The sequence below is a fragment of the Streptomyces smyrnaeus genome (assembly GCF_017676345.1).
Lineage (GTDB): Bacteria > Actinomycetota > Actinomycetes > Streptomycetales > Streptomycetaceae > Streptomyces > Streptomyces smyrnaeus.
The window spans coordinates 55,931-111,476 of sequence record NZ_JAFFZM010000001.1; the positions used below are offsets into that span (position 1 = coordinate 55,931).

Sequence of the window (55,546 nt, forward strand, 5' to 3'; positions counted from 1 at the left end):
GGCTGAAGGCCAGGAACACCAAGAAGATCAGGATGCCCAGGGTGACGACCAGGTAGCTCCAGCCGAACGACGTGGTGACCCAGTTCAGGGAAGCGGCCGTGACCCGGTTGAGGTTCTCGGTGAAGAGGGCCGCCCAGGCGACGAAGACCGCGGCGACCCCGATCGATGTCCAGAAGACGGAACCGAGCTCACCTGTCCTCAGGGGGCGTTGAAGCTGTCTGGACATGAAACTCCTCGCGTCGGGCGCCCACAGGCCGCACTGGCATACAAGACGGCTCACACAGGGCCGCTGGTATGCAAGAGACCGTAAGTGACGTCGCAGTCGTGACGTCAAGGGTCGTGCAGCGATTTATGTGTCCACCTTGCTGCCGCTCCAGAAAATGCCCAGTTCAGGGCGGCCACGCAAAGCTTTCGGCGCTCAACTCCTCGTACTCGTAGGTCGAAATCGAGGGATCGACCTTGACCGCAGCGATAGGTATACCTACGGTCTCTGCCATGCAAGAGAGTGATGCTGATCCCTCTGCTGAGCGGATCGGACTTCGTAAGCTCGTGACGTACCGAGACACCGTGGTGACCGAGGCGGGGCGGGCTCCGGATCGGCCCGCGCAACGTGCCAGCGTGGCCGCGGTCCTGCGCAATCCATGGATCGACGCTGCGCCGCTCGCCGATCTCGCCCCGGAGCAGAGCCGGATCGGGCCCGTGCTGGCGAAGCTCCTCTCCGCCCGGCTCGCGCAGACGCTCGGCGGGGTGGACCGGATCGAGGCCTTCGGAAAGGCCGCGGTCGTCGGCACCGCCGGCGAGCTCGAACACGCCGGGGCGCTCATCCACACGCCGTTCTTCGGCAATCTGGTCCGCGAGCTGCTCAACGGCGAGTCGATCATCTGCTTCGCCGACACCCGGGCCGAGGCCGGCGAATCACTGGTCGTCCCCCTCTGGCACAAGACACATGCCCCGACGCGCAGCCACTACCAGACCATCAGCGCACGAGTCCCCGACGCGCCCCGGGCCGACGAGATCGTCGTCATCGCCGCCGCATCCACCGGCCCTCGCCCGCACCCCCGCATCGGGGACCGCAGGACGGACCCGGTCGTCACCACCCGCACTCTGGAGGAATCCCTGTCATGAACGTCCGCAAGATGGTCACCGTCGTCGAGGAGATCCGGGCCGAAGGCGGTCGACCGGTCAGCCCGCCGGCCACCGTCGCCGTCGTGGCCGCCGTGATCGAGAACCCGTGGGCCGGTCAGGGCTTCGTCGAAGATCTCGCCCCGGGGATCGAGGCGAACGCCTCGGACATCGGCGCACTGCTCGCGCCCGCAGTGCTCGATGCGTTGGGAGCCCCCGCCGAGGCATACGGCAAGGCCGCCGTCGTCGGCCTCAACGGCGAGATCGAGCACGGGTCGGCACTGATCCACACCCTCAAGTTCGGTGACCACTTCCGCAAGGCTGCCAATGCCGGCACGCTCCTGCCCGCCGTCGAGAAGCGGGGCCCGGCCGGCGTCGTGTTCGACATCCCGCTCAAGCACATCACCGATGCGACGATCCGCTCCCACCACCAGTCGGTGGAGGTCCGGGTCGCCGACGCTCCGCACCCGGACGAAATCATCATCGGGCTGGCCGCCGCCGCCCAGGGGCGGCCCCAGCAGCGACTGGCGGCCCTCTCGACCGAGCAGTAGTGGGGATGAGCAAGCCCACTCTCGTGCTGCTGCACGGCGTCGGGCTCGACCGTACGATGTGGGAGCCCACCGCCGAACTGGTGGCCGACCGCTTCACCCTCGTGACGCCCGACCTGCCCGGACACGGGAGGAACGACCCCGCTCCGGCAGGCATCACCCTTCGGGACCTGGCGCTCGGCGTCGCAGCCGAGATCCCTGAGGGGTCCCATCTGGTCGGCTTCTCCCTGGGTGCCCTCGTGGCCCAGTATCTGGCCCTTCACCGCCCGGACCGCGTCGCGACTCTGACCTCGGTCAGCTCGGTGTGCCGTCGTACACCGGCGGAGCGGGCGGAGGTCCTCAAGCGCCTCGACGCGGCGCGAGCCGACTTCCGGGCAGCGACGGCCGCGTCACTGCGGCGGTGGTACGCGGGCACCGACGTCTCAGCAGAGTGGGTGAGCCGCACCGAGGCGACCCTGCTCGCCAACGACGTGGGGTCCTTCCGCGCGTGCTATCGGGTGTTCGCGACCGCTGACGCCGACATCGGTCCCGCTCTGCACCGCATCACCACCCCCGCCGTGGCGGTCACCGGCGAGAACGACCCTGGGTCGACGCCCGAGATGACCCGGCGGCTCGCTGCGGCACTTCCGAACTGCAGATCCGTCGTCGTTCCCGAGGCGCGCCACATGCTCCCTGTCCAACGCCCCGAGGCCCTCGTCGACTGCTTCACCACGCTCATCAGGGACAACACTCATGGCTGATCTCAAGAAGCTGCAGCACTTCATCGGCGGCGCGCACGTCGAGCCGGCCTCCGGGGAGTACTTCGAGAGCACGAACCCGGCAACACGCCGGCCGCTCTACCGGGCGGCGAGAGGCAACGCCGCAGATGTCGAGCGAGCCGTGGCCGCAGCGAAAGAGACGTTCGAAGACCCGCGCTGGCGCGATCTCAGCCAGACCCGACGCGGGCACCTCCTGCGCCGGCTGGGAGATCTCATCGCACAGAACGCAGCGGACCTCGCGCGTATGGAGACGAGGGACAACGGCAAGCTGCTGCGCGAGATGAACGGGCAGTTGGCCGCCCTGCCCGAGTACTACCACTACTACGCAGGCCTGGCCGACAAGATCCACGGCGATGTCGTTCCGACCTCCGACCGGAGCGTTCTCAACTACACCTGCCGCGAGCCGCTCGGCGTGGTGGGCGCCATCACCCCGTGGAACTCTCCGATGACACTGACCAGCAGCAAGCTGGCGCCCGCGCTCTGCGCCGGGAACACCGTGGTGGTCAAGCCCTCGGAGCACACCTCGGCCGCGCTGCTCCGGCTCGCCGAACTCGCGCTGGAGGCAGGATTTCCGCCCGGCGCGGTCAACGTCGTCACCGGCTTCGGGGCGGAGGCCGGGCAGGCCCTCGTCGATCACCGTCACCTCGCGAAGATCTCGTTCACCGGCAGCACCACCACCGGATCCCGTATCGCCGCCGCCGCAGCCGGCCGGTTCATCGGGTCGACCCTCGAATTGGGCGGCAAATCGCCCAACATCGTCTTCGAGGATGCGAACATCCCCAACGCGGCCATGGGGGTCGTCGCCGGCATCTTCGCCGCCGCGGGCCAGACCTGCATCGCCGGCAGCCGAGTGTTTGCACACCGGTCCGTCTACGACGAACTACTCCAGCGCGTGTCCGAGCGGGCCGAGCGCATCCGCATGGGCGATCCGATGGAAGAGAGCACCGAGCTCGGCCCCCTGGCCTTCGAGGACCAGCGGGACAAGGTCGCCGGGTACGTCGATCTGGGGCGCAGCGAGGGAGCCCGCGTGCTCACGGGTGGCCGCCCCTCGGACGGCGGCCTCGGCGGCTACTTCTACGAGCCCACGATCTTGGTCGACGTGGACAACAGCATGCGGGTTGTGCGGGAGGAGATCTTCGGCCCGGTTCTCACGGTGATGCCGTTCGAGACCGAGGAGGAAGTCATCCGCCTCGCGAACGACACCGAGTACGGCCTCGCGGCGGGGGTGTGGACCTCCGACCTGGCCCGGGCCCACCGCATGGCCGCACGCCTGGAGGCGGGAACCGTGTGGGTCAACACCTACCGGGCCATGTCGCCGATGTCCCCGCGCCAGGGCTTCAAGGCCAGTGGCGCCGGTGTCGAGCACGGCACCGAGACGATCAAGGAGTACACGCGGCTCAAGAGCGTCTGGATCAACACCAGCGAAGAGCCCGTGGCCGACCCCTTCGTCATGCGGGGCTGACATGCCGCAGATCGACATCACCCTCGCCGAGGGACGCACTCCGGGCCAGCTCCGAGAGCTGATGCACGAGGTCCATGCCGCCGTTCTCCGCACCGTCGACACCAGGCCGGAGTACATCCGTGTCGTGGTCCGCGAGGTGCCGCGGACCCACTGGGCCACCGGCGATGTGTCTGTTGCCGAGATGGATGCCACGAGCCGGACCTCCCCCACCACCGACCGGCACGACAGCAGCGCCGCCGACGGGCAGCGCCCCCACCCCGCACACCAGGAGCAGCAGCCGTGAAATTCTCCCTGTTCGCGCACATGGAACGCTGGGACGAGAGCGTGACGCCCTCCCAGCAGTTCGACAACCTCACCGAACTCACACAGATCGCCGAAGCGGGCGGCTTCAAAACGGTGTGGATCGGTGAGCACCACTCGATGGAGTTCGTCAGCTCCCCCAGCCCCATGCCGCAGCTCGCCCATCTGGCCGCGCGCACTTCGACGATCCGGCTCGGCGCCGGCACCATCGTCGCGCCCTTCTGGCACCCGGTCCGGGCTGCCGGTGAGACCGCGCTGCTGGATGTGATCAGCGGTGGCCGGGCCGAGATCGGGCTGGCGCGCGGTGCCCACCAGTTCGAGTTCGACCGGTTGGCGGGCGGACTGCCGGCAGCCGACGGGGGGAAGCATCTGCGCGAGTTGGTGCCGGCGGTGCGCGCCCTCTGGCAAGGCGACTACGCCCACAACGGGGACATCTGGCAGTTCCCCACGTCCACCAGTGTGCCCAAGCCGGTGCAACAGCCGACTCCCCCGATGTGGATCGCCGCACGTGACCCCGACTCGCACGACTTCGCCGTCGCCAACGGGTGCAACGTGATGGTCACTCCCCTGATGAAGGGCATCGAGGAGGTCGAGAACCTCGTGAACAAGTTCGAGACCGCGGTGGGCAACCACCCGGAGGTGCCCAGGCCCGAGCTCATGGTGCTGCGGCACACTCATGTGCACAGCCCTGAGGACCCCGACGGCTGGCGCCCGGCGGCCGAGGCGATCCAGCGCTACTACCGCACCTTCGACGCGTGGTTCGGCAACAAGCAGACTCCCGACAACGGCTTCCTGGACCCGAGCCCGGTCGAGAAGTTCGAGGGGCGCCCGGAGTTCGAGCTGGAATCCCTGCACCGAACCGCGATGATCGGCACTCCTGACGAGGTCGTCGAGCGGCTGCGCCGCTATGCGGAGTTGGGCATCGACGAGTACAGCTTCTGGATCGACAACAGCCTGCCGCACGAGGAGAAGCGCAGGTCACTGGAGATGTTCACCAAGGAAGTCGTGCCGGCCTTCCAGTGACCGGCACGTGACGCGCCGAACGCCCGTCTCGTCCTGGCCGCCCCGGCCGCTCACGCCGTCGGCCGCTCTATACGGCCGGCCGCTCTTGCGTCGTACGCGTACGCGCGGCCGGGGCGCATCCCCTCGTACGGGTACGCATGGCCGGGGTGGCCGGATCGGCCCGGGGACGGCGGCCCTCCGTCCCCGTAGAGCGAAGATTCCCGGTGGCGTCAGAGCAGACGGGCACAAGGACACACGGACACACGGACACACGGAGACTGAGCCTTCGGTATCTCCCACTCTCTTCCCATTTGCACTGTTGGTCCTCACGCCTATGGAGCCCTCGCAAGCTCTTTTTTCCGCGTTCGAGGGTTGGCTTGAAACCGCCGGCCCGCTATCGTTCACGCACTTCACTCAATCGTTCAGCTGAACGAATAGCGCGGAGGACGGTTGCTCATGACCGAGGCCCACCGCCCAGGACGGCGGTCACTGCTCGCCGGTGCCGCATGCCTCGGCGCTTCCTGGCTGGTGTCCGGGTGTACGGGCGCGGCGTCCATCACCGCCCTGCCCGCGGCGGCGCCGAAGGGCGCTCCGGACCGGGGTGGCACCCTCCGGATAGCCCGCCCGCCCGCGTCGGACGCCGAGACCCTCGACCCCGCCGGCCCCCTGTCGGCATACGAGTATCTGGGCGCCCTGTACAACCGTCTCGTCCGTGTCGGCACCGACGGCGGCCTCGTCCCCGACCTCGCCGAGGCGTGGGAAGCGGATTCCAAGGCCCGCACCTGGACATTCCGGCTCCGCAAGGGCGTCACCTTCCACAACGGCCACACATTCACCTCGGCCGATGCGGCGTACACCTTGCGTCACATCCTCGACAAGGCGACAGCGTCCCCGCAGGCGGGCGTTCTCGCCCCGCTCATCGACCCGAAGACGCTGCGCACTCCCGACGCCCACACGCTCGTCGTCCCGCTGAAGTCGCCGCACGCCGAGTTCCCCAGCCTGCTGACGCACTACAACTGCTACGTCATCCCGGACGGGAGCGGGAGATCCATCGGCCGCACCGGCATCGGCACCGGCCCCTTCAGGCTGGACTCGTTCGCGCCCGCGGGCCCCGGCAGCGTCACCGCCTACCAGGATCACTGGGCCGGGCGTCCCGTTCTCGACGCCATCTCCTTCGCTTCGGTCGCCGACATGTCGGCCCGGGCGAACGCACTGCTGGCCGGCCAGGTCGACCTGCTCTCGCAGACCAACCTCGACTTCGCGACGGCCCGTGTGGTCGAGGCCTCGGACCGCGCCACCATCGCCCGTGTGAAGAACTCCCAGTGGTACGTGCTGCCGATGCTCACCACGGAGAAGCCCTTCACGGACGTACGCGTACGCAAGGCGATGAAACTCGCCTACGACCCCGAGCACGTGGTCAAGGTCGCTCTTCAGGGTGCCGGCACCGCCGGCTGGGACAACCCGGTGCCGCCGGACGACCCACTGCACATCCGCTCACACCCCGAGCACGACCCCGACCGGGCCCGCCATCTGCTGAAGAAGGCGGGTCACGAGGGGCTGACCGTCGACCTTCACACCTCCTCCTACGACCCGCTGTTCACCCCCATGGCGCTGGCCTACCAGGACTCGGCGCGGCGGGCCGGGATCCGGGTCCGGGTGAAGACGGCCGCTGCGGACTCGTACTACACGCAAATCTGGATGAAGAAGCCGCTGATGGCGACCTACTGGTACACGGGCCGGCCCATCGACCAGCTCTTCACCCAGATCTTCCGCAGCGGCTCGTCGTACAACGAGACCGCCTGGTCCGACAAGGACTTCGACGCGCTCCTCGACCGAGCCCGCGCCGAGACCGACGACAAGCGGCGCCGCGAACTGTACGGCGAGGGGCAGACCATGGTGATCGAGAGGGGTGGGGCGATCACCCCGATGTTCGCCGACCGGCTCGTCGGAGTCTCCCGCAAGGTACGCGGATACGCCGAGCACGGGTTCGAGTTCGACTACCTCGCCATCGGCCTGAAGGGAGCCTGAGGATGCTCTCGTTCATCGCCCGCCGCACCATATCGGCCCTCGGCACCCTGCTGCTGGCCTCGGTCCTGGTCTTCCTCGCCGTCCAGGCCCTGCCCGGCGACGTGGCCACCAAGATTCTCGGCAAGGACGCCACGCCGGACGCCGTGGCCGGGCTGCGAGAGCAGATGGGCCTCGACCGGCCCGCCTGGGAGCGCTACCTCGACTGGGTCGAGTCGGCCCTGCACGGGGACTTCGGCACCTCCCTGGTCTCCGGGAAGCCCGTCGCCACCGAGGCGGCCGCCCACCTCGGCAACTCCGCGCTGATCGCCCTGGTCACGGTCCTGTTCGCGGTGACCGGGGCGCTGGTGCTGGGCGTGCTCGCCGGTCTGTACCGCGACCGCTGGGCCGACCACCTGATCTCGACCGTCAGCCTCGTCGGCATGAGCATCCCCGAGTTCGTGGTCGCCACCGTGCTGGTGCTGTGCTTCTCCATCGCGCTGCCGTGGTTCCCCGCCGTCGTCCTGTACGGCCCCGACGCGAGCGTCGGTCAACTGCTGCCTGCCGTGTGGCTTCCCGCGCTCGCGCTGGCGACCGTCATGGCCGCCTACATCGTCCGCATGGCCCGAACGTCGGTCATCGATGTGATGGCGAGCGAGTACGTCACCACGGCCAGGCTCAAGGGCCTGTCCACCTGGCGGGTCGTCACCCGGCACGCCCTGCCCGGCGCGCTGCTGCCCACCTTGCATGTGATCGCCCTGAACGTGGCCTGGCTCGTGGGCGGGGTCGCCGTCGTCGAGAACGTCTTCAACTATCCGGGCATCGGCAAACTGCTGCTCACCTCGGTGCAGAACCGCGACCTGCCCGTCATTCAGGCCGTCGCGCTGATCAGTGCCGTCGTCTACGTCGTGTGCAACCTCGCCGCCGACCTCGGCTCCATGGCCTTGAACCCGAAGCTCCGTACGCGCGGGAGGACCCGATGACCGCCCTCGACCCCGCCCCGACCCCCGCACCGGCAACCGCGCCCGCGCCCGCGTCCGCAGGGGGGCGCACCATCCGTACCTGGCGCACCCTGCGCTCCTCCCGTACCGCAGTCATCGGCCTCGCCGTCGTGGGCGTCCATGTGCTGCTGGCGCTGCTCGCCCCGCTGCTGACGCCGCACGACCCGGTCGCCAACAGCCCCTCGCACGCGCTTCTCGGCCCCGGTCCGGAGCACTGGGCCGGTACGGATCAGTACGGCAGGGACGTCCTCGCCCGGGTGCTGTACGGCGGCCGGTACGCGCTCGGTGTGTCCGCCGTCTCCACCGTCCTGGGGGTCGCCCTCGGTACGGTGATCGGCTGTGCGGCGGCGCTGCGCGGAGGCTGGTTCGACGACATCCTGAGCCGGGTGCTGGACGCGGTGCTCTCGATACCGGCGATCCTCGCGCTGCTGGTCGTCGTCACCGTGCTGGGCACCGGATACCCGGTCATCATCTGCGCCGTCGCCGTGGTGTTCGTACCGCAGGTCGTGCGGGTGGTGCGGGGTGCGGCGCTCGCCGTCGTACCCGCCGACTACGTGACCGCGGCCCGCGCCCGGGGCGAGAGCACCTGGGCGATCCTGCGGCGGGAGGTCCTGCCCAACATCGTCGACGTGGTGTGCGTGGAATTCGCCATGCGGGCCTCCTGGGTCGTCCTGCTGATCTCCTCGCTGTCCTTCCTCGGCTTCGGCGCCGCCCCGCCGACCCCCGACTGGGGGCTCATGGTCGCCGAGAACCGCACCGCCATCACCGTCGTCCCGATGGCGAGCCTCGCGCCTATCATCGCCCTGGCCACGCTCGTGGTCGGGATCAACCTCGCGTCCGACGGCCTGTCCAAGGCCTGGGGCGTGGACCGGATCCGGGAGGGCTCCTGATGACCGCCCTCGTGTCCGTCAGCTCGCTCTCCGTCTCCTACCGCTCGGGCGGCCAGGACGTGCCGGTCGTGCGGGAGGTGTCCTTCGAACTCCCCGAGGGGCGCACGCTCGCCCTCGTCGGCGAGTCCGGCAGCGGCAAGTCGACTGTCGCGGCCACCCTGCTCGGCCACCTGCGACACGGCTCGCGTCTGGACGGCGGGGAAGTCCGGGTGGACGGCCACGACGTCTTCGCCCTCTCCCCCGGCAGGTTGCGGCGGCTGCGCGGCGGAACCGTTGCGATGGTCGCCCAGAACGCCGGCCACTCGCTGACCCCGTCCATGCGCGTCGGGCGGCAGATCGCGGAGGCGGGCGGTGGTGTCCCGGTGCTCGACCTGCTGGAGCAGGTCAGGCTGCCCAGACCCGCCGAGCTGGCGCGCCGCTATCCGCACGAGCTGTCCGGCGGACAGCAGCAGCGGGTCTCCATCGCGATGGCCCTCGCGGCCCGCCCCCGGGTCCTTGTGCTCGACGAGCCCACGACCGGTCTCGACGTCGTCACCCAGCGCGGCATCCTCGACCTCGTCGCCGACCTGCGCGACGAACTCGGGCTGGCCGCCCTGCTGGTGAGCCACGACCTGGGCGTCGTCGCGCGCATGGCCGACGAGGTGAGCGTGCTGCGGCTGGGCCGGACGGTGGAGTCGGCACCCACCCGAAAGCTCTTCTCCCGCCCCGAACACGCCTATACGAAACGGCTGCTGGCCAGCGTGCCGCGGCTGGCGGACGACGGCCTCGCCCTGGTGGGCGAGGCCGGCGAGCGGGAGATCCGTGCCAGAGCCGTGGTGCCTCCCCAGGCACCGGTGGCCGTCTCCGCCGACGACGTCACCGTCGACCACGGCTCGGTCCGCGCCGTGCACGGTGTCTCCTTCGAGCTCCGGTGCGGCGAGATCGTCGCCCTCGTCGGGGAGTCGGGCAGCGGTAAGTCCACCCTCGCGTGGGCACTCGCCGGCCTGCGCGCACCCTCCGGCGGCACGATGACCCATCAGTCGGGCGATCTGACCCGCCTCGCGCGCAAACGTCCGCCGGGCCTGCGGCGCCGGGTGCAGCTGGTGTTCCAGAACGCCGACACCTCCCTCAACCCGCGCCGCTCGGTGGGCGACGCGATTCGCCGCCCCCTGCGGCTGTTCGGCACGGCGCCGAACCGGGAAGCGGCCACCGCACGGGCCCGCGAACTGGTGCGGGACGTCCAACTCGATCCGGCGCTCGCCGACCGGCTGCCCGCTCAGCTCTCCGGCGGCCAGCGGCAGCGGATCGGCATCGCACGGGCACTGGCCGGCGAGCCGGACGTGTTGATCGCCGACGAGATCACCACGGCACTGGATGTCTCGGTACAGGCCGAAGTACTGCGGCTGCTCGACGACCTGCGCAGGGAACGGCAATTGGCCTGCCTGTTCATCAGCCACGACCTGGCCGTCGTACGGGGCCTTGCCGACCGTGTCCTGGTCCTGCGCCACGGTGTGGTGGTGGAGGAGGGCCCCACCCAGGCCGTCTTCACCGACCCCGGCCACCCCTACACCCGCGAGCTGATGGCCGCGGCCCTCGAACCCGATCCCGACGCACGGCCACCCGTGGACGACGTGCCCGATTGGGAGGAGACAGCAGACGCCGACGGCGTCTGGACCGACCACGGCCACGGCCACCGCGTCCGCCGCTGGCGCCCCGCAAGCACCCCCCTCGTCGAAGGAGTTCCGTGAAGTACCGCGAGCGGTTCGAACGCCAGGTCGTGCGTGAGGACGTCTGGATCCCCACCCCGGACGGAAAGGTCCGGCTGCACGCGCGCATCTGGCGTCCGGCCGACGCGACGAGCGACCCCGTGCCCGCGCTGCTGGAGTACCTCCCGTACCGCAAGAGTGACTGGACAGCCCCCCGGGACGCCCAGCGCCACCCCTGGTACGCGGGTCACGGCTACGCCTCCGTCCGGGTCGACATCCGGGGCCACGGCGACAGCGAGGGCGTACCGGGCGACGAGTACGACGCCCAGGAACTCGCGGACGGCGTCGACGTCGTCAACTGGCTGGCGGCACAGCCCTGGTGCACCGGCAAGGTCGGTATGTTCGGCATATCCTGGGGCGGGTTCAACGCGCTCCAGATCGCCGCCATGGCCCCCGCCCCCCTCAAGGCGATCGTGACGGTGTGCTCCACCGACGACCGCTACGACAACGATGTGCACTACACCGGCGGCGCCGTCCTCGGGATCGACATGCTCGCCTGGGCCGGCACCATGCTCGCCTTCGCCGCCCGCCCACCGGACCCGGCACAGGTCGGCACCGACCGGTGGCTGCCGATGTGGCGCGAACGCCTCGAAGGGCTCGAACCCTTTCTGCACACCTGGCTGGCCCATCAGCAGCGGGACGACTACTGGCGGCACGGCAGCGTGTGCGAGGACTACAAAGCCGTCGACGCGGCGGTCCTGGCGGTCGGCGGCTGGAACGACCCCTACCGCGACACGGTGCTGCGGCTCGTCGAGCACCTTCCGCACGAGCGTGTCCGGGGGCTGATCGGTCCCTGGTCCCACCAGTATCCGGACCGCGGACTGCCTCCCGGCCCCGCCATCGGCTTCCTCCAGGAGACCCTGCGCTGGTGGGACCAGCACCTCAAGGGCCGCGACACCGGTGTGATGGCCGAGCCGTTGCTGCGGGCCTGGATCAACGACCCTGTGCCACCCGCCACGTCCTACGACGTCATGCCGGGCCGCTGGATCGGCGAGACGGCCTGGCCCTCCCTAAGGGTGAGCCGGCAGGAACGCGCCCTGGGCGCCGGCGAGGCACCCCTGGTGGTCGACTCCCCCCAGCACACCGGTGTCGACGCCGGCCGCTTCTTCCCCTTCGGCAACGCGAGCGACCTGCCGCCCGACCAGCGGGAGGAGGACGGCCGCGCGGTCTGCTTCGACTCCGGGCCCCTGGACGGGCACGTCGAGATCCTCGGCCGACCACGCGTCAGGCTCCGGCTGGACAGCTCCACCCCGCGCGGCCATGTGATCGCCCGCCTCTGCGACGTGGCCCCCGACGGCTCCTCCACCCTCGTCGCCCGAGGCGTGCTCAACCTCCTCAGCCGGCATGGCCGGGACCGGTCCGTCGAGTGGGTCCCCGGTACCTACGAGGACGTCGAGTTCGAACTCGGTGCCACCGGTTACACCTTTCCGCCCGGGCATCGCGTCCGCGTCGCCGTCTCCAACACGTACTGGCCGTGGGTTTGGCCGCACGGCGAGCGCGGACAGCTGACCGTGATCCCCGCGCACAGCGCCCTCCTGCTGCCCGTGAGGGCGCCTGGGGGCCCTGGAGAAGAGGAGCCGGTCCGCTTCGAGGAGCCCGAACAGGCACCGCCGCTCCCGGTGACGTACGACCTCCCGGACCGGCCGCGACCCGAACGGCTCGTCACCCACGATGTCGCCGCAGGCGAGTGGACCCTCGATGTCGACCCCCGCTACGGCGGCTCCCGCACCTTTCCGGACGGGCTGCGTTACGAGGAGAACGCCCGGGAGACGTACCGTATCCGCAGCGACGATCCACTGTCCGCCTCGGCCGTCTCCGCATGGACGATCCGGCTGACCCGCGGCGAGGAATGGGACGCCGAGATCGTCGCGCGGACGGAACTGAAGGCCACGACAGCGGAGTTCGTGATGGACAGCCACCTCCAGGCACGGGCGAACGGCCAGACCGTGGCCGAGCGCACCTGGCACCGCACCACCCCGAGGACGTCCGGATGACCGGCGGGAGAAGCCCGCGCCGCGCCGTCGCCGCCGCCGACCGCACCCGGCAGCCCACCGAGGTGCGCCGTCGCCTCATCGTCGAGGCGGCCGTGCCGCTGATCGCCGAGCGGGGTTCCTCCTCGGTCGGCGTGCGGGACGTCGCCGGTGCGGCCGGGGTGTCCGTGGGTACGGTCACCTACCACTTCGGCAGCGTCCAGGAGATCCTCTCCGAGGCGATGGTGCTGCAGATCGAGCGGTACTACGCGGCCCTCAGCGAGACCGCGGACCGGGCGACCAGCGCGGCCGGGGCGCTGCGCCTCCTCGTCGACGCGCTGTTCACCGAGGACACCGACCGGCACTGGCGGATGTGGTTCGAATACTGGAACGCGGGCGAGCACCACCTCGATCCGGCGTTCGCCGGTGGCCAGGACCGGCGCTACGAGAGCTGGCACCGGCAGATCCGCGCGCTGGCCGAACGCGGCGTCGCGGACGGCGAGTTCACCTGCGCCGACCTGGACGGCTTCACCACCCGCTTCGCAGCCCTCGCCGACGGGCTGGCCCTGCAGCGGCTCCGCCAGGCCCCGCCGCTGACCACTCAGGACGCCCGCCGCCATCTGCACCGCTTCATCGAGACGGAACTGGGCCCAGGTCCCCACGGTGTGGGCCTCGGCCCCGCCGAGTGACAGCGAGGACATACCCGGCCCGGACCGGGCGTCGAGTTGCCCCTGAGCTGCTGAGCGCGGCTGCCCTCTTCTCTGACGCGGGCCAGGTGCTGGGCTGCGGCACCGTGGTGGTCCCGCACACCACCACCGGCCGCACAGTCGGTGCCCCCGGCCCACCGGCTCGCCGTCAGGCCGGCACCCGCGAGGAGCGGCTGACCTGCCCCGGCCCGGACCGCCCGCAACGTCGCAGCGGACAAGCAGTTTCGATATGACCGGCCTTCACCGGCGTCCGCGCACTTTGCCGCTTTCGAGCTCCGCGAACATCACGTAGATCATGTGAAGATTCCGAGTGGGGCAACTATGCGATCCCCGCCCAAAGGGATTCTTACCCGGAGCTAGGACACGGCAATTGGTGTGCAGCATTGCCTGACTGCCCGTCATCGAGTCGCCAGGTGAAGCATGAAACTGTTCAAACGTGGCATGTCACCCAACTCCCCGACCCGCCCTGCCACACACGGTCACACCCACGCCGACGCAGGTGTGGCGTATGCGGGTGCGGTGAATCCGGCCCCGGCGGCCCCGGCCCTGCAGGAGCTCACCGGGGAATGGATCATCGACCCCGCCCACAGCCGGATCGGTTTCTCGGTACGCCACGCCATGGTGACGACGGTGCGCGGGTCCTTCACCGAGTACCGGAGCCGCCTCTACTTCGACGGCTACGATCCGTCCCGCTGCCGGGCCGAGGTCGTCATTTCCACAGCCAGCGTCGATACGGGAGTGGAGCAGCGCGACGCACATCTGGTAGGCCGTGATTTCTTCGCCTCGGCCGACTACCCCCAAATGCAGTTCGTCAGCACCGGCGTGCAGTTCGTCGGTGACGACGTCTACCGCATGGCGGGAAACCTCACCATCAAGGACGTGACCAGACCCGTCGTGCTGGAGATGACCTATATAGGTCACGTGATGGACCCCTTCGGCTACCAGCGTGTCGGCTTCGACGGTACGACCACCATCGATCGCTCCGACTGGGGCCTCACGTACAACAGCCGACTGGCCGAGGGCGGCTCGATGGTCAGCGAGAAGGTGCGCCTGCAGTTCGACATAGCCGCGATCCGGAACGCCCCTGCCGGCTAAGGGGCGAGCGTCTTGCACAGGTCCTCGTAGGGGCCCTCCAGTGCCAGGAGTTCGCGCTGGGTCTCTCCGCCGCTCTCCGTGATCCGGACGGCCATGAAGCCACGCGAGACGAGCCACCTGTTGTGTGCGGGCCGGTCGTCGGTGTGCAGGCCGACGCCCCAGTCACCGCCGCTGAGGACGCGTGTGGTGGTGCCGGGGTCGGGGTAGGAGAGGGTGCCGGTACCGGACAGATCACGGCGGACGGTCTTCCCCGTGTCCTTGTTCGTCACCTCCATGATCAGCGGGCCGCTGATGATGGCGTAGACGGGGTCGCCGGCACTGTTCTTCCAGGTCTTTTGCACCATGTCGACGACGGGGAACTCCGCGTGTGTCGGGAACGGGCACACCTCGCCCCGCGGGTAGTTCACTTCGGGTTGCTTGGGGCGGGTGACGAACGGCCCCTGCCAGTCGTCCGAGTGGGGCACCCGCTCGCCCGCCGCGGCCGCCGCCCCGCTGGAGGGCTGGGCCGACGGGCGGAGGGGGTGTGCCGTGGTCGGTGCGTCTCCCCCGGCCTCGGCCCCTGCCCGTCCGGGGGATGCCTGGGCACCGGCTGACGCGCACAGCAGGGCCGTGAGCGTGCAGACAGTCACGGCTACGGCCCTTCGCCGTCTGTCGCCCGCGGCTTCGGCTCCGCGCCCCGGCGTCTGACCGGTGGTTGCTGTACTCGAAGTTCTGGTCGCCCGCATCCGTGTGCTCCTCCCGCTCGCCGGTTCCCGGCCTTCCCGATTCCGGCGCTTCCGGTGCCGGTGCCGGTTCCGGCTGCTCGACTGCTCGACTGCTCGACTGCTGCCCCATGGTGTGCAGCGTCTTCCCTGGCCGGTAGACGATTCGGCCCTGCCCGAAGCGATGGGACAGCTCATCGACTTCCGGCCCGCTGCCGCACCGTCTTCCGCGTACGTCGCGTGACGGACGGGCCCGCTCCGGGAAAGGATGAGGTCGGCAGCCATGTGGCGGGCAGCGACCGAAGGGGCCGGGTATGCGTATTCACTTCGCCGCCTCGGATCTGGCCCGTGTCCGGGTGGCCGAGGCGCCCAGCCCGCTGGCCACGACGACGTTCAGCGCCTTCCGTCTCCGGTACGGCCGCAGCAGCAGTCCGGCGCTCGACATCTGGCGCCGCACCACGAACGCCGCCCGGCGCACGGCGGGGGAAGCGGCCGTGTCGGAGGACGGCGGGCCACCGCTGGGTGGGCTCGTCGCCACCGGGCCGTCGCATCCAGTTCCCCGACTGCTCCGCCCCCACCAGGCACTTCCCACCCTCGACGAGGAGATCGAGCGGTTGCTGTCCACGCCACGGTCCGAGTTGCGCGCGGACCTGGGGTACGTCGCCGCGCACCGCCCGCTGCCGCGGTGGGTTCGCGCGCTCGCCGAGGGGGACCCGGCCGCGCTGCGCCGACTCGCCCAGGCGGTGCGGGACCACTACAGGGCGGCCGTTGGTCCGTATTGGCGAGGGCTGCACGCTGCGCTGCGCGCGGAACAGGCCGAGCGCGTCCGCCAGTGGCAGGAGGGCGGTGTCGAGCGAGTTCTGGCCACCATGCATCCGCGGATGCACTGGTGTCCCCCGGCACTGGAGCTGCCGGACGTGGACGGCCCGGACTACCACCTGGGCGGCCGGGGTCTGCTGCTCGCCCCTGCGGCCTTCACCAGCTACATTCCCTGCGATCCGGACGATGTGCAACCCACCCTGCACTACGAGGTGGTCGCCCACCCGGGCCCCGGGGTGCCTGACGGTACGTACGGGACGCTGGCCGCGTTGCTCGGGCACAGCCGTGCGGCAGTGCTGGAGGTCGTCGCGGAGGGCGTCTCGACGGGCCGGCTGGCCCGGCGTACGGGGCTGTCGCCTGCTTCGGCCAGCGAGCACGCCACAGTGCTGCGCCGGGCCGGGCTCGTCACGACCCGACGCTGGGGCCGCACCGCGCACCACACCCTCACTCCCCTCGGCGCCCAGCTGCTGCTGTCCGCGCTGCGAGGCACTGCCGGGGATCTGTGCAGAACCCTGTCCCCATAGCCGCTCCGTTCAGCCCCTCCGTCGGCGTGCGGTGCCGACAGAGGGGCCACCGGCGGATCGGCTGCGCGGGGTCACTTCCCCACGCCCTCCGCCAGGCCCCGGATGAAGTGCCGCTGGCCCAGCAGAAAGACGATGATCATGGGGAGCGCGGCGATGGTCAGTCCGGCGAAGAGGATGGGCCAGTCGGAGTTGAGCCTGCCCGCCATGTCGGCGAGGCCGACCGGCAGCGTCTTGAGCCGGTCATCCGTGACGAAGACCAGTGCGAAGGCGTACTCGTTCCAGCAGAAGAGCGTCTGGAGCATGGCGGCGGACACCAGGATCGGCCGGGACATGGGGACGACCACCTGCCAGAAGGTCTGCCATCGGCTCGCCCCGTCCAGGTGGGCCGCCTCCTCCACCTCGGAGGGAAGACTCAGCAGATAGGCGCGGATGAGGAAGGTCGTGAACGGCACCTTGAACGCCGTGTAGAGGACGATGAGCGCCCAGTAGGTGTCATAGATGTGCAGCGCCTGCAGGAGTTGCGCCAGTGGCACCAGTGCGACCGTCGGCGAGAGCATCATTCCGCCGAGCACCAGCAGCAGTGCCGGGCGGGCCAGGGGGATGTCGAGGCGGGTCAGGCCGTATGCGGCCCAGGCGCTGATGAGGACCACCGCCAGCACGCTCGCGCTGGTCACCAGCGCGCTGTTGAGCAGATAGCGCAGCGTGCCCTGGTTCCAGGCGTCCGCGTAGTTGTCCCAGCGGGGGTGGGCGGGCAGCGACCAAGGGGCGGTGAACAGCTCACCGTTGCTCTTCAGCCCGGACAGTGCCATCCAGCACAGGGGGTAGAGCACCGCGACGGCCAGGGCGGCGAGTCCGCAGTAGGCGAGAACCCTCGGCAGTACGCCCGTCCGTCCTCGGACGGCGGCGCCACCCGTGCGCCGCCAGGGGTCTCTCGCCGGTGGCAGCGCCCGCGCCGCGGAGGGGCGGCCTTTCGGGTTCATGGTGAGGGTCATGCCTCCACCGCCTTTCGCCGTGAGTAGTACAGCTGTGCCGCACCGGCGGCGAAGGTCAGTACGAACATCACCGTGCCGATCGCCGCCGCATAGCCCATGTCGTCGCCGGTGAAGGCGCTGGCGTAGAGCCACGTCCCCAGCACCTGGCTGGAGTTGGAGGGGCCACCGCCGGTCATCACCATCACCTCGTTGAAGACCAGGAAGGCCCCGGAGACGGTGAGGATCACCAGCAGGGTGGTCATCTGCCGCACCATCGGAACGGTGACCGTGAAGAACGTACGGACGCGGCCCGCGCCGTCGACGTACGCCGCCTCGTACAGCTCGCGCGGTATCCGCTGCACGGCGACGGTGAGCAGCATCGTGGTGTAGCCGAAGGACTGCCACTGGCTCATCCCGATGACGCCCCAGATGGCGGTGTCGGGCTGCCCGAGCCAGTCGCGCTGCCAGCTGTCCAGGCCCACGCCGCCCAGCAGGCTGTTCACCAGTCCGGCGTCCCGCTGGTAGAGGAACTGGAAGAGGAGGCCGGCGACCGTCATCGAGACGGCGGCCGGCACCACGTAGAGGGTGCGCAGCAGTCCGCCGAGCCGCCTGCCGACCAGCTCCTCCAGGAGCGCGGCGAGCACCAGCGCGGCACCCACCTGGACGGTGACCGAGGTGACGGCGAACAGGAGGTTGTTGACCAGTGCCTTCCAGAAGACCGGGTCGGAGAACGCCTGCCGGTAGTTGTCCAGACCGACGTACCGGGTGCCCGGCTGGAAGACGCTGAACTTGAGCAGGCTGAGGCGGACGTTCTCCACGACGGGGTAGTAGACGAAGACGGTGATGAGCGCGAGGGCGGGGGCGGCCCAGAGCGCGTGCCGGACACGGCGGGCGGTGCGGGACCCGGCCGTCGGAACACCGTGGAGTGTGGTCATCTCGCCCCTCCCTGGCCCGGGTGGCGGTCTCGGCGAAGCCCCGGCGTGGCGGCCTCGTGGTGGGAGGACTCGCCGCGGGACGAGAAGCGGAAGGCCTGGTCGGCCGCCTTCCGGACGCGGCGCACGGCCTCCTGGGGGCTCGTCCGGCCACCGAGCACGGAATCGGCGGCGGCGAGCGTGGGATTGACGACCTTGTTGTCTGTGCGGGTGTCGAGCCACACCGACATCCGGCGCGAGTCGATGAGCCGCTGGGCGGCGCCGAGCCCCTTCACCCGGCCGGCCCGGGAGGTGTCCTGCACGGCGCTGAGCCAGCCCAGTTCCCGTACCATCTCCCGGGCTTGCGGGCGCGCGGTCAAAAACTTCAGGAAGTCGACGGCGAGGGCCTTGTCCGGTGAGTTGTTGGACACCATCAGTCCGTCCGTACCGCCGGCGAGGGCGCGGGGATCGCCCTGCCCATCCGGGGCGGGCGGCATGGGGAAGAAGTCCCAGTCCCGCTCGAAGGAGGCGGGAGCTCCGCCTTTCTCGGTGAGGAAGGGGAACTCGACCGTCTCCAGATACTGCATGGCCGCCTTCCCGTACACCAGCTTGGTCTGCGCGTTCTCGTGGCTGGCGCCGGAACCGCCGGGGGCGAAGCACCGCTCCTTCAGTCGGCGCAGGTCGGTGAAGGCGCGTACATAGCCGGGGTGCGTGAAGCCTCCGCCCTTCCGCACCGCGTAGTCCTTCGCGAGGGTGTCCGGCGGCACGTGCATCGCGTTCAGCTGGGTGAGCAGATGGCCGACGGGCCAGCCGTACTGATTGCCGAAGGTGATGGGGGTCCAGCCGGCCTTCTGGATGCGGTCGCAGGCCGAGAGCAGCTGCGCGAAGGTGCGCGGCTCGCCCTTCACCCCCGCCTTTCGGAAGATGCGCTTGTTGTACGCGAAGACCTTGGCGTCGAGGGTCACCGGCACTCCGTAGTTCCGCCCGTCGTAGCGGTAGGCGCGCAGCGCGTCCGGTACGAAGGAGCGGCCCCAGGCCGTGTCACTCAGCTGGCTTGTGAGGTCGGCGGCGAGCCTGCCGTCGGCGAACCTCTCGGCGTACTGCCCCGGCCAGGCGAAGTAGATGTCCGGCAGATCGCGGGAGGCGGCCAGGGCCGCGATGCGGTCCTTGTAGGGCTGGTCCCCGACGGCTTGCAGTTCGATGGTGACACCGGGGTTGCGCCGTTCGTACTCCTCGGCCATCCGCTCGAAGTACGGCGCGTACTGCGGGTCGGCCCATTTCTCCAGCACGGTGAGGTGCCCTCGGGGACGGCCGTCCAGGGTGAAGTCGTTCGCAGTGGTGCGTACGGGCGCCTGCCCGCAGCCGCTCAGCGCGAGGACCGCGCTGAAGGCAGTGGCGAGCAGCGCCGGGGTTCGCAGGAAGCGCAGCACGGATCACCTCACGGGTGCGGTGTGCGGGTCGGAGAAGACCCGGGGATGTCCGAAGGCACCTTCATGGGTGCAGACTTCAGCGGCGTACGCGGCGGCCTGCGCCGCGGCGCTCGGCACCGGAGCACCGTCCAGCAGCGCCACCAGCAGCCGTGCCACGAAGGAGTCGCCGGCACCGAGCGTGTCCACCACCTCGACGGGCATCACGGGCTGCAGGTGCGACACCCCGTCCCGCGAGACCAGCGCGCCCAGGCTGCCTCGGGTCACGACCACCGTCCCGGGCCCGGACCGGTGCGCGGCCTCCGCGAGCGCGGCAGCCTCGCGGTCCCCGGCGCCGGGCCGCGAGAAGACGGCGTACCGGACATAGGGCAGAAGTGGTGCGGCGTACGACCAGGAACGGTTGGAGAAGTCGTAGCTGACCGGGCAGGCACGGGCCAGGAACGGCACCGCGTGTTCGAGCCTGCTGCAATCCCCGGTGTGCGCGAGATCGAAGCCGGCCAGCCAGTTCAGGTCGGCGTCGTCCGGTGTGAAACGGGAGACCCCTTCGTCCGTGGCGGTGAAGTGCCGGTCGCCGTCCGCGTCGAGGTGCACGGTGGCGTAGGCGTTGGGGCCGTCGGCGGTACGGACCCGGTCCGTACCGACCCCCTCGGCGTCGAGCGCGCCCCGGATGTGCCCTCCGGCCTCGTCGGTGCCGAGGACACCGAGATAGGCGGCCTCGGCACCGCAACGGGCGGCGTGCACGGCGACGTTCACGGCATTGCCGCCGGGATACATCAGGCCGCGCTGCGGGTATCGGTCGACGACGTTGTCGCCGACTCCGCAGATGCGCATGGTCTCTCCGGTCCGTGCTGGGGATGGGTGGGAGGGCGCCCGGTGGCCAGGGGCGGGGCGGGGGCAGGGCGGGCGGGGACAGGGCGCCGGGGCTCTTCACCGAGCCCCGCACCGGGGGCTTCGCACCGGCGCCCTGTCGGGGCGGCGTCCTTCCGGGGTGGGCGGGCGCCCTCCCGGTGGGCGCCCACTCCGGGCCGCTGCCTATGCGCTCCGCGTGCTCAGTACTCGACCTGGAACATGTAGCGGCGCTTGTCCAGGTCGTGGCCGCGCACCGCCTCGTAGTGGTGGGCGAGACGGCTGGCGAGCGTGTTGAGCGCGATCGGGCTGATCTCGCCGCGCAGCTCCTCCGGGACGCCGGGCAGCGAGAGCGACCGGGTGTCGATGTAGTGGGCCTTGCGCGTGTATTTGTCGAGGAAGGTCTTCGCCCGCTCGGCCATCGGCCGCGTGCCGTCCTCACCGAGCATCAGCAGCACCGGCTGATCCTCGGTGACCACCTCGAAGGCCCCGTGGAAGAACTCACCGGCGTTGTAGCTGCCGCCGTGCTTCCACTGCATCTCCATCAGGTAGCACATGGTGAAGCCGTAGCCTGCCCCGTAGTTGGGGCCGGCGGACAGCACATAGGTCACGTCCTCGTCGGCCAGCGCAGCAGCGATGGAGTGGCACAGTTCCTCGGATTCGAGCTGCGCCCCGTGCAGCGCCTCGGGCAGCGCCTCATAGGCGGCACGCAGCCGCGCGTAGTCACCGGGCACCCCGGTCTGCTCCAGCAGCGCGTGGCCGAGCTGTGCGAACAGCACGTGCTTGGGGGCGGCGACGGTGTCCTCGCTGCCGTAGGTGAAGGCTGTGTGCGCGGCCTTGGCGAGAGGGCTGTCCGGGAGCCGGGTCACCGCGGCGACCGTGGCCCCGGCGGCCCTGGCGAACTCGGCGGCTGCGACGGTCTCCTTGGTCGTGCCGGTGTGCGAGGCGACGACGACGAGCGAGCCCTCGCCGAGCAGCGCGGGCTCGCGGAACTGGAACTCGGCGCTGTTCATGTGGAAGACCGGGAACGGTGCGCGGGTCTCCAGCATGTGGTGCACGGCGTACGAGGCGACCAGTGAGCCGCCGCAGCCGACCAAAAAGACGTTGCGCAGCCCGGTGCCGGAGCCGGTGATGCCCTCGACGAAGGTGCGGGCGGCCTCGCGCTGCCCCAGCGCGAAGGAGACGGTCTCCTTGAAGTCCGGGTTGATGGGCTTGAGCGGCAGAGTTGCGGTGGTCACGCGGTTCTTCTCCACATCTGACGAGGGTGGACGAGCAGCGGGAAGGACGAGATTGGGAACGTTCCCAAAAGCATCCGACAGCGGCTTTGGGAACGTTCTCACCCGCGGTGGTGAGAACCTTCCCACCGCCGATCCGACAGCGTCAATACTGCTGCGCCGGATAATCTGTTGCCGCCATGACCAGTCACCGAAGCCAGCGCCCCGCGACCATCCCCGACGTGGCCCGCGAGGCCGGAGTCTCCCGATCCACCGCCTCCCGGGCCCTCGCCGACTACGGCTCCGTGAGCCCGGACGCGCGGGAGCGGGTACACGCCGCAGCCGCGAAACTCGGCTACCGCCCCAACCAGCTCGCCCGCAGCATGATCACCGGCCGCACCCACACGTTGGGCGTGGTGGTCGCCGACATACAGAACCCCTTCTTCGCCGGCGCCACCCGCGGCATCGCGGACGCCGCACGCGCCGCCGGCTACCAGGTGCTGCTGGCCAACACCGACGAGGACCTCACCCAGGAACGCTCCGCCGTGAAGATGCTCCGCGACAAGCACGTCGACGGCATCATCATCGCGCCGGCCTCCTCCTCCAGCACCGCGCACCTGGTCGCCCTGCGGGAGGCCCGCTGCCCGCTCGTCCTGCTGGACCGCGAGGTGCCGTCGCTGGACACGGACACGGTCACCGTCGACAACCGCGGAGCCGCCGAGGACGCCGTACGCCGACTGCTGGAGGCGGGACACCGGCGGATCGGCATGGTGACGCTGGGCGGAAGCGGCGAGGAACGTGCCGCACAGGAGGGGCGGCACGGGGGAGCCGACAGGCGGGAAGAAACCGACAGGCACCGGGCGGCCGGGCGTGCGGACGGCGGGGAGGGTCCGCAGCGCGGGCACGGCCCGGACCGGCGCCGTGCGGAGCCGCCCGCGCAGGTCTCCACGGGCGTCGAGCGCGCCGAAGGCTTCCGTGCCGCCCTGCACGCTGCCGGTCTCAAGGACCCCGACACCTACGTACGGGTCGGCGTCCATGGGCAGGATCCCGCTGCGCTGACGACCGAACTGCTCCGGCTCCCCCAGCCGCCGACCGCGCTGTTCACCACCGACAGCCTGATCGCCCTCGGCGCCCTCTCCGCCGTCCAGGAAGCGGGGCTGCGAGTGCCGGACGACGTCTCCCTCATCACCTTCGACGACGCCGACTGGACGAGCGTCATCCGCCCGCGCGTCTCCGTCGTGGCACAGCCGGTCCAGGAACTGGGCGCCCGTGCGGTGCGGGCTCTCGTCGCCCGGATCGAGGGCCGGTCACAGGCCCGCTCCGAACACATCGTGCTGGACACCACGTTCGTCTCGCGGGACTCCGTCGCTCCACCGCCGTCCCGCTGAGCATCGGTTACGGTGACGGCTGTTCCGGAGCAGCCGGCGAGCAGCCGATGGGCCGTCGAGCCGCCCGCCCGCCGGCCCGTCGCCCCGTGGGCCCGTCGACCCGTCGGCCGAGGAGGAAGCGCATGGCCCGCCCCACCCATATCGCCGTCATCGGCGCCGGCGTGCTCGGCACCACCCTCGCGCACCGGCTCGCCCACCGGCCCGCGCAGCACACCGCGCCCTCCGGAACGGCGGACGGCCCGGCACCCGGCGTATCCGCACCCACCGTCACCCTGTTGGACCGCGCGCAGCCCGGACACGGCACCTCGCGCTGGAGCCTGGCCTGGCTCAACTCCAACGGGGTGCCCGACCGCGGTTACCACGAACTGCGCACCGCCTCGCTGGACGCCTGGGCGCGGCTGGCCGAGGAGGCCGACGGTGCGCAGTGGTATCGCCCGGTGGGCAACATGCGCTGGGCGGACCCGGCTCCCGCCGACCCGGACGACTCCGTGGAGGGCGGCCGGCTCATCGAGCGGGTACAGCGGCTCCAACAGTGGGGATACCCCGCCGAACTCGTCTCCGCGGAACGGATCTCCGCCCTCGAACCGGCCCTGCGGCTGCCCGCGAACGTGCCTCAGGTCGCCTGGTTCCCCGATGAGGGCTATGTGCTCACCGAACGACTCGTCTCCACCCTCGGGGAACGACTGCGGAACGCCGGTGCCGAGATCCGCACCGGCGGCGCCGGCCACGTCGTCGGCCTGGAACGCGCGGACGCGGGCACCGTCCCCGCGGTCGACCGTCACCCCAATTCTCATACAGGTGGCGGCAGTTGGATCGTACGTACGGCTGACGGGGACACCCTCCGGGCGGACGCGGTGGTGTGCTGTGCGGGCCGGTGGACACCCGAGGTGACCGCCCTCGCCGGGAAGCCGCTACCGATCGTGGACCCGTCGGCGGCCGGGTCGGCGGCGCCCGGACTCGTCGTACGGGTGGGGCCGGTGGAGACGCCGCTGACGCGCGTGGTGCACACCCCGCTCGTCCATCTGCGCCCGCACGACGAGGCCGAGGGCGCGACCGTGCACCTGGAGGCGGGCGATGTGCATGTCGACCTGCACACCCCCGCCGAGGAACTCGACCGCTGGGCGGACATTCTGCTGGCGCGGGCCCGCGAGCTCGTGCCGAGCCTGGCCGGGGCCCGGGTGCTCGAACGTCAAGTGTGTGTCCGGCCACTGCCGTTGGACGGGCGCCCCGTCGTCGGGCCCGTACCCGGCACCGGCACTCCTGGCGCCCTCTACGCGATGGTCACCCACAGCGGTGTCACCCTGGCCGCCGGGCTGGCCGAGCTGGTGGCGACCGAACTCCGCACCGGGCAGGCGGCACCGGTCCTGGAACCGTACCGGCCCACGCGGCTGCTCGGTGGCTGAGACCGAGGGCGTCGCAGCCCGTGACGCCACCAGGCAGGACTCCGACTCCGCGGAGCAGCGGCGGGTGATACCGGCCTCGCGCAGGATGCGCCAGTGGTTGGAGAGCGTGGAGGGCGGCACGTCCAACCCCGCCGGGCTGCACCCGCTCTCGCTGCCATCAGCCATCTGCCGGACCAGGAAGAGCCGGACCGGATCGCCCAGCGCATGCAGCACGGCGGCAGCCATTTCGAGATCCCGTTCCCCGGCCTCCCCCGCCTACGTGCCACAGAACCGGCCCGCCCCGGCACCGTGACCGTCATGGCGGAAGGCGTCGTCATGGTGCGACGCACCCTCCCACCGGCGTTCCCACCTACTGCCGGCAGCTTCGACGCGGCGCGGTGGCGCCCGGCCGCCGGAGGCCGCAGAGTCGGACGCCGCAGCCAGGCAGGTCGGGGTCAGCCCGGCCCTGCCTGGCGGGCCTTGTCACCTCACCAATTCTTGCAGGCAGTTCCGAGGCTCTGCTGGTTGTCGACACGCTTGATCGACCCGCAGCTTCGGATTCCGACTCCACCCGCGTAAGTGGCGTCGATGTTGAATTTGTGGCTGCAGCTGTTCCCCGTGCCGCTGCCGCCGCAAATCATTGTGTATGTCTTGGTCGGGGAGGTGGTGGCGTAGTATATGAACTCGTACTGGGCAGGGCCTTGGGGCTCCGGCACCCCGTGGATCGTGACCGAGTCGACGTGGTAGCCGCTGCCGAAAAGCACCATTTCCACATTGCCGCCGGTGACCGCGTCGTCGGCAGATGCCGGTGCGGACGCCATACCCGTCATCGCCACTGCTGCGGCCACGACACCAAGCAATTTCTTGGCCTTCATGTTCCCTACCTCCCGTTCAGTCCTGAGACGCCGTTTCTTTGGCGTGCTCGGCCGGTTGAAGAGTACATGGCGACCCTGACTCGGCGGCTGGTAGCGGACGAATTTGGGGTGCCTTTTAACGACGGGGCTCCGCCGATACAGGCCAAGTACTCCTCGGGGCGGCGGACAGTTTCCGTGAATACTGCGAGAACCTGCACCGAACACTCCGCAACCGAGGCATCCGCCACCGCATTGCGTCAAACCCCGCCAATACTCCTGCAGTTGGCCCCCACCGCAGGCCCTTCAATGCACCAGCCGCAGATTGTCAAGTGGGCCGGATCCCGACCTGAGGCCGGCTGCCGCTGCCGGAAACTCGGTGGCCTCAGCGCACCATCTGAGTAGAGTCGTACGATGCCCGAGCTGAAACAGCTGCATGCCGGCCACGCCCCGGCTGTCCTGGACTTCGAACTGGCGAACCGCACCTACTTCGCCACCTCGGTTCCCGACCGCGGCGACGAGTATTTCGACCAGTTCACCGACCGCTTCAACGCCTTGCTGGCTGAGCAGGGAGCCGGCATCTGCGCCTTCCACGTGCTCGTCGCCGAGGACGGCTCGGTACTGGGCAGGTTCAACCTGTACGACATCGAGGAGCGCACTGCGGAACTCGGCTACCGGGTCGCGCAACATGTCGCCGGCTGCGGCGTGGCGACCGCGACCGTTCAGGAGCTGTGCCGACTGGCGGCGTCGCGGCACGGGCTGCGCACACTGCGCGCGGCCACCGCCCACGAGAACGCCGCGTCCCAGAAGGTGCTGACCAAGGCCGGGTTCGTCCCGGTCGGCCCGGCCGGCCCTGCCGACCTCGGCGGTAAGCCAGGCACCTGGTACCAGCGCGAGCTCTGTTGATCCCGCCCAGCCGTGGTCCGCGATCCTGCCGGCGGGGCGGCTGAGACCCCGCCGTCCCGCCCCGGACGGGCTGATCCCGCTGACCTGCAACGAGATCTGGGCGTTGGGTGACGGGGGCGAGTCTGCCCGGCCCTTCGAAGGCTCACTAAAGTCAGGAACCTTGGCGAGTCAGGGGGCATCGTGACCTTAGCTGTGGGCATCTTCGATCTGTTCACCTATGGGATACCTGGAGCACTTCATCTTTCTTTGATCATTTACGTGCTCGCCCGCCTGAACCTCATCGATCTCGCAAGTCTGGCCTCGGCACCGTCAGTGCTGCAGTTGGTCGGAGCCGCTGTTGCCAGTTACCTGCTGGGGCAGCTTGCCTACCCCCTGAGCGCCCTCCTGGACAAGGTGGCGCCGCGTTGGAACTGGAGTGGCGATCACGCTCGCCTCGAATTCGTTGCCAGAGTGCCCGAGTCCCGGGAGCGAGCCTTCGTGCGTGCTGACACCTCTCTGCTGTTGGCTGCGGCGGAACTCCACGACAAAGAGGCAGCGGGCGAGATCACCCGGCTGCAGGGTGTCGCCTTGATGCTGCGGAACTCGGCCCTCGCCCTGGTGTTCGCGCTCGTCGTCGCGGTGCTCGAACTCGTCCTGGGGTCCGCTCGTTTGCCGGCAGGGGGCTGTGCGGCACTGCTGCTCGTGAGCCTGATTGCCGCGATCAGACATGGGCGCCGTGTGCGGCACTGGGACCGCCTGAAGACGTTGGAGATCTGCTTCTGGATCCCGGACATCGACGACAGACTCGACTCCACCCACCGGTGACAGGCGCGCACCTGTGCCCCTCGCACGCCAGCAGCCCTGTGAACGTCTGGTCGGTCAGCAAGCACCCCCCGGGCGGGCAACGTCCGTTCGAAGACGGATCCTGACAGGCCGGCCGCAGCCGATCCGGGCATGCGGCGTGTCGGGCCCGGCCGCCCAGCGGTGCACCTCGACAACGGCGACTTCCCCGCCCATGACCAGCTCGACGGCCAACCGCTGCCGACCGGTCCGGACCCGGCTACGTGTCACAGGGTTCTGTGCCCTGCGCCCGTATGACACCATCCTTTGGCGTGGAGTGGGCGACTCTGCTCGGTACAGGACTCGGGGCCGTCATGGGCGTGGCAGCCACCTTGCTCGGCGAGCAGGTGCGCTGGCGGCGCACCACCCGGGACAACAGGCTGCAGGATCGCCGGAACATGTACGTGGACTGCCTCGTCTCCTTTCGGAGGGCGCACGAGGACATGCGGTTGGCCGCCGACGAAGAGCATGCGAGTCCGCAGGCGAGAGCGGCCAGGATCCGGCAGGTGTACCGCGAGTCGGGGTGTGACGAGGCACGCGAGCGGCTGATCCTCACAGCATCCGATGAGGTGACGTCGGCGATCGACGCGTCGTACAGCTCGCTGCGGCAGATCCGCGAGATATTTGCCTCCGGCTCCACAGTGCCGTCACCGGACTACCAAGCGGCCAGGCAGTCACACAGAGAGGCGAGCGAAGCGGCTCGCACCGTTCTCCGTCGTGATCTCAGTACTCTGGACATCTGACCTGCTGCCAGGCCGGTCTTGCCGGCGTAGCTGCTCACGCCAGCGGCTCGTGGTTGACCCAGATCGCTTTGCCTGGCGGAGCTGGTGCGCGGCCTGGACGCCGGATGGAAACAGCTCGCCGAACGCCGACAAGCTCGGCGCGCTCGGCGAGCCGAAGTCCCTGACCTGGCCGCGCAAGCGGTCGAGAACATGCTCCCGAGATCGACCTGCCGGACCTGCTGTTCGAGGTGGATGCCTGGACCGGGTTCCTGGACGCCTTCGTACACCTGGGCGACGGCCGCACCCGCATGAAGGACCTGGCAACCTCCGTGACTGGCCATCAACACCAAGCGCCTCAGCCCGGTTCGGGCCTGGTCACTGGCCGTGTGTGCCAGATGTGCTGGTTGTGCTTCCGTCTGCCAGGGAACTCGGGCGGGTGTACCCGCATGCAGGTTCGGGCTCGGCTATGTCGGCGGTTCCTGGGGCAGCGGCAGGGGCCGGGCGCGGACGCGCACCCAGGCCCGCGCATTCGTCAGGGGCGGAGGGCTTCACGCAGGGCGCGTACCTGGTCGGTGAGGCTGCGCTCGCTGATGCGGGCCTGGGGGAAGAGGAGGTCGAAGCCGTGGACGGCGCCGGGGACCTGAACGAGTTCGGTGGTGACACCAGCGGCGGACAGGCGTGCGGCGTAGTCGCGGCCCTCGTCGCGGAGCGGGTCGATCTCCGCCACCGCGACGTAGGCGGGCGGCAGCCCGCTGAGGTCGGCGGCGCGGATCGGGGAGGCGTACGGGTCGGCCAGGGCCGTCTGGTTGTCGTTCGCGTAGTACCGCACAGCCAGTTCCAGCGCACCCCGGTTGAGGACCGGGGTGTCGGTGAACTCCCGCGCCGAGGCGGTGGTCAGGCCGGCGTCCACGCCCGGATAGGTCAGCGACTGGAAGAGTACGCGTGGGCCTGCCTGGTCGCGGGCGCGCAGCACGGTGGAGGCGGCGATGTTCCCCCCGGCGCTGCCGCCGGCCACCGCGATGCGTGCGGGGTCGCCACCGAGTTCGGCGGCGTGGGCGGCGATCCACGTCAGGGCGGCGTAGGCGTCGTCGGCTCCGGCCGGGAAGGGGTGTTCGGGGGCGAGGCGGTAGTCGACGGAGACGACGACGGCCCGGACGTCGCGGGCGTAGCGCAGCGAACGTCCCTCTTCGGCCTCGGGGGAGCCGTAGGTGTAGGCGCCGCCGTGCACGTAGAGGATCATCGGCAGGATCTCGGCGGTGTCGGGCCGGTAGACGCGCAGCCGCAGCTGCCCGCCGGGGCCGGGCATGTACAGGTCGCGCACCTTGACCTGGTCGTCGACGGGGGTGTCGGGCAGGGCGCGCAGGAGCGTGTAGCGCGCGGGGTCGGCGAGGACAGCGTCCAGGCCGTGGACGGGGAAGACACCGGTGTCGGCGGTGTGGAGCAGGGTCTGGATCTCGGGATCGACAGCGGGGACGGTCATGGCTGGATGGCCACCTTCCGGGTGGGGACCGGGTGTTGCCCGGTGCTGGTGTGCGGAACTGACCTCAGTCTCTGCCGATCATGAGTGGCACAGAAGTGGCCCGAGGGCCACTATCTGCAACTATTGGGCCATGACAGTGCCGACACCTCACCATGTGGCCGTTCTCGCCCTCGCACCGGTGGTGGCCTTCGACCTCAGCATCCCGGCCCAGATGCTGACCGGGGTCGAAACCCGCGCGGGACACGCGGCCTACGAGGTGCGCACCCTCACCCCGGACGGCTCCCCGGTACCGACGGTGAACGGCTACGGCGTCACACCCCACGGCGACCTGTCCCTGCTGGAGCACGCCGACACGGTGATCGTCGCGGGGACCCGCTGCCCGGACGTGGTCGAGGACGGCACGGTGGACCCCCGTGTCGCGGAGGCGTTGCGTGCTGCCCGGCAGCGCGCCCGGCTGGTGTCCTTGTGCACCGGCTCGTTCGTCCTCGCGGCCGCAGGCCTGCTGGAGGGCGGCCGGGCCGCGACCCACTGGCGCTACGCACAGCAGTTCAGGCGGCTCTTCCCCACGGTCGACCTCGACACCAACCCGCTGTTCGTCGCCGACCGCGGGATCCTGACCTCGGCCGGCGGCGCGGCGGCCATCGATCTGTGCCTGCATCTGGTCCGGGAGGACCACGGCAGCTCCGTGGCCAACCGCGTGGCCCGGTACAACGTGGTCGCGCCCATGCGGGACGGCGGGCAGGCGCAGTACGTCGAGCGCCCGGTCCGGGAGGACGCGGGGACCTCGACGGCCGGGGCGCGGACGCTGATGACCGAACACCTGGACCGGCGGCTGTCCCTCAAGGACCTCGCGGCGCACTGCCACATGAGCGTACGCACGTTCACCCGGCGGTTCCGGCAAGAGACCGGGCTCTCCCCCGCCGCGTGGCTCACCTTGGCGCGTCTGGAGCACGCGCGCCGACTGCTGGAGTCGACGGAGCTGCCCGTGGACGACATCGCGGCCAGGACCGGCCTGGGCAGCGGGACGAACCTACGGCAGCACATGCGGGAAGCCCTGGACACCACCCCCTCCGCCTACCGCAGGGCATTCCGCTCCTCCCCCGCCACGCACGCGTCGTAGACCCGGTGCCACACGCATCGCCCAGGGCCGTCCAGCGACACCGGCCGCGCACGAGCCACCGCCGGGATCACCACGCTCCCTCATATGCGGGTCCCCGCACAGCCCCAGGTGCAGCCCCGCGAGCCTGCGCCGACCGCCACGAAGTCAGCCCCGGCACGCCCTGCCAGGGCCTGCTTCGCAGGAGGAGGGGTGGCAAGGCACCTGCCCCGACCCGGCTTGGGGCGGTTCGCGCTCGCCGCCCCAGCTTTGTCCGGGAACGGTCACGCGCTCTCAGTCTCGGCAGCGGCAACGGGGGCCGAACGGTGCGCGCCGGACCCATCGTCACGCTGCAATGCACGGGCTCCGGCAACGGGCGCCGATGCCGACCGCCTTGCGGGTTCGTTCGGGCATGTGCGGGCTTCGACGCGGGCCATGTAGTCTCGAATGAGGGAGACGTACGCGTCGCGAAGAGGCTTCTCCTCCAGGTATCCCATATGTGCTGCGCCGGGCTGCGTCACGTGTTCGGAATCCGGAATCGTTTCGGCGATGTCGGCGAGATGCGCGGGGACGCATTCGTCGAACTCACCGCCGAGAACAAGTGTCGGGACCTGGATCCGCTCAAGCGCGTCGAAGATGTCCCAGTCCTTGAGGGTGCCGGTCACGTGATAGTCCGCGTGGCCGATCATAGTCCGGAACGTTGTCAAGCTCATGAGTTCCGGGTCCAGGCTCACGGAAGAGGTACGCGGCACGCACGCGCGCATGTATTCCTCTCGGGCCGTCCAATAATCGGGATCATCTGTCTCGCCTCTCAGCTCCCGGCCGTAGGTGCGGTCGAGCACGTCGCCCGGCAGTTCCGCCATGAGATGCCGGACCTCCTGCTCGAACCGGGGGACGCTCGCCAGGCCGTTGGCGCAGATGAGACTGGTCCATTCCGGTGCGCGCTCGGCGGCGTACTGGAGGCCGAGCATCGCTCCCCATGAGTGGCCGTAGACGTGCGGACGCTTCAGGCCGAGCGCCTCGCAGACCGCGCCGAGTTCGTCGAGGAAACGGTCCACCGTCAGCAGTGAGATGTCGTCGATGGGGTCCGAACGTCCTACGCCGAGTTGGTCGTACCAGACGACCTCGCGTTCTTGGGCGAGCGGCGCGAACGCGTCGAACAGCGGGTCACTCGGGTATCCCGGCCCTCCGTGGACGAGCAGCAACGGTGCACCTCCGCCGCCCATCCTGCGGTACCACACCTTGCCCCCGGGTACGGAGATTCTGCCCTCTCTCATGCCGACGGCATCTCATAGGCGTACTCCTCCATGCGGTCGATGAGATGCCCATCGAACCGGAAGTACATCGCGGCGTGGCAATCGCTCCGCGATCCGTCCGACGTCTTCGAACGAAGTACCTGCTGCTGAATTACCCCGTTCGCACCGCGGAATTGGCGTGTGATGTAGAACCGCAGCGGATCGACCTCGTCGGCAAGGGGTTCGAGCTGTTCCGGCTTTTCGTCGATCGTCTGGTCTCCCTTGCCGTCGTTGTGCCACGCGGTGGCCGTTTCCGTACACGTGAAGTCACACGATTCAAAACGCCGCAGGCACCGGGTTGCCAACTCGCCGATATTCTTCCTCATACCGCATTCCTCTCAGGGGACTGGGTCGGTGGCCTCAAACATAGAGAAGAAGGCCCGCACGGATAAGCCTTGACTTGGTTTTACGGTTCAGGCAGACGGGCGCCAAGCATGGAAACCCGCAGGTCACAGCGCCGACAGCGCTTCCAGGACTCGGTACTGGCGGCGAGGGCGTGGAGGCGGGACTGTCGTCCTGGCGGACGGCTTCAAGCCAGTCAGGCAGTCGCTCAGCTTGGAGGCCGGTGAGCATGGTCGCGAAGCAGCGGACATGGCGGGTGGGGGCTCAAGGGCGGGGGCGGCGTCCCGCTGATCGATGGGCGGGAAGGAAAAGCCGACCGCGCCGCCATGGAGGACCAGTTCGGCGCGCTCGGCCTGCCCCTCAACGCCATCGCGCTGTGGACCACGAAGTACATCGATGCCGCTGTCGCCCAGCTCCAGGCCGAGGGCACGAGCTCCGAGACGAGGACATCGCCCGCCTCTCCCAGCTCAAGCACCGCAACCTGAATCTGCTCGGCCGCTACAGCTTCACAGCTGCCGTCCCGGCCGTCGGCGCCCCGTGTCCGCTGCACAACCCGGACGCGCCCGACCTGGACGAGGACGACGACGGTCTCGCGAGGACGTGATCTGCTTCGCGGCGGGCAAGCCCACTGTCCCTCCTGCCGGCGTCACGAGGCCCGACGGAGCCCCGCGCCAGTCATTATCCGAATCGGCCCCGCTGCGCTGTCCGTGCCGCGTCGGGCTCGGGCGATGCCCCATCCCACGAGTGCCGCAGCCAGGGCCGTGAGGGCGAGGCCGGCCGTGGTGACCGCCTCGCGGAACTCTGTGGTCTGGTCGGTGCTCCAGCTTGACGTGGCAATGCTGCCGGTGAAGAGCGCTGCGAGGATGGTCCCGCAGACGGCGATGCCGACCCCCGTGGCGACTTCGCCGACGGTGTCAACCATCGCGGCTCCGATGGTGGTGCGGTTGGCCGGTAGGCCACGCATCACGTTGGTTCCCGCGACGACACCCACGACCCGCATTCCGGAGGCGACGAGCACGAGCGCGAGAGCGATCCACACGTACCCGCAGCGACCCAGCAGTCCGTAGACGGCGAGCCCGCATACAACGGTCACGGCGCCGAGCCAAGCGGCCTTGTCGAGGCCGACCCGCCTGATCAGCGGACCGATCAGTGCACCGCCGACGATGAGCACCACCACCTGCGGCAGCATTCCCGCCGCCGCAGTAGCGGGCTTCCAGCCCCAATCGAGCTGAAGCTGCAGAGTGACGAGGTAGCCCATGCCGGATATCGCGAGGCCCGATGCGCCCTTGAACGCCAGGCCGCTCGACACCAGTGGGCGAGCCACGAGTTTCAGGTCCAGCAGCGGCTGGTGGGCATACCGGCCACGGACGACGAACAGCACGGCCATCACACATGCCGCTGCCGTTGCCAGCCAAGGGAGCAGCGACGTCGCGCCCGCGTCGACGAACAGCGTCGGTGCAACCAGCGCGAGAACGATCGTGGCCGTGCCGAGGAGAGCACCCACGCCATCGACCGGATCGTGGCAGGCGGACGCGAGCCGACGGCGAGAGCGCCGGCGACCGGGCTCTGCCGGCCACGTGGATGTGCGGCGAGTTGGAGCCCTGCACCGGCGACCCGCGATGCCGCTCATGTAGCTATTCAAGTTTGACTAGCTGGGATCGCGAGTCGTACCGTCGAGAGCCGGTCCGGTGCTCGCTCGTCGAGGACCCACGTCCGAGCGACCAAGGCTTGTTCCGGGGTGCCCGGGACGCGATGAGGTGGAGGACTGTTGACGCAGACGGCGATACGGGCGAACGAGACGACGGTGCCGGTGCTGCCCTGCGCCGACGCAGAGGAGACACTGGCGTTCTACCAGGCGCTCGGGTTCCGGGTCGTCCACAAGCAGACCCGTCCGTACCTCTACCTCGCCCTGGAGTGGAGCGGTTTCGCCGTCCATTTCGGCAGACCGCCCCAGGGCCACGATCCGGCCAGGCAGGACGGCGGCGGCTGTCTGGTCCTGGTGGACGAGGTCGCCCCCTACCATGCCGCCTTCACCCGGGCCATGCGCGCCGGCTACGGCAAGGTCCTGGCCAAAGGACTCCCGCGCCTCACCCGCTTCCGCCCCGGCCAAACGCGGTTCACCCTCATCGACCCCTCCGGCAACTCGCTCATCTTCATCCAGCGCGACGAGCCGGCCGAACTGGAATACGGCGGCTCCAAGGAGCTTCAGGGTCTGGCCCGGGCGCTCGACAACGCCCGCATCTTCCGCGAGTTCAAGAACGACGACCGGGCCGCCTTCCGGACCCTCTCCTCTGCCCTGCGCCGGCACGGCGACAGCGCCCCGGCCCTCGACCGGGCCTTGGCTCTGGCCACCCTCATCGAACTCGCCACCGCCTTGAACGAACAACACCGCATCCCCGCGTGGGCCGGTGAGCTGGAGCAGATCCAGCTCACCGATGCCGAACGCGGGCGCGTCGCAGACGAACTGCGCCATGCCGAAGACCTCACGCAGTGGCTCGCCGGACACGCCCCCGGTACGGGAACGCAGAACGGCTCTTCGCAGTGACCCCCTGCCGCAGCGGTGACCCCGCAACGGCTGGCGCCTGGAGACAATGCCTCGGCCCTCCAGGCCTCGTCTCCGGCCTCCCCCGCGCCTCGGCTCCGCCCGCCTCGCCCTCCGGCGACGCGAACCGCCGCACGGCCGAGGCCGGGGAACGAGTCGTGAGGGCCGTCTCCTTGCCGAAGACCGACGAGACGCCCGGCACTCACCGAAGCAATCGATCACATGGGGAGTGAGAGCAGGCGGACCTCGCCAGTGGGCCAACTCGCTCCGTCGCGCAATGGCGTCCACATGGTCCGCAGCGGCATGACCACGGGTCCTTCGGGTTGTTCGACGTGGACGTCCTGCTCCAGCGTGCGCCAGCCGAGTCGCTGGTAGAGCGGGACGAGGGACGACCGGCAGAAGAGGATTCCGTGCAGTGGCCCCATCGTCCGTGCGTGGTCCACGGCCGCCGATACGACCGACCGGGCCAGTCCCTGCCCGCGCAGCTCAGGCGCGACAGCCACCCCGCCGACACCCACCACCTGTGTGCCGACTCCGCCGATCGATACGGGTAGCCGCAGTAGACCGGCGTGTGCGACGAGGCGGCCGTTCTGTCTGATGCCGAAATGCTCTTCCTTGGGCAACCAGGTCAATCCGGCGTCTGCGACGCCGAAGGGATCGGCGCTGTCGCCGAGGATCTCGCTCTGCTCGGTCTTCGTGTACTCCGTGAGTCGCACCACGGTTGGCGGTGCGGGAGAGGGGCGGTCTGTCATCTCGCCATGATCTGTTCGCCTCTGATCCCGGGCAACCGAAGAGGCCGGCCCACAGAGGTGCCCGGCAAGAGGCGGCCCGGCGTCGAACGTTCTTGCAGCGTATGCACCCTCGTCCCGCTACGGTCTCCGGGTGACCGATCTTCAGACCTTGCGTGCCACCCGTGAGTCCTACGACGCCATCGCACCCACCTATGCGCAGATGTTCCACGACTCCCTGCGCGACCGTCCCGTGGAACGCGCCCTCCTGAGCGCCTTCGCCGAACTGGTGCGGGCGGACGGGGACGGCGAGGTGGCGGACCTCGGCTGCGGGCCGGGGTACGTCACCGCTCACTTGCACGGCTTGGGTCTGCATGCCTTCGGTGTCGACGCCTCCCCCGCGATGGTCGAGCTCGCTCGCGAGGCGGCTCCCGGACTCCGGTTCGAGGTCGGTTCGATGGCCGCGCTGGACATCGCGGACGGCGCGCTGGGCGGGGTGCTCTCGCGGTGGTCCATCATCCATACCCCGCCGCAGGACGTTCCCGCCGTCGTGGCCGAGATCGCCCGGGTCCTGGCTCCGGGCGGGCACCTGTTGATCGGCTTCCCCGCCACCGACGGCCCGCACCACGAGACGCAGGCCTACGACCATGCGGTGGCCACGGCCTACCGCTGGTCCCCGGACCGTCTCTCCGCGCTCCTTCATGACCACGGATTGACCGAGGCAACCCGCACGGTGATCCAGCCGAAGCCCACCGACCGGCGGCAGTTCCAAGAGGTTCAGCTCCTCGCCCACAAGGCGTAGTCGGCTGCTCGCCCGGACAGCTTCTGAGGCCTGTCCGGGCGAGCAGGTGACCGGCGACCTGATCACCTCATCGGCGGCAAGGCGGTCCCGTCCCGCCGCAACCACTACGGCGGGACCAACAGTGCCTAGCCCCTGGGGGCGGTGAGGCGGGCGAACTCCCAGGGGTCGTGTGCGCTGATAACGGTCACCGCGTCCGCACGGTCGCGCAGTCGGTCGCGGGTCCCGAGGCGAGCCGCGGCATCGGTCTGCGCTCCCTGCTGAACCGGATCGAGGACGGGGTGGGAGAGGGCCGGGGTGTGCTCGAGCTCGCCGTGGTACATGTACGCATCGCCTCCGTGCAGCAGCCACCTTCCTTCATCGTCGCGCACAGCGACGCCCGCATGTCCCGCCGAGTGGCCGGGCAGCGGCACCAGCAGCAGCTCGCACTCCAGCCCCTGCGGACGCGCCACGCCGGGGAAGCCGAACCACTCCGAACGCACGTCCGCGTCCACATGCGCGGGCGTCAGCAGCGGGTCGTGTGCCCGGTGGGCCGGCATGAAGTGGTCGAGACTGTGCCGGTGGTGCGCTGCCGCGGGGTCGGTGACGGCCCGATATTCGTCGGGGTGCACATGCACCCGAGCGTGGGGGAAGTCCGGCAGCCCTCCCGTGTGATCGCGGTGCAGGTGGGTGAGCACGATGTGCCGTACGTCCTGCGGCGCGTGGCCGAGGCGGGCCACCTGGCGCAGCGCGCTCTCCTCGGGGTCCAGCACGGGCTGGGCGTATGCCACCCAGTCCGCGCCCAGTGATCGTTCAGGGTGCCGCAGGTCTGCGGTACCGAGGCCGGTGTCGACCAGTACCAGCCCGTCCGAGTCCGTCTCGATGAGCAGGCAATGGCAGACAGCGGCCAGTTCGCGGTCCGGGGCGGCTGCCGTGAGCTCCTCGTCGAGCAGTGGAATCTTCCGGAGAGAACCGCAGTTGAGGTGGTGGATACGCACAAGGCCCCCTGGAGGTGGATCGGTGGGCTGTTCACGACGGGACGTTAGGAGGGGCCTTCGTGACTCACCAAACGGTTGGACACGCAGTGGCGTACGATCAGGAGGGCCCGCTGGCGGACTGTCCGGACAGCGCCCTCGTGCCACCGGACCATGAGCCGCGCTGCCCCGTCGACATCACCCTCGCCACGCTGCGCGGCCGATGGACGCCGCTGGTACTGCGCGAGTTCCTACTCCGCGGCCAGGCCACATACTCCGAGCTGTCCGCTGCCCTGCCCGCCCTCTCGGACAAGGTCCTCTCCGAGCGGCTGGCCCAGTTGACCGGTGCGGGAGTCGTCGAGCGCAACCGCACCCCCGGCTGGCCTCCCCGGGTCCGCTATGTGCTGACCAGCCAGGGCCGGGCCCTGGAGCCGGTGGTACGCAGCATGTGGGAGTGGGGCACGGCGCGACGGGAGACCCTCGAACCGAAGCTGGGCGCACCCCTGGGATCTGCGTGACCGGCTCGACGGCGCCGCCGACGTAAGTGCGAGTCCACCGAGTCGGCGGCGGACGTCGAGCCGTTCCCTCGGGCGGCTGCGGTGAGGTTCGTCAGGTCAGCGTCGAGGCAGGGCGAGGGCGCAGAGGGCGAACGTGATCGCGAACCCCGCCTGCACGATCATGCAGACCGCGAGCGCCGTCGTGTAGCCCTGGCCGCCTGCTGTCGGCGAAGTGCCCATCATGGTGCCCAGTAGTCCGCCGGCCACCGCCACACCGAGTCCCATCGCGGCCTGCTGCGCGGTGTTGAGCACCCCTGAGGCCGCTCCTGCGGTGGTTGGCGGGACGTCAGCGATCATCGCCCCGACCAGCGGCCCGAACATCAGTGCCTGGCCGGTCCCGACGCCGACCAGCAGGGCAGCGAGGGACCACGGGTTCAGGTCGGGACCCTGGCCGAACACCGAGGCGGCGGTGATCCCCAGCAGCGCCGCCTGCACGACTCCGCCGATCGTCAGCAGCCGCCGGAAGCCGAAGCGGGGAGCCAGTTTCCCCGACCAGATCGACACGATGAAAAAGCAGGAGGCGAAAGGGAGCAGGACCAGTGCGGCGCGCATCGGGGACCAGCCCAGTCCGGTCTGTGTGGAGAGCGCGTAGAGGAAGGTGAAAGCGCCGAACGAGGACTGGAGCATGAGTGCCATCACCAGGCCGAGCCGGTAGGACCTCAGCCGGAACAAGGGCGGGGGGACCAGGGGAACGCGGTCGACGCGGTGCAGCCTGACCTGCCGTGCCCAGAACGCAGCGAACAGCAGGGGGGCGCCGGCCAGCAACATCCAGCACCATGCCGGCCACCCCAGAGAGGCTCCCTGGGACAGCGGGACCAGCAGGGCGAGAAGGGAGAGCCCCAGCAGTGCCGTGCCGGTCAGATCGAGCGAGCGCCGGCCGGGTGAGCTCGTCCGCGGCATCCAGCGCAGCGCCGCGAGGAAGGCGAGGGCGCCCAGGACGACGCTCACCGCGAAGACCGTGCGCCAGGGAGCGCCGAGCAGGGGTGCGGACAGCAGAAGACCGCCGAGCACCTGGCCGACGGCCGTGGCACCACCCGCGGTGGCCCCGAACAGGGCCACGGCTCTGGCGCGTTCACGCCCCTCGGTCGATGCGGTGATCGTCGCCAGCACCTGGGGCACCATCGCCGCAGCCGAGATGCCGGTGAGCGCGCGAGCGGCGATCAGGACGGTGATGTTCGGGGCGATGGTTGCCAGCAGTGAGAACACCGTGAAACCGGCCATGCCGAGCAGGAAGAGCCGGCGCCGTCCGTACAGGTCGCCGAGGCGGCCGCCGATCACCATCGGCACGGCGAAGCCCACGGAGTAGGCGGAGACAACCAGCGACTGCTCGGCTGCTGAGGCGTGCAGCGAGGCGCCGATGTCAGGCACGGCGATGCCTGTGGCGGCGAAACTCACGACGGAGAGCAGCAGGGCCGACAGCGCGGTCAGCAGACCGGCCGTGCCCAGCGTTCGGGGTGCGTCGTGCACGGGCGGGCGGAGGGAGGGATGGATGCGGGGGTTGGATGCTGTGGTCACGTGCCCATCCTCAGGACAGGTGCCATCCGGGTACCAAGAGCCCATTTATGGGGGTACTGGCAGAACCTGGCTCTCGGTTCGGATACCGAGCAGGATGGCGGCATGACGGACACCAGGTCGCCCGCCGCCCGCCGTGACCTCGGGGACTTTCTGCGCACCCGACGTGAGCGGCTGAGCCCCGAGCAGGTGGGCCTTCCTCCCACCGCGCGCCGCAGGACGCCGGGCCTCAGACGCGAGGAGGTGGCGGTGCTCGCCGGAGTCGGTGTCACCTGGTACACCTGGCTCGAACAAGGCAGGCCGATCAACGTCAGCACGCAAGTGCTGGTAGCTGTCGGTCGAGCACTGAAATTGAATGACGCCGAGAAGCGACATCTGCAGCTGCTGGCAGGCGTGCGGATGCCGTCGGCCGAACCCGCCGAGAGTGACCCCGCGCTGTCGGACACGTTCCAGCCCGTCCTGGACAAGCTTGATCCGTATCCCGCTTGTCTGCAGACGCCCTTGTACGACGTGGTGGCCTATAACCGCGCCTATCGTTTTCTCTTCACCGACATGGACCGGATTCCGCCGGGCGAACGAAATTGCGCGATGCAGTTCTTCACGGATCCCGACTGGCGTAGCCGCTACGTCGATGACGACATCGTCGCAGCCAGGATGGTCGCGAGGATGCGTGCCGTCGTCGGGGCCGACGTGGAGGAATCGAAGGCCTCGACGTTGATCAACGACCTACGAGAGAGATCCGAAGAATTCGCACAGTTGTGGAATCGGCATGACATCCTGCTGCACCACTACGAAATCAAACGCCTGAACAGTCCGCTCATGGGGCTCCTGCGGCTGAACTTCGTCTCCACAAATGTCGAAGGCACAGGCAACCGGATGATCGTGATGACGCCGATGGACGAGGTCACTTCCGAAAGACTGACCAGGTTGGCGGCTCTCACCACGCCGACCGACGGCGGCAGCGCGGGGGCGGACCCCGATCTTTCCTGAGGGGTCGCCGGTAAGCTGACGGTCCACCTTCCGTTTCGTCGTACGGGTGTTGTGGTGTCCGGGCAGGGCCGGGGCCGACTGCCGCACCGGGGCGCCGAGTTCCACGGCACCGGACGTCCGGCAGTCAGGACGGCTGGACTTCGTCGAAGAGGGCGAGGGCTTCGGCGGGGTCCGCGCTCACGAGGCGTTCCAGACCGGCCGTCGTATGCTTCGCCCACCTGCCCGCCCGCGCCCACATCTGTTCCTCGAAGACGCGGACGACCTCGTCCAGTTCCCCGGAGCCGGAGACGGCGGCGATGGACTCGGCGAGCTCGGCGCCTTCCAGCATCGCGAGGTTCGCGCCCGCTCCCAAGGGGGGCATCAGATGGGCGGCGTCGCCCAACAGCGTCACCCCGGGGACGTGGGCCCAGGTGTGGGACACGGGCAGTACGTGGAGGGGGCGGGGGACGAAAGCCGTGCCATGGCGGAGGAGTTCGAGGACGGGAGCGGCCCAACCGTCGAACAGGGCCGACAGGCTCGATCGCACGGCCTCGACGTCGGACAGGTCCAGGTTCGTGTGCCAGTCCAGCGGCGCGCGGAACTGGGCGTACACCTTGACGTGGCCTCCGCTGTTGCGCTGGGCGACGAGGGCGCGGTTGACGCCGTACACGGCCACGGAACCGTCGCCGACCAACCGGGCGAGGTCGGGGTGTCGGGTGTCGACGTCGTCCAGTGAGGTCTCGATCAAGGTGACGCCGGTGTAGTGCGGTGTCACCGACGAGACTGCCGGGCGGACTCGGGACCAGGCGCCGTCCGCACCGATCACCAGGTCGAACGTCTCCTGCCGCCCGTCCGTGAAACGGACGAGTACGCCGTCCCGGTCCCCCGGCACCACCTCCGCCACGTCCCGCCCCCATCGGACGTCGAGCGGGCCGAGCAGCAGGTCGCGGAGTTGCCCGCGGTCGATCTCGGGGTTGGCCCGGTCGTCCGGACGGGGCTGCCAGTCGCGCAGGACGGTCCCGTCCGTGTCCAGGATGCGCACGGCCTGCCCCTCGGGACGGGACAGCGCCTGGAACTCCGCGAGCAGCCCCGCCTTGTCCAGCGCGCGCTGTCCCAGCCCTTCGTGCAGGTCCAGCGTGCCGCCCGGGGGGCGGGCGTCGGGGGCGGGATCGCGTTCGAGGACGGTGACGGGGTGACCGTGGCGCTGCAGGACGCGGGCGAAGGTGAGGCCGGCGGGACCGCTCCCGACAACGGCGATACGGTGGCTCATGGCGATACACTGTATCGGCACGACGATGATCGCGACAGTACGGTGTGACCATGACTGTGTGGGACCGGCCGGAGCCGCCGCCTCGCCCCGTACCGCTCGACCGGGAGCGGATCGTTGCCGCCGCCGTCGCGCTGGCCGACGAGGGCGGGCTGGAGGCGGTGTCGTTGCGCAAGGTCGCCGCCCGGCTGGGCGCCGGCCCGATGCGGCTTTACGGGTACATCTCCTCCAAGGAGGAGCTGTTCGACCTCATGGTGGACGAGGTCCAAGGCGAGATCCTCCCCCAGGAGCAGCCCGGTGACTGGCGGGAGGCGCTGCGCGTGCTCGCCCACCGCACCAGGCAGGCCGCTCTCCGCCATGAATGGCTGGCCGACCTCCTCGGCGGCCGGCCGACGCTGGGACCGAACGGCCTCGCCATGACCGAGGCCACGCTGGCCCCCCTCGTCGGCCTCGCCGACCTCGACACCGTCATGCGCGCCGTGGAGACCGTCAGTGCCTACTTCACCGGCGCGATCAGACGCGAGATCGCGAACCTGCGGGCCGAGCGGGCCACGGGTCTGTCCAAGCGCGACTGGCAGCGCGCCTCCGGCCCGCATGTGACGAAGATGCTGGCCACGGGCCGCTTCCCGGCGCTGGCCCAGGCCGTGTACGACGGCACGGACGTGGACGCCGAGACATCCTTCGCGACCGGCCTGGACTGGGTCCTCGACGCCGTGGCCGCCAAACTCACCGGCCCGGCGGCGTGACGATCAGGCCCTCCGGTCGACCGCGTTGCCGCGTCCCCCCGTGAGGCACGGCAACGCGGCCGGGGGTGGCCCGGGTCAGACCCGGGGCGAGGCGGTGACCGCGTAGTGGATGTAGCCGTCGCCGTCGTTGTTCCAGTTCAGCTTCCAGGCGCCGTCGCCGAGGGCGTATCGAGAGATGGCGTGCCGGAAGGTCGGAGTGGTGTAGGAGCCGTCGCCGTTCTCCAATCTGCCTTCGATACCGAAGTCGCGGTGGGCGCGGACCGGGTCCGTCGCACCGGAGACGCTCTTCTTGAGGTAGACCCGGAACTTCGCGGCGTCGAAGGTCAGGTAGGGCGCGCTCCCATGGGCGTCGGGCATGTCCCAGCTCAGCTTGGCGTAGCTGTAGATGTAGCCGCCGGACCGGTACGAGCACATGGTCGACTTCAGAATCCAGTTGTCCGGCCACGGACCGGTGTACCCACGGTCGTCCACGGACTTGGTGGTGGTGTTGCAGGACGCCGCCATGGCCGGGGAGGCCGTGACGACCGCCGCGCCGGCGAGGGTGCCGAGGCAGGTCGCGGTGACCGCGGCTCGGCGCAGGAAGGTGCGCACTCGATGACTCCTGGTTCTCCGCACGAGGGTGCGGTGTGGATGGGTCGGGCCGACCGCACCCGGCGTCGGCAGCTGCGCGCCGGGCGCCGGGGCAGGGGAGATGACGGCTCCTCGGGCGCCGGGGAGCGGTGAGCGTGCCGACGCCGGGCTCCCCGTACGTCGGCCCGATCACCCGGCAGCTCGCCTGGACCCGGCGTCCCCCGCTGGAAAGTCACACCGATCGCCGCGGCATGCTTCAACACCCTTGAACGGGCGCGGTTGCTCCCGTCCGTTCCGTCGCTCTTCCCGCCGGTGCGGTCGAACGCCGGGATCGTACGCACGCCGGTCGCCGCCGTGCCTCATGCATCCGAGGCGGTCGACTGTGCATCTGAGGCGCCCGTTCCAGGCCGCCGGTCAATCCCCCGGCGCCACCGGGTCCGGCACGGCGGTCACCGGGACCTGTCCGGCGGCCACCAGCAGCCACAGCATCTGGTACGGGGCGGCTCCCTGCTCCCCCAACGGCAGCCTCAACCGCGCACCCAGCGCCGACAGCCGGGCCGCGAGGGTGTTCCGATGCATCCCCAGCGCCGCGGCCGTCGCACCGGCACGGCAGTTGTGCGCGAGCCAGGTGGCCAGCAGCCGCGAGGCGTCGCCCGCCTGATCCAGCACGGCCAGCTCGCGCGTCGCCCAGTCCACGACCGGGGCCTCCCGCAACAGCGCCCGCAGCGTCGGCGGTGCCTCCGGTAGTTGGTCGGGCGGCACCGGCAGGTCGGCGAGCTGGAAGGCGAGGTCCGCCACCGCGCGGTGCGCGACCTGCCGGTGGTCCAGTCCCAGCGCGCCCAGCACCAGCCTGAGCCGCTTGTTGGCGGTGGTGCGGTCCACACCGAGCAGCCGACCGGCGCGCAGCGCCCCGTACGACAGCGTGCGGCGGGCAGTCGGCACCGCCTGTGACCGCTGTTCCTCCGTGAGCTTCCGGAGCCCCACGCAGAGCTGGTGGGCCCACGAGCGGGCCCGCGGGGACAGGGACACCAGGAGCGAGGACTCGCCGAAATCCCGGGCTATTCCCTCCGGATCGCTCTCGGCGGCCGTCAGCGCCCGTATCGCGGCGCCGTAGGCCAAGGCGGCCTGCGACCACGGACGTGGCCCGGAGACACCGGCGAGCCGTCCGGGCGCCTGTTCCACCACCGGGCGCAGCAGAGCCAACGGTGCCCTGCCGTCCGGGCTCTGCGGGGCCACCACGATGACGTGCCGTGGATCCGCCGGGCACGGGACCACCAGACCTCCGTCGCCCATCGCCTCCTCGCAGGCGGCGGCGGTCCCCGTACGGTCCTCTCCGGGCGCGCGCTGCACCACCGCCACCACACCGCGTGCGGCGGCCAGCACTTCGCCCACGCCGTACTCGGCGGCGCCCAGCCGAGCCAGCGGTTCGGCGACCCGTACCGCGCCCTCCCAGTTCCCGAGCATCAGGTACTGCAGCACCGACACCCGGACGCCGCGCAGCGCGGTACGCAGCACTTCGCGGTCCCGGCGGTGCCGCACCGAACAGTCCAGCAGCGCCACCTGCCCCGCCGTGTGGGCCAGCAGCCGGCGCAGGTGGGGTGGCCAGCCCCCGCGCCGGAGCGCGGCCAGCACCTGGTGCGGCCGGTCGCGTCCGACCGCGTGCAGCACCAGTCCCTGATCGCCGAACGGCACGGCGGCCGTCCGTACCCGTCCGTTCCGCACCTCCTCCAGCGCCCATGGCTGCTCGGCGGCCAGCCGGTCCCACTCGGGCTGCCCCGGTTCGACCAGTGTCACGGGGCCGCCGGTGCGGGCGGCCACCTCCCGCAGCAGCCGCGCGGGGCCCTCGGCCTGCTCCACCAGGGACGCGGAGAGTGTCAGCAGCCGTGCTGTGCCGCGTGCGTCGTCCCGCTCGACCGTCAGTTGCCTTCGCAGCACCCGGGTCAGGATCTCGTCGGCGTCCCAGGGCCCCGCCGGAACCAGTACCGGCACCCCGGCCGCCCGGGCAGCCGCCTCGGCGGAGGGCGCCACCGAGGCAGCGGCCACCGCGGAGGCAGAGGGCGCGAGCGCCACCGCGACCACTCCCGCGCGGACGAGTTCCCTCAGCGCCGTCCCGGCGCGCTCCGGCCCCGCGCACTGTGGGCCGGTGGGCAGTACGGCCAGCCCCGCTCGCGCCCGGGGGGTGTCCGTCGGCAGCCGCCAGCGCGCGTCGCACACCACCACGTCGTCCACATGCACATCGCCCGCGTGCATATCGTCCAGCTGCACGTCGCCCGCGTGCTGCGCCGTCGCCCGTGCCGCTAGGTCCGGGGCCGGTCGCGGAAAGCGCAGTATGGGGTGGGGCCCGGTGGTCAGATGGCGGAGGTTCAGCATGGCGATGCAGCGGTGAGGGGGCGGGAACAGGTGTGGGGCCCGGGGATACTACCCGTTCGGCGTCGCACCACACGGTCGTACCGGTCCCGCAGCAGCGCGCGGTCGTAGCCCGACGCACCCTCACCGCACGCACGGCTCCGGGCTACGGCGCTCGTTTCCGACGCGGGTCGTCAGAGCGGGGCGATGCGGGCCTTGAGCAGGCAGAACTCGTTGCCCTCGGGGTCGGCGAGTACGTGCCAGGGCTCTTCCCCGGTCTGACCGACGTCGGCGGGTTCGGCCCCGGCGGCCAGCAGACGTTCGAGCTCGGCGTCCTGGTCGCGGTCGGTGGCGTTGACGTCGATGTGCAGCCGGGGCTTCCCGTTCCTCGGCTCGTCGTTGCGGCTGAGGATGATCGTCGCTTGCGGACCGCCGAACCCTTCGCGCGGCCCTATCTCGATGTCGTCGTCCTCACGATCGAGCACGACGAAGTCGAGGACCTCGCACCAGAACCGCGCCAGCCTCTCGGGGTCGTGGCATTCGAGCACGAGCTCACTGATACGGCATGCCATGGGCGAAACCTACTCTCGGCGTCGGAACTGCCGGGGTGGCCGCCCGGATCTCGTGGCTCCCCGCAGCGAGAACACCTCGGGACCGTACCGGGCGGGGCGAGCAGGGGCGAGGCGATTTCGGAACGTCGCCCTGACCGGGCCGGGCCGGACCCGGCCGGGTGCGGACGTCCGTGAACGGCTACGCCGGAGACCTCTTCGCCAAGCAGTGCATTCGCCCGGATGGCGGCCTTCAGTGAGCGCGGAGCGCCGGACGGGGTTGTGGTGGAGTAGCTGTGTCGGCGGGTCGAGCCATGGTGAGGAGCACGCCTGATGGCCGAACGCTCTTTCTCAGGCATTTCCACAGCGGCGACCGAGCGGCGGAGCATCCGATGGTCGGCGGCGCAGTCGACCGGCCCCAGGGCCCGTCGGGTCACGACGGTATGAGAGCGCGGCTGGTGGCCGGTGCCCGTCTGCTGTGCCTGTCCGCCCTGCTGCTCGCGGGCGTCGGCGCCATCGGCCGGCTCATCGGCTGGATCACGCTGACCACCACGCTCGGCCCGACGGCCTATCTGCTGCTGGCCCATCCGAACCATGTGCGCGCACGGCTGCGCAGTGCCGTGCTGGGGCACGCCTCGGCGGTGGCGGTGGGCCTCGCCTGCCTCGCTGCCTTCGGCCTGTGGAACCACCCGTCGATCGCCACCCAGCACTACGACACCGTCCGTCAGATCGGCGCCCAGGCCCTGGCCGTGGGACTGACTCTGCTTCTGCTGCATGTGCTCGACGCCCACCATCCGCCGGCCGCCGCCACCACGCTGCTCATCACGTCCGGCATCTCCCGCCCGGGGGCACCGTTGTACGGCCTGCTCACCGGGCTGGCCCTAATCCTGACGATCGCGCCGCTGCTCTCGAAGGTGGCGTCCGACGCCGGCGGACAACGTACCGACAGCGGCGGCGACGACTGATGCCGCCGCCGGGCCGCTGTCCCTCGGCTCCTCCTGACGGTTCGGCCCTCCCCGCGGTCAGGCGAGGGTCTCGCAGATGTTCTCCTCGGAGCCGATGGCCAGGGGCATGTGCCGCCGACCGGCGGTGTCCCAGGTCGTCACGTGGATCCCGTCGACGACGTAGTAGCCGGCGGGGTAGGCATCGGTGGCCTTGAAGCGCACTCCGAACGGTCCGACACCACCGAGGGTCTTGCGGGTGCCGTCGGGGCGGAACTCCTCCGCGCCGCTCCCGGACAGGTCGCGCCGGACCGTGGCGCCGGTGTCGGCGTTGACGAAGTCCACGATGAGCTTGCCCTTGTACTCGTTGATGTGGACGGAGCCGTCGGGGTACCGGGAGTCGACGCGGACCATCTCCTCGTCCTCGACGACGCGAAGGTGCAGGTCGAAGGAGCAATAGGTGCCGCCGGGCAGCGTGGTGTCCTCCGACCGGAAGGGCCGCCATGGTTCGGGGGCGAAGTCGGAGAGGTCGAAGTAGTCCTCGATGGGGCCCGGCAGCTCGGCGGCCGTGGCCGATGGAGCCGTGGCATCGCGTGCCGAGGCGGGTACGGCCGCCCCCAGGACGGCGCAGACGACGGCCATCGCGACCGGGACAAGGCGTGGGCGCACGGGGACCTCCTCCATCCGACTAACCACTTGCAGATATGGAACTGGTTAGTTCGGTAGACGGTCAAGTACGGTGGAGCAGTGCACTGGGAAGAGGTCGCCGGCTGTCGTATGCCGAGGTGTGTCGCAGGGCATCCGGCCTTGGACTTCTGCAACACATGGGCGGGTTGGGGGGAGCCGGCCGACCCCCGACGGGAGTGGCTGCCCGACTACGACCACTTCGCGGTCTGGGCCATGCATGCCGGACTGGTGACAGGCGACGCGTGCGAGCGGCTGCGACGCCGCGCGGGACGCAGCCGCGGCGCGGCCACCGAGGTTCTCGGCCAGGCCCGCGAACTGCGTTCGGCGCTCTACGCGGTGCTGCTCGACGGCGCCGGCGGGGCCGACCGCTCCGCCTTCGCCACCGTCGCGGCGCACGCCGAACGGGCGGCGGGCGCCGCCCGTCTCGTCCCCGCGCCACCGGTGGAATCCCCCGGCATCGGTGGGCCGGCCGATGCGCCGACGGCCCGCTGGGAGCTGTCCGACCACTCCGGCCTCGCACTGCCCCTTTTGGCCGTCGCGCGCTCAGCAGCCGCCCTGCTGACCGCCTCCGACCGCCCCCGGATCGACGCCTGCCCGGGTCACGACTGCGGCTGGCTGTTCCTCAACCCCCGTGGGCGGCGCCGTTGGTGCACCATGTCCTCCTGCGGCAACCGGGCGAAGGTGCAGGCCCACGCCCGGCGCCGCCGCGCCGACCGCACGGACTGACTGCCGACGGGCAATCAGCCACCCGTAGGACCGCCATGTCGCCGCCCATACCTCGCAGAAGGGGCTGCGCTACGGCGTGCGCAGTGAGCTGTCCAGGGCCTTCATGAGGTGCGCGGCGCGGCTCCTACCGGTGGGCGCGAGGGGATAGCGGCCGAGAACGTCGATCAGCACGGGCGTGGCACGCTGCCGCGCTTGCTGGATCAGCGCGTCACCGACGGCCGGGTCGTCACCCGCACGCAGCTCGGCCGCCCGCGCCGCGCTCGCGGTCGCGCGCAGGATGTGGCCGACCTGGGTGGCCTTCGCGAGAGGGTGCAGATACGCGGCGGAGGCCGCGTCGCCCGCAGCGCGCGCGGCGTGCCTGGCGGCCTCGCTGTCCGCGGCTTTCGCCGCGCGGTGCGCGTCCAGCGAGGCGACGCGCTGCAGCTTGGTGCGTGGAGCGCCGTTCGCGAAGGTCCATGCGGCTTCCACTGCAGTGCGGGGCCGGGTGTCTTCAGGGTGAGCAGCCTCGAAGATCGCGAGGACCTCCTGCGCACTCTCGACCGCGTAGCGGGCCACGACCCGCAGTTCGTCCAAGGTCAACTCGAAATCGCCCGCTCCGATCGCCACGCGCTCCATTGTGGCCGCTGCGCCGACGGCCGACGACCGTGGGGCCGGTCCCGGTCGGTTCCGGCAGCGGTTCCCGCTCGAACCGCCCGGGGTCAATCCGTTCCGGGTCGGGTGCGGCGGGCGTAGGCGCGGGCGGCACGGGCGCGGTCTCCGCAGCGGGTGGAGCACCAGTGGCGGCGACCGTGGCGGAGCAGATAGCGGTTGCAGGGCGGGGAGCCGCAGGCGGTGAGGCGTTCGGCGTCGGGGCCGGTGAGCAGGTCGGCGGCGTCGGCGGCGAGGGTCGCCAGGGCGTGGTCGACGATGGCGGTGGTGGGGTGGGGGGTGGCGCGGTAGGGGCCGGTCTTCTCGTCCCAGTGCAGCAGTGGGGCCGTGGGGACGCGGGTCATCGCGTCGTTGATGGCGGCGACGGCCGCGGGGAGGGCGGGGAGTCCGGCGGCGCGGGAGGCGAACAGCGACCTGATCTGTTCGCGCAGCGAGCGCAGTTGCGTCGCACACATCTCCTGCATGGCGACGTCGACCGGAGCGAGACCCCGCTCGGTCAGCCAGCGGTTCGCCTGGGCGGGCGTTCCCAGGAGGTCGACCGTACGTCCGCCCGGCATCGCGATCGTGCTGTTGGCGAGCGCGAGGGAGGGGTGCTCCTCCTCGCCCTGGACGGGGGGCGGAGCGGGCTCTGCCATCGGGACCTCCTTCATGACTCTCATGGTACGGGTTGCGCATATCCATGAGAAGCATCTACCTTCGATCTCACGGTTCAACCACATCTATCCGTGAGGTTTCCTGTGTCTTCTGCTCCCGTGACGACCGACCGGTTCCCGGTCCGGGCCCTCGGCGGCCCGACCGCCGTCTTCGACTACGGCGGCCTGCGCTTTTTGACCGACCCGACCTTCGACGACCCGGGCGACTACCCGACGACCGGCCGCGGCCTGGTCAAGACCGCCCCCTCCACCACCACCCCGGCCGACCTCGGCCCGGTCGATGTGGTTCTGCTCTCGCACGACGAGCACCCCGACAACCTCGACACCTCCGGCCGCGTCCTGCTCGCCGACGTCCCGCTCACCCTCACCACCCCCGGCGGCGGACAGCGCCTCGGGGAGAAGGCCAAGGGGCTGGCCGACTGGGAGTCCGTCGAACTCAGCCGTCCCGACGGCGGCACGGTGACCGTGACCGGCGTCCCCGCCCTGCACGGCCCCGGCACGCGCGAGGAGGTCGAGGCGGTCACCGGACAGGTCGTCGGTTTCGTCCTCACCGCGGAGGACCTGCCCACCGTCTACATCAGCGGCGACAACGCCTCCCTGGACCTGGTCCGGGAGATCGCCGAGCGGTTCGGCCCCGTCGACACCGCGATCCTCTTCGCCGGCGCCCCCCGCTTCGACGAACTCTTCTCCGGCGCCCTGATCGTTCTCGACAGCTCCCAGGCCGCCGAGGCCGCCCGGATCCTCGGCGCCCGCCGCGTCGTTCCCGTCCACTACAACAGCTGGGCGCACTTCACCGAGGGCCGCGACGAGCTGGCAGCCGCCTTCAGCGCTGCCGGACTGGCCGACCGGCTGGAGTGGGGCGACCACTCCTGAGCCGACCGGCAGGGCACCCGGCGCCGGCAAGTCCGCATGCCCGCCTCCCGGTCGACGGAGGCGGGCACGCGGCGGAGAATCTGCCGCCGGACGGCCTGGGAACCCTGCCGCTGCCCGCTGTCGCCCTCCTCATGAGCGCGTGGGGCCATGTGCACGGCCGCGTCGTCCTGGAGGTGTTCGGACACACCCCTTCCTCGGTAGCCACCAGGCCGAGACCTTCCGCATGGCGACGCGGAATGTGCTGGGGGACGTCCACCGTCGGATTCCCGCCTTCCGACGGGGCTCGCCCCTGCCCGCCCGGCCGAAGGGATGGTCGCGGGGGTCAGTTCATGTAGCGGCTCACGGCCTCCGGGTGGAGGACGAGACGGACCTGGTCCGCGGCCAGCATCCCGGCGAGGTCGTCGGCGCGGGCCGGATCGTCGAGGTTCCAGTAGCGGGCGGCCAGCCGGGCGCACAGCTCGTGTGCTCCGTCGGGTTCCACCGTGACCCGGCCGGCGATCGACAGCCAGCGCTCGCGCTCACCCACCGGGGCGGCGACGACGATCGAGGCGCGGGGGTCGCGGCGCAGTCGCCGCACCTTGAGCGAGTCCGGGGCCGTGAACAGCTGGATCGTCCCCTCGTCGGTGGCCTCGAACCACACCGGTCGGGGCTGTGGGGGCAGTGGCCCGGCGGCCACGGTCAGGAAGCCGTGCAGGGGGCGTCGCAGGAATGCGAGGTCCTGGGTGGTCAGCGCATCGGTGCCGGTACTCATCACAGCCTTTCCGGTAGGCGAGGGGAAGGGTGCCGAGGCCGTCGCACGGGAAGCGTTCCCGAGGTCGGCCGGGCTCCCGCTGCGGGATTGCCGTTGTTCGTGACATCGACAGTTCGCGACACCGATTGAACACGGCCGACCAGGACGAACCCATAGGTGAGAAGCCGGATCGCCTGCGTATTCGTCTAACCTCGCTGAGGTGGACGTGTTCAGTGATCTGATCCGCGGGGTGCGGGCCCACGGCTCGTTGTTCGGCAGTTCGACCCTCTCCCCGCCCTGGGCACTGCACTTCGTGGACGGCGCGCCGCTGACCCTGTGCACCGTCCTCACCGGAGCCGGCTGGATCGTGCCGGAGCACCGCCCGCCCGAGCCGCTTCGCGCCCGCGAGACGATCGTGGTGCGCGGCCCCGCGACGTTCACCTTCGTCGACGAGGTCGGCACCCGTGCCGAACCGATCGCGTGCGGCGAGCACTGTGCGACTCCCGAACAGGGCGGGACCCGGCACCGGCGCGGCTGGGCCGACCACGGCGACGCCGGGGACGGCCATGATCACGGTGCGACGACGCTGATCGTCGGCGCCTATCCGGTGCGCGGCGAGATCAGCCGCCGACTGCTGGACGCGCTGCCCGTCGTGCTGCGGGTGGACGCCGGGGGGACGGCCGACGCCGTGCTGGACCACCTCGCCGCCGAGGTCGGCGTCGACACACCTGGCCAGCAGGTGGTGCTCGACCGGCTGTTGGACTGGATGCTGGTCTGCACGCTGCGCGAGTGGTTCGACCGGCCCGGCGGCGGGCCCCCGGCCTGGTGGGCCGCCCAGCGGGATCCGGTGGTCGGCGACGCGCTGCGCCTGCTGCACGCCGAACCGGCTGCGCCATGGACGGTCGCCTCGCTGGCCGAGCGCACCGGGGTGTCCCGTTCGACGCTGGCCAAGCGGTTCACCGACCTGGTGGGCGAACCGCCGCTGACCTACCTCACCCGCTGGCGTATGACGCTCGCGGCGGACCTCCTGGTCGAGCGGGAGAGCGCGACCGTCGCGGACATCGCCCGCACCGTGGGTTACGCGGACCCGTTCGGGTTCAGCGCGGCGTTCAAACGGGTACGAGGGGCCAACCCGAGCGAGTTCCGGCGCACCGCGACCACTGCCTCTCCGGCGGCCGGGCGGCACGTCGCCCTGCCGACTCGGACGGCTCGGACGGCTCGGACGGCTCGGACGGCTCGGACGGCTCGGACGGCTGAACAAGGGTGAGTCAGCCGTCGAGGCACCCGGTTCGTCTCCCTCGCAGGACGGCTGCGACATGAACCCCCTCGGCCGCACCCGTCAGTTCAGCAGCAAAGCACTGTCCCAGGACGTCGCCGGAGCGCTCCCCGAGGCGTAGGTGTGGAGGGCGAGGGCGATGCCTGCGGACCCTTCCAGGAAGCCGGGGCGGTCCAGAGCGCGTCGTGCGAGCACATGGCGGTACCGGTAGCCGAACGGTGCCTCGGGCTCGAAACCGGCCAGCACCCGCTCGGCCAACCGGTCGGCGACGGCGTGGTAGCCCGGGTCGGCGGTGTCGTGGGCCATCCGCAGCACGATCTGCAGCAGCCCCGCCCAGCCGTGGCACAGCGCGGAGTCGTGGATCAGCTCGTCGCTCGCCGCGCTCAGCGCACCTTGGAGGGCGGCACGCGCGTCGGCGCGCCAGTCCGCACGGTCCAGGGCGGCGCCGGCCAGGTGCACGGCACGCGCCGCGCCTGCGGCGCCGTAGCACCACGAGTCCCGTCCGCGTTCCGGCGGTTCCCCGCTCCTGAGGTGGGCCGTGTCGACCAGGTGGGGCCAGCGGGGGCCGGCCTCGTCGGTGGTGCGCCAGCGGGACAGCAGCGCCATGATCCGCTCGATGGCCTCGTCCTGACGGTCCACCCGGAATCCGGCCCGCCAGGCGACGGAGAGAAGTGCGAGGGGACCGCAGACACCGTGTGCGAGGCCGAAGTTGACGTGCTCGACCAGCCCGTGTTCGAGGCCGTCGGTGACCCACCAGGCGGGCAGCCGGTCGCCGTCGCGTGTGACGTCGTCGGCGGTCGCCGCGGCGACCAGCGATTCGAGCACATCGGTCAGCGCGAGACCCGCTGTCCGCCGTGCCGCGGGCTCGGCCGCCGACTCGTGGCGGGCCAGCAGATAGCGGCCGATTCCGGCGGTGCCGCCGAGGACGTCGTAGCAGTTCCAGCTGCTGACCGGTTCTCCGGCACGTAGCCGTGCCTGGTCGGCCCGCGCGCGCTCCCGCACGTGGTCGGTGATGTGCCGGTCCAGTCCGGCCAGCATCGTGGCGTAGCCGCCGAATCCGGTGGCCGCGGTCTGCCCGGCGAACGCGAGCGCGACCATGCCGGCGAACAGCGACTGCGGCAGCAGCCGGATGCCGCTGCCGAGGGCCGTGGACAGATGGGCGTGGGCCCGCCCGCGCAGCCGGGGTTCCCCGGTGGCCAACTCCGCGTACAGCAGGGCGACTCCGGGGTGGCCGTCGGACAGCAGCAGCGGGTCCCACACCGGTCGGGGGCTGCCCGGATAGTGCATGAGGTTGTCGGGCGCGCCCGCGACCTCGGCCACCCGGTCCGGCTCCGCCAGCCGGTCGGCGAGCTCGGCGACGGTCCGAGCGGCCGCCTCCCGATGGGCCGGTGCCGGGTCGGTCGGTGTTCGGTCAGTCGGTGTTCGGCCAGTCGGTGTCGGTGCGGGTGACGGCACGGAAGCTCTCCAATTCCTGCAACAGCGCGCGGACCTCGGCGCGCTGCGGCACGGGCAGTTCACCGACGCGCACCACCTCACCGGCGTTCAGCCGGTCCAGCACCGCGAGGGCCGCGGCGGTGGCCGTACGGGACGAGACGTTGCCGTTCGCGGCGTACCTGCGGGCACCGTCGCCGGGCGCGACCGACAGGGGCGCGCACCCGCGGACGGGGGTGTCGTCGTCGAGCGGGCGAAGTGCGGCCGGCGGCCGGGTCGGCCAGAAACCGCCGGCGGTGCGGACCCGCAGCGCCAGACCGGTGGCCCGGTCGGAGAACCGCTGCGGGTCGAGACACTCCCCGAAGGCGTCCACGGCGTCGGCCAGGGCCGTGGGCAGCTCGCCGGACAACTGCCCGTCAGGTCCGGCGTCCTGGGTGAACAACGGGGCCGACACCGCCGGCTCGGTGCCCCGGAACAGGTCCTTGATCTCGTAGTACGGCCGGTGTTCACGGCGGGGAATCCCCACGTTGACGGTGGTCGCCGGTGTGTCGCCGCCGTCGCTCTCCCCGACGTGGTAATAGCGCGACGGCCAGTACAGCAGATCGCCCGGTTCGACCTCGGCGACGAACGAGGACGCCAGGTACGGCTGGTAGTCCAGCACCGTGTGCACCGGGTCCGACCACGGGCGCTCGGCCCAGAACCGCATCCGTTTGGTGCCGCGCACACAGAACATGAAGGTGGCGAAGCGGTCCTGGTGCACGCCGACCGGACTGTGCTCGTAGGAGCCGTGGAACATGGTGGAGCCCGCGGTGTGCGTCGGCTGTCCGACCCGCTCCCAAAGGCCGGCGTAGAACCGCTGCGCGCGTGTCCACAGTGGATGGGAGAACGCGTGGAAGCGGTGCACCACCAGGGCGTACCGCTGGCCGTGCAGCCGGTCGGCCATGCGTCGCTCGTACCCGTCGAACGAGCGGTCCGAGGCCTCCGGCAGGTAGTCGCGGGGCCGGGTCTGCTGCCGCCGCTCCACGAGGAACTGCAGATTCCCCGGTACCGCCAGTGGATGCGGCGGCCGGCTGCCCAGCACGGCGGCCTCGAACACCTCCGGCTCGGCGAACGGCACAGCGTCGAGCCCCTTGTACAGCACGGGCTCCCGGTCCCAGAACCGGTCGACGAAGGTGTCCCAGTCGAAGGACTTCTCGATCGTCGGCGTCATCATGTCGGCTCCTCGACCACGTCGATGCCGCGCAACCGGTAGAGCTTGTCCAGCAACGCGAGTGCGCTCGCGTCGTTCCCGGCGGCGGTGCCGGTGCCGGCTGCGATGGCGCGGCACACCTCGGCGACGCCGACCACCCCGCCGTCGCCGAGTGCGGTCAGCACCCGGTCGCTCGCGGCTGCCGGCAGGGTGAAGACGTTGCCGTTGACCGCCCACACCTCGCGCTCGGGCCCGTCGGGCATCCGGACGATCTCGGCGGACCGGCGAACCCGGGTCCGCCCGGTCATCGGGACTCCCTCGCGCGGCACCGGAATCGGTTCGAGACCGGCCGCCGAACGCAGCGCAGCCCAGCGGACCCGGAGCATTCTGCGCAACTGCTCGCCGCCCGCGACCGCACGCAGTTGGTCGCCGAGCGCGGTCAGGTGGGGCAGCACCCCGTCCGGCTCGTCGATGCGGGATCCGGGGCCGAACGGAAAGTACGGCACGGTCTCGTCGTTGCCCTGCCGACCGTGCACCAGGTCGGCGAGCAGATCCCG

56 protein-coding genes and 2 pseudogenes (2 of these 58 cut by a window edge) are annotated in these 55,546 nt (G+C 70.6%); 32 read left to right on the forward strand and 26 right to left on the reverse strand.

Annotated features, from left to right (window positions below; translation table 11 throughout):
• On the reverse strand, positions 1–226 hold the beginning of the coding sequence (locus tag JW613_RS00255) for a BCCT family transporter (RefSeq protein WP_209208648.1). The gene continues 1,355 nt to the left of window position 1, outside the view; 226 of the gene's 1,581 nt are visible here — the first part of the coding sequence; the start codon lies at positions 224–226; the stop codon falls past the left edge of the window.
• Between the two features lie 269 nt (positions 227–495).
• Here JW613_RS00255 and JW613_RS00260 point away from each other — a divergent pair, with 269 nt between their 5' ends.
• The 13 genes from JW613_RS00260 (at position 496) to JW613_RS00320 (ending at position 14,604) form a co-directional block, all read left to right on the forward strand.
• Positions 496–1,125 carry an amino acid synthesis family protein gene (locus tag JW613_RS00260; protein ID WP_209208649.1) on the forward strand — a complete coding sequence of 210 codons (630 nt, stop codon included), beginning with the start codon at positions 496–498 and terminating at the stop codon, positions 1,123–1,125.
• Complete coding sequence (locus tag JW613_RS00265; RefSeq protein ID WP_209208650.1) at positions 1,122–1,673, forward strand: amino acid synthesis family protein; 552 nt, start codon at positions 1,122–1,124, stop codon at positions 1,671–1,673. The genes JW613_RS00260 and JW613_RS00265 overlap by 4 nt, the downstream gene beginning before the upstream one ends.
• Positions 1,674–1,678: 5 nt before the next feature.
• Entirely contained in the window at positions 1,679–2,410 is a 732-nt protein-coding gene (locus JW613_RS00270; RefSeq protein ID WP_209208651.1) for an alpha/beta fold hydrolase, read from the forward strand.
• Positions 2,403–3,890 carry an aldehyde dehydrogenase gene (locus JW613_RS00275; RefSeq protein ID WP_209208652.1) on the forward strand — a complete coding sequence of 496 codons (1,488 nt, stop codon included), beginning with the start codon at positions 2,403–2,405 and terminating at the stop codon, positions 3,888–3,890. Before JW613_RS00270 ends, JW613_RS00275 begins: the two co-directional genes overlap by 8 nt.
• Position 3,891: 1 nt before the next feature.
• Positions 3,892–4,173, forward strand: a complete 282-nt coding sequence (locus JW613_RS00280; RefSeq protein ID WP_099885607.1) for a tautomerase family protein — start codon at positions 3,892–3,894, stop codon at positions 4,171–4,173.
• Positions 4,170–5,213 (forward strand): LLM class flavin-dependent oxidoreductase, encoded by a 1,044-nt coding sequence (locus tag JW613_RS00285; protein ID WP_209208653.1) that lies wholly within the window; start codon positions 4,170–4,172, stop codon positions 5,211–5,213. The genes JW613_RS00280 and JW613_RS00285 overlap by 4 nt, the downstream gene beginning before the upstream one ends.
• A 435-nt stretch (positions 5,214–5,648) precedes the next feature.
• Positions 5,649–7,220 (forward strand): ABC transporter substrate-binding protein, encoded by a 1,572-nt coding sequence (locus JW613_RS00290; RefSeq protein ID WP_209208654.1) that lies wholly within the window; start codon positions 5,649–5,651, stop codon positions 7,218–7,220.
• Between the two features lie 2 nt (positions 7,221–7,222).
• Positions 7,223–8,179: an ABC transporter permease gene (locus JW613_RS00295; RefSeq protein WP_209208655.1), complete on the forward strand. Its 957-nt coding sequence runs from the start codon at positions 7,223–7,225 to the stop codon at positions 8,177–8,179.
• Positions 8,176–9,087, forward strand: coding sequence for an ABC transporter permease (locus JW613_RS00300; protein WP_209208656.1), 912 nt, complete (start codon positions 8,176–8,178; stop codon positions 9,085–9,087). The genes JW613_RS00295 and JW613_RS00300 overlap by 4 nt, the downstream gene beginning before the upstream one ends.
• The gene (locus JW613_RS00305) at positions 9,087–10,814 is read left to right on the forward strand and encodes a dipeptide ABC transporter ATP-binding protein (protein ID WP_209208657.1); all 1,728 of its coding nucleotides are present in this window, start codon (positions 9,087–9,089) and stop codon (positions 10,812–10,814) included. Before JW613_RS00300 ends, JW613_RS00305 begins: the two co-directional genes overlap by 1 nt.
• Positions 10,811–12,826 carry a CocE/NonD family hydrolase gene (locus JW613_RS00310; protein WP_209208658.1) on the forward strand — a complete coding sequence of 672 codons (2,016 nt, stop codon included), beginning with the start codon at positions 10,811–10,813 and terminating at the stop codon, positions 12,824–12,826. The genes JW613_RS00305 and JW613_RS00310 overlap by 4 nt, the downstream gene beginning before the upstream one ends.
• Positions 12,823–13,491, forward strand: a complete 669-nt coding sequence (locus tag JW613_RS00315) for a TetR/AcrR family transcriptional regulator (protein ID WP_209208659.1) — start codon at positions 12,823–12,825, stop codon at positions 13,489–13,491. The genes JW613_RS00310 and JW613_RS00315 overlap by 4 nt, the downstream gene beginning before the upstream one ends.
• A 438-nt stretch (positions 13,492–13,929) precedes the next feature.
• Positions 13,930–14,604, forward strand: a complete 675-nt coding sequence (locus tag JW613_RS00320) for a YceI family protein (protein ID WP_209208660.1) — start codon at positions 13,930–13,932, stop codon at positions 14,602–14,604.
• Here JW613_RS00320 and JW613_RS00325 read toward each other — a convergent pair.
• Positions 14,601–15,233 (reverse strand): hypothetical protein, encoded by a 633-nt coding sequence (locus JW613_RS00325; RefSeq protein WP_209208661.1) that lies wholly within the window; start codon positions 15,231–15,233, stop codon positions 14,601–14,603. The two genes, JW613_RS00320 and JW613_RS00325, sit on opposite strands and share 4 nt — an antisense overlap.
• Before the next feature lie 386 nt (positions 15,234–15,619).
• On the opposite strand from JW613_RS00325, the gene JW613_RS00330 reads away from it, so the two are divergent.
• The gene (locus tag JW613_RS00330) at positions 15,620–16,648 is read left to right on the forward strand and encodes an ArsR/SmtB family transcription factor (protein ID WP_209208662.1); all 1,029 of its coding nucleotides are present in this window, start codon (positions 15,620–15,622) and stop codon (positions 16,646–16,648) included.
• A gap of 71 nt (positions 16,649–16,719) precedes the next feature.
• Here JW613_RS00330 and JW613_RS00335 read toward each other — a convergent pair whose 3' ends face one another.
• From JW613_RS00335 to JW613_RS00355, 5 genes are all read right to left on the reverse strand, one after another.
• Positions 16,720–17,640, reverse strand: coding sequence for a carbohydrate ABC transporter permease (locus tag JW613_RS00335; RefSeq protein WP_209208663.1), 921 nt, complete (start codon positions 17,638–17,640; stop codon positions 16,720–16,722).
• Positions 17,637–18,554, reverse strand: a complete 918-nt coding sequence (locus tag JW613_RS00340; RefSeq protein ID WP_209208664.1) for a carbohydrate ABC transporter permease — start codon at positions 18,552–18,554, stop codon at positions 17,637–17,639. Before JW613_RS00340 ends, JW613_RS00335 begins: the two co-directional genes overlap by 4 nt.
• Complete coding sequence (locus JW613_RS00345; protein ID WP_209208665.1) at positions 18,551–19,960, reverse strand: ABC transporter substrate-binding protein; 1,410 nt, start codon at positions 19,958–19,960, stop codon at positions 18,551–18,553. Before JW613_RS00345 ends, JW613_RS00340 begins: the two co-directional genes overlap by 4 nt.
• A gap of 3 nt (positions 19,961–19,963) precedes the next feature.
• Positions 19,964–20,788: a PfkB family carbohydrate kinase gene (locus tag JW613_RS00350; protein ID WP_209208666.1), complete on the reverse strand. Its 825-nt coding sequence runs from the start codon at positions 20,786–20,788 to the stop codon at positions 19,964–19,966.
• Between the two features lie 218 nt (positions 20,789–21,006).
• Positions 21,007–22,041, reverse strand: coding sequence for an SIS domain-containing protein (locus JW613_RS00355; RefSeq protein WP_209208667.1), 1,035 nt, complete (start codon positions 22,039–22,041; stop codon positions 21,007–21,009).
• A 176-nt stretch (positions 22,042–22,217) separates the two neighbouring features.
• On the opposite strand from JW613_RS00355, the gene JW613_RS00360 reads away from it, so the two are divergent.
• A complete protein-coding gene (locus JW613_RS00360; protein WP_209208668.1) occupies positions 22,218–23,405 on the forward strand; it encodes a LacI family DNA-binding transcriptional regulator in 1,188 nt (395 codons plus the stop codon).
• Between the two features lie 122 nt (positions 23,406–23,527).
• Positions 23,528–24,808, forward strand: a complete 1,281-nt coding sequence (locus tag JW613_RS00365) for an NAD(P)/FAD-dependent oxidoreductase (protein ID WP_209208669.1) — start codon at positions 23,528–23,530, stop codon at positions 24,806–24,808.
• Between the two features lie 467 nt (positions 24,809–25,275).
• Here the strand turns inward: JW613_RS00365 and JW613_RS00370 are convergent, their stop codons facing one another.
• Positions 25,276–25,662 carry a hypothetical protein gene (locus tag JW613_RS00370; RefSeq protein WP_209208670.1) on the reverse strand — a complete coding sequence of 129 codons (387 nt, stop codon included), beginning with the start codon at positions 25,660–25,662 and terminating at the stop codon, positions 25,276–25,278.
• A gap of 390 nt (positions 25,663–26,052) precedes the next feature.
• Between JW613_RS00370 and JW613_RS00375 the strand changes: the two genes are divergently transcribed.
• The 4 genes and pseudogenes from JW613_RS00375 to JW613_RS36710 form a co-directional block, all read left to right on the forward strand.
• Positions 26,053–26,544: a GNAT family N-acetyltransferase gene (locus tag JW613_RS00375; protein WP_209208671.1), complete on the forward strand. Its 492-nt coding sequence runs from the start codon at positions 26,053–26,055 to the stop codon at positions 26,542–26,544.
• 192 nt (positions 26,545–26,736) lie between these two features.
• A complete protein-coding gene (locus tag JW613_RS00380) occupies positions 26,737–27,348 on the forward strand; it encodes a hypothetical protein (protein WP_307865728.1) in 612 nt (203 codons plus the stop codon).
• 287 nt (positions 27,349–27,635) lie between these two features.
• Positions 27,636–28,106: a hypothetical protein gene (locus tag JW613_RS00385; protein WP_209208673.1), complete on the forward strand. Its 471-nt coding sequence runs from the start codon at positions 27,636–27,638 to the stop codon at positions 28,104–28,106.
• A gap of 72 nt (positions 28,107–28,178) precedes the next feature.
• A pseudogene (locus tag JW613_RS36710) lies at positions 28,179–28,417 on the forward strand (hypothetical protein); the annotation flags it as partial.
• A gap of 200 nt (positions 28,418–28,617) precedes the next feature.
• Here JW613_RS36710 and JW613_RS00390 read toward each other — a convergent pair.
• The gene (locus JW613_RS00390) at positions 28,618–29,565 is read right to left on the reverse strand and encodes an alpha/beta hydrolase (protein WP_209208674.1); all 948 of its coding nucleotides are present in this window, start codon (positions 29,563–29,565) and stop codon (positions 28,618–28,620) included.
• A gap of 130 nt (positions 29,566–29,695) precedes the next feature.
• Here JW613_RS00390 and JW613_RS00395 point away from each other — a divergent pair, with 130 nt between their 5' ends.
• Complete coding sequence (locus tag JW613_RS00395; RefSeq protein ID WP_209208675.1) at positions 29,696–30,685, forward strand: GlxA family transcriptional regulator; 990 nt, start codon at positions 29,696–29,698, stop codon at positions 30,683–30,685.
• Between the two features lie 260 nt (positions 30,686–30,945).
• Here JW613_RS00395 and JW613_RS00400 read toward each other — a convergent pair whose 3' ends face one another.
• Positions 30,946–31,938 carry a proline iminopeptidase-family hydrolase gene (locus tag JW613_RS00400; protein WP_209208676.1) on the reverse strand — a complete coding sequence of 331 codons (993 nt, stop codon included), beginning with the start codon at positions 31,936–31,938 and terminating at the stop codon, positions 30,946–30,948.
• Positions 31,935–32,282: a nuclear transport factor 2 family protein gene (locus tag JW613_RS00405; protein ID WP_209208677.1), complete on the reverse strand. Its 348-nt coding sequence runs from the start codon at positions 32,280–32,282 to the stop codon at positions 31,935–31,937. The genes JW613_RS00400 and JW613_RS00405 overlap by 4 nt, the downstream gene beginning before the upstream one ends.
• 324 nt (positions 32,283–32,606) lie before the next feature.
• On the opposite strand from JW613_RS00405, the pseudogene JW613_RS35520 reads away from it, so the two are divergent.
• Positions 32,607–32,902 (forward strand): annotated as a pseudogene (locus JW613_RS35520) (Tn3 family transposase); the annotation flags it as partial.
• Between the two features lie 42 nt (positions 32,903–32,944).
• Here the strand turns inward: JW613_RS35520 and JW613_RS00415 are convergent.
• Positions 32,945–33,802, reverse strand: a complete 858-nt coding sequence (locus JW613_RS00415; protein WP_209208679.1) for an MFS transporter — start codon at positions 33,800–33,802, stop codon at positions 32,945–32,947.
• A 264-nt stretch (positions 33,803–34,066) separates the two neighbouring features.
• Here JW613_RS00415 and JW613_RS00420 point away from each other — a divergent pair, with 264 nt between their 5' ends.
• A complete protein-coding gene (locus JW613_RS00420) occupies positions 34,067–34,843 on the forward strand; it encodes a DUF8817 family protein (RefSeq protein WP_245224740.1) in 777 nt (258 codons plus the stop codon).
• Positions 34,844–35,058: 215 nt separating this feature from the next.
• Here the strand turns inward: JW613_RS00420 and JW613_RS00425 are convergent, their stop codons facing one another.
• On the reverse strand, positions 35,059–35,592 hold the full coding sequence (locus tag JW613_RS00425) for a GNAT family N-acetyltransferase (RefSeq protein WP_209208680.1): 534 nt from the start codon (positions 35,590–35,592) through the stop codon (positions 35,059–35,061).
• Between the two features lie 130 nt (positions 35,593–35,722).
• On the opposite strand from JW613_RS00425, the gene JW613_RS00430 reads away from it, so the two are divergent.
• Positions 35,723–36,370 carry a class I SAM-dependent DNA methyltransferase gene (locus JW613_RS00430; protein WP_307865729.1) on the forward strand — a complete coding sequence of 216 codons (648 nt, stop codon included), beginning with the start codon at positions 35,723–35,725 and terminating at the stop codon, positions 36,368–36,370.
• A gap of 125 nt (positions 36,371–36,495) precedes the next feature.
• Here JW613_RS00430 and JW613_RS00435 read toward each other — a convergent pair whose 3' ends face one another.
• The gene (locus JW613_RS00435) at positions 36,496–37,344 is read right to left on the reverse strand and encodes an MBL fold metallo-hydrolase (RefSeq protein ID WP_209208681.1); all 849 of its coding nucleotides are present in this window, start codon (positions 37,342–37,344) and stop codon (positions 36,496–36,498) included.
• Positions 37,345–37,430: 86 nt separating this feature from the next.
• On the opposite strand from JW613_RS00435, the gene JW613_RS00440 reads away from it, so the two are divergent.
• Positions 37,431–37,838 carry a winged helix-turn-helix transcriptional regulator gene (locus JW613_RS00440; RefSeq protein WP_307865730.1) on the forward strand — a complete coding sequence of 136 codons (408 nt, stop codon included), beginning with the start codon at positions 37,431–37,433 and terminating at the stop codon, positions 37,836–37,838.
• 96 nt (positions 37,839–37,934) lie between these two features.
• Here JW613_RS00440 and JW613_RS00445 read toward each other — a convergent pair whose 3' ends face one another.
• Positions 37,935–39,392, reverse strand: a complete 1,458-nt coding sequence (locus tag JW613_RS00445; RefSeq protein ID WP_209208683.1) for an MFS transporter — start codon at positions 39,390–39,392, stop codon at positions 37,935–37,937.
• A gap of 102 nt (positions 39,393–39,494) precedes the next feature.
• Here JW613_RS00445 and JW613_RS00450 point away from each other — a divergent pair, with 102 nt between their 5' ends.
• Positions 39,495–40,379, forward strand: coding sequence for a helix-turn-helix transcriptional regulator (locus JW613_RS00450; protein ID WP_209208684.1), 885 nt, complete (start codon positions 39,495–39,497; stop codon positions 40,377–40,379).
• A 124-nt stretch (positions 40,380–40,503) separates the two neighbouring features.
• Here JW613_RS00450 and JW613_RS00455 read toward each other — a convergent pair whose 3' ends face one another.
• Positions 40,504–41,628 (reverse strand): FAD-dependent oxidoreductase, encoded by a 1,125-nt coding sequence (locus JW613_RS00455; protein ID WP_209208685.1) that lies wholly within the window; start codon positions 41,626–41,628, stop codon positions 40,504–40,506.
• Between the two features lie 50 nt (positions 41,629–41,678).
• On the opposite strand from JW613_RS00455, the gene JW613_RS00460 reads away from it, so the two are divergent.
• Positions 41,679–42,371 carry a TetR/AcrR family transcriptional regulator gene (locus tag JW613_RS00460; RefSeq protein WP_209208686.1) on the forward strand — a complete coding sequence of 231 codons (693 nt, stop codon included), beginning with the start codon at positions 41,679–41,681 and terminating at the stop codon, positions 42,369–42,371.
• A 75-nt stretch (positions 42,372–42,446) separates the two neighbouring features.
• On the opposite strand, the gene JW613_RS00465 is transcribed toward JW613_RS00460, so the two are convergent.
• Positions 42,447–42,962 (reverse strand): hypothetical protein, encoded by a 516-nt coding sequence (locus JW613_RS00465; protein ID WP_209208687.1) that lies wholly within the window; start codon positions 42,960–42,962, stop codon positions 42,447–42,449.
• Between the two features lie 3 nt (positions 42,963–42,965).
• On the opposite strand from JW613_RS00465, the gene JW613_RS36245 reads away from it, so the two are divergent.
• On the forward strand, positions 42,966–43,094 hold the full coding sequence (locus JW613_RS36245) for a hypothetical protein (protein WP_280635079.1): 129 nt from the start codon (positions 42,966–42,968) through the stop codon (positions 43,092–43,094).
• Positions 43,095–43,355: 261 nt separating this feature from the next.
• Here the strand turns inward: JW613_RS36245 and JW613_RS00470 are convergent, their stop codons facing one another.
• Entirely contained in the window at positions 43,356–45,311 is a 1,956-nt protein-coding gene (locus JW613_RS00470) for a helix-turn-helix domain-containing protein (RefSeq protein ID WP_209208688.1), read from the reverse strand.
• Positions 45,312–45,481: 170 nt separating this feature from the next.
• Positions 45,482–45,859 (reverse strand): VOC family protein, encoded by a 378-nt coding sequence (locus JW613_RS00475; RefSeq protein ID WP_209208689.1) that lies wholly within the window; start codon positions 45,857–45,859, stop codon positions 45,482–45,484.
• A gap of 368 nt (positions 45,860–46,227) precedes the next feature.
• Here JW613_RS00475 and JW613_RS00480 point away from each other — a divergent pair, with 368 nt between their 5' ends.
• Complete coding sequence (locus JW613_RS00480; protein WP_245224744.1) at positions 46,228–46,800, forward strand: HPP family protein; 573 nt, start codon at positions 46,228–46,230, stop codon at positions 46,798–46,800.
• A gap of 57 nt (positions 46,801–46,857) precedes the next feature.
• Here the strand turns inward: JW613_RS00480 and JW613_RS00485 are convergent, their stop codons facing one another.
• Entirely contained in the window at positions 46,858–47,445 is a 588-nt protein-coding gene (locus tag JW613_RS00485; protein ID WP_209208690.1) for a hypothetical protein, read from the reverse strand.
• A 138-nt stretch (positions 47,446–47,583) separates the two neighbouring features.
• Here JW613_RS00485 and JW613_RS00490 point away from each other — a divergent pair, with 138 nt between their 5' ends.
• Complete coding sequence (locus JW613_RS00490; protein WP_209208691.1) at positions 47,584–48,189, forward strand: CGNR zinc finger domain-containing protein; 606 nt, start codon at positions 47,584–47,586, stop codon at positions 48,187–48,189.
• 69 nt (positions 48,190–48,258) lie between these two features.
• On the opposite strand, the gene JW613_RS00495 is transcribed toward JW613_RS00490, so the two are convergent.
• Together JW613_RS00495 and JW613_RS00500 are read right to left on the reverse strand one after the other, a co-directional pair.
• Positions 48,259–48,795, reverse strand: coding sequence for a putative immunity protein (locus JW613_RS00495; protein WP_359232215.1), 537 nt, complete (start codon positions 48,793–48,795; stop codon positions 48,259–48,261).
• A 92-nt stretch (positions 48,796–48,887) separates the two neighbouring features.
• Positions 48,888–49,487, reverse strand: coding sequence for a CGNR zinc finger domain-containing protein (locus tag JW613_RS00500; RefSeq protein ID WP_099885568.1), 600 nt, complete (start codon positions 49,485–49,487; stop codon positions 48,888–48,890).
• 102 nt (positions 49,488–49,589) lie between these two features.
• On the opposite strand from JW613_RS00500, the gene JW613_RS00505 reads away from it, so the two are divergent.
• Complete coding sequence (locus JW613_RS00505) at positions 49,590–50,363, forward strand: MBL fold metallo-hydrolase (protein WP_372447874.1); 774 nt, start codon at positions 49,590–49,592, stop codon at positions 50,361–50,363.
• A 322-nt stretch (positions 50,364–50,685) separates the two neighbouring features.
• Here the strand turns inward: JW613_RS00505 and JW613_RS00510 are convergent, their stop codons facing one another.
• Positions 50,686–51,114 carry a pyridoxamine 5'-phosphate oxidase family protein gene (locus tag JW613_RS00510; protein ID WP_209208694.1) on the reverse strand — a complete coding sequence of 143 codons (429 nt, stop codon included), beginning with the start codon at positions 51,112–51,114 and terminating at the stop codon, positions 50,686–50,688.
• A gap of 199 nt (positions 51,115–51,313) precedes the next feature.
• Here JW613_RS00510 and JW613_RS00515 point away from each other — a divergent pair, with 199 nt between their 5' ends.
• Positions 51,314–52,360 (forward strand): AraC family transcriptional regulator, encoded by a 1,047-nt coding sequence (locus JW613_RS00515; RefSeq protein WP_307865732.1) that lies wholly within the window; start codon positions 51,314–51,316, stop codon positions 52,358–52,360.
• 72 nt (positions 52,361–52,432) lie between these two features.
• Here the strand turns inward: JW613_RS00515 and JW613_RS00520 are convergent, their stop codons facing one another.
• The 3 genes in view from JW613_RS00520 to JW613_RS00530 are tightly spaced (each overlapping or abutting the next) and all read right to left on the reverse strand, a layout consistent with a single transcriptional unit that may run on beyond the window.
• The gene (locus tag JW613_RS00520; protein WP_209208695.1) at positions 52,433–53,824 is read right to left on the reverse strand and encodes a lanthionine synthetase C family protein; all 1,392 of its coding nucleotides are present in this window, start codon (positions 53,822–53,824) and stop codon (positions 52,433–52,435) included.
• Positions 53,781–55,013, reverse strand: coding sequence for a JmjC domain-containing protein (locus JW613_RS00525; RefSeq protein WP_245224745.1), 1,233 nt, complete (start codon positions 55,011–55,013; stop codon positions 53,781–53,783). The genes JW613_RS00520 and JW613_RS00525 overlap by 44 nt, the downstream gene beginning before the upstream one ends.
• A protein-coding gene (locus JW613_RS00530; protein ID WP_209208696.1) for a hypothetical protein crosses the window boundary here: on the reverse strand, positions 55,010–55,546 show its 3' portion. 738 nt of this gene lie beyond the right edge of the window; the window shows 537 of its 1,275 coding nt (coding positions 739–1,275); the start codon falls outside the window, past its right edge; the stop codon is at positions 55,010–55,012. Before JW613_RS00530 ends, JW613_RS00525 begins: the two co-directional genes overlap by 4 nt.

What these genes read in the sequence shown, in the direction of transcription:
- JW613_RS00260 (WP_209208649.1), top strand. Translation starts at nt 496, where the DNA reads ATGCAAGAGAGTGATGCTGATCCCTCTGCTGAGCGGATCGGACTTCGT.
- JW613_RS00475 (WP_209208689.1), bottom strand. Translation starts at nt 45,859, where the DNA reads ATGGCATGCCGTATCAGTGAGCTCGTGCTCGAATGCCACGACCCCGAG.
- JW613_RS00460 (WP_209208686.1), top strand. Translation starts at nt 41,679, where the DNA reads ATGACTGTGTGGGACCGGCCGGAGCCGCCGCCTCGCCCCGTACCGCTC.
- JW613_RS00350 (WP_209208666.1), bottom strand. Translation starts at nt 20,788, where the DNA reads ATGCGCATCTGCGGAGTCGGCGACAACGTCGTCGACCGATACCCGCAG.
- JW613_RS00270 (WP_209208651.1), top strand. Translation starts at nt 1,679, where the DNA reads ATGAGCAAGCCCACTCTCGTGCTGCTGCACGGCGTCGGGCTCGACCGT.
- JW613_RS00500 (WP_099885568.1), bottom strand. Translation starts at nt 49,487, where the DNA reads ATGAAGGAGGTCCCGATGGCAGAGCCCGCTCCGCCCCCCGTCCAGGGC.
- JW613_RS00265 (WP_209208650.1), top strand. Translation starts at nt 1,122, where the DNA reads ATGAACGTCCGCAAGATGGTCACCGTCGTCGAGGAGATCCGGGCCGAA.
- JW613_RS00360 (WP_209208668.1), top strand. Translation starts at nt 22,218, where the DNA reads ATGACCAGTCACCGAAGCCAGCGCCCCGCGACCATCCCCGACGTGGCC.
- JW613_RS00320 (WP_209208660.1), top strand. Translation starts at nt 13,930, where the DNA reads ATGAAACTGTTCAAACGTGGCATGTCACCCAACTCCCCGACCCGCCCT.
- JW613_RS00365 (WP_209208669.1), top strand. Translation starts at nt 23,528, where the DNA reads ATGGCCCGCCCCACCCATATCGCCGTCATCGGCGCCGGCGTGCTCGGC.
- JW613_RS00290 (WP_209208654.1), top strand. Translation starts at nt 5,649, where the DNA reads ATGACCGAGGCCCACCGCCCAGGACGGCGGTCACTGCTCGCCGGTGCC.
- JW613_RS00330 (WP_209208662.1), top strand. Translation starts at nt 15,620, where the DNA reads ATGCGTATTCACTTCGCCGCCTCGGATCTGGCCCGTGTCCGGGTGGCC.
- JW613_RS00425 (WP_209208680.1), bottom strand. Translation starts at nt 35,592, where the DNA reads ATGACAGACCGCCCCTCTCCCGCACCGCCAACCGTGGTGCGACTCACG.
- JW613_RS00510 (WP_209208694.1), bottom strand. Translation starts at nt 51,114, where the DNA reads ATGAGTACCGGCACCGATGCGCTGACCACCCAGGACCTCGCATTCCTG.
- JW613_RS00400 (WP_209208676.1), bottom strand. Translation starts at nt 31,938, where the DNA reads ATGAGAGAGGGCAGAATCTCCGTACCCGGGGGCAAGGTGTGGTACCGC.
- JW613_RS00280 (WP_099885607.1), top strand. Translation starts at nt 3,892, where the DNA reads ATGCCGCAGATCGACATCACCCTCGCCGAGGGACGCACTCCGGGCCAG.
- JW613_RS00405 (WP_209208677.1), bottom strand. Translation starts at nt 32,282, where the DNA reads ATGAGGAAGAATATCGGCGAGTTGGCAACCCGGTGCCTGCGGCGTTTT.
- JW613_RS00295 (WP_209208655.1), top strand. Translation starts at nt 7,223, where the DNA reads ATGCTCTCGTTCATCGCCCGCCGCACCATATCGGCCCTCGGCACCCTG.
- JW613_RS00275 (WP_209208652.1), top strand. Translation starts at nt 2,403, where the DNA reads ATGGCTGATCTCAAGAAGCTGCAGCACTTCATCGGCGGCGCGCACGTC.
- JW613_RS00375 (WP_209208671.1), top strand. Translation starts at nt 26,053, where the DNA reads ATGCCCGAGCTGAAACAGCTGCATGCCGGCCACGCCCCGGCTGTCCTG.
- JW613_RS00480 (WP_245224744.1), top strand. Translation starts at nt 46,228, where the DNA reads ATGGTCGGCGGCGCAGTCGACCGGCCCCAGGGCCCGTCGGGTCACGAC.
- JW613_RS36245 (WP_280635079.1), top strand. Translation starts at nt 42,966, where the DNA reads ATGACTCCTGGTTCTCCGCACGAGGGTGCGGTGTGGATGGGTCGGGCC.
- JW613_RS00525 (WP_245224745.1), bottom strand. Translation starts at nt 55,013, where the DNA reads ATGATGACGCCGACGATCGAGAAGTCCTTCGACTGGGACACCTTCGTC.
- JW613_RS00370 (WP_209208670.1), bottom strand. Translation starts at nt 25,662, where the DNA reads ATGAAGGCCAAGAAATTGCTTGGTGTCGTGGCCGCAGCAGTGGCGATG.
- JW613_RS00450 (WP_209208684.1), top strand. Translation starts at nt 39,495, where the DNA reads ATGACGGACACCAGGTCGCCCGCCGCCCGCCGTGACCTCGGGGACTTT.
- JW613_RS00455 (WP_209208685.1), bottom strand. Translation starts at nt 41,628, where the DNA reads ATGAGCCACCGTATCGCCGTTGTCGGGAGCGGTCCCGCCGGCCTCACC.
- JW613_RS00335 (WP_209208663.1), bottom strand. Translation starts at nt 17,640, where the DNA reads ATGACCCTCACCATGAACCCGAAAGGCCGCCCCTCCGCGGCGCGGGCG.
- JW613_RS00315 (WP_209208659.1), top strand. Translation starts at nt 12,823, where the DNA reads ATGACCGGCGGGAGAAGCCCGCGCCGCGCCGTCGCCGCCGCCGACCGC.
- JW613_RS00395 (WP_209208675.1), top strand. Translation starts at nt 29,696, where the DNA reads ATGACAGTGCCGACACCTCACCATGTGGCCGTTCTCGCCCTCGCACCG.
- JW613_RS00390 (WP_209208674.1), bottom strand. Translation starts at nt 29,565, where the DNA reads ATGACCGTCCCCGCTGTCGATCCCGAGATCCAGACCCTGCTCCACACC.
- JW613_RS00470 (WP_209208688.1), bottom strand. Translation starts at nt 45,311, where the DNA reads ATGCTGAACCTCCGCCATCTGACCACCGGGCCCCACCCCATACTGCGC.
- JW613_RS00300 (WP_209208656.1), top strand. Translation starts at nt 8,176, where the DNA reads ATGACCGCCCTCGACCCCGCCCCGACCCCCGCACCGGCAACCGCGCCC.
- JW613_RS00305 (WP_209208657.1), top strand. Translation starts at nt 9,087, where the DNA reads ATGACCGCCCTCGTGTCCGTCAGCTCGCTCTCCGTCTCCTACCGCTCG.
- JW613_RS00340 (WP_209208664.1), bottom strand. Translation starts at nt 18,554, where the DNA reads ATGACCACACTCCACGGTGTTCCGACGGCCGGGTCCCGCACCGCCCGC.